At 57.8% G+C, this 57,671-nt stretch carries 47 protein-coding genes, 5 tRNA genes and 1 riboswitch (1 of these 53 running past the window's edge); of the genes, 15 read left to right on the forward strand and 37 right to left on the reverse strand.

Annotation, left to right across the window (positions count from 1 at the left end):
- The first annotated feature begins 6 nt into the window (after positions 1–6).
- Complete coding sequence (locus AACY02_RS04050; protein ID WP_339430856.1) at positions 7–2,901, forward strand: ribonucleoside-diphosphate reductase subunit alpha; 2,895 nt, start codon at positions 7–9, stop codon at positions 2,899–2,901.
- Between the two features lie 252 nt (positions 2,902–3,153).
- Here AACY02_RS04050 and flgE read toward each other — a convergent pair whose 3' ends face one another.
- The 6 genes from flgE to AACY02_RS04080 all read right to left on the reverse strand — a co-directional run bounded on the left by flgE (position 3,154) and on the right by AACY02_RS04080 (position 8,186).
- The gene (flgE, locus tag AACY02_RS04055; RefSeq protein WP_339430857.1) at positions 3,154–4,470 is read right to left on the reverse strand and encodes a flagellar hook protein FlgE; all 1,317 of its coding nucleotides are present in this window, start codon (positions 4,468–4,470) and stop codon (positions 3,154–3,156) included.
- 30 nt (positions 4,471–4,500) lie between these two features.
- Positions 4,501–5,226, reverse strand: a complete 726-nt coding sequence (gene flgD, locus AACY02_RS04060; protein WP_339430858.1) for a flagellar hook assembly protein FlgD — start codon at positions 5,224–5,226, stop codon at positions 4,501–4,503.
- A gap of 15 nt (positions 5,227–5,241) precedes the next feature.
- On the reverse strand, positions 5,242–5,685 hold the full coding sequence (flgC, locus tag AACY02_RS04065; RefSeq protein WP_003227217.1) for a flagellar basal body rod protein FlgC: 444 nt from the start codon (positions 5,683–5,685) through the stop codon (positions 5,242–5,244).
- A gap of 3 nt (positions 5,686–5,688) precedes the next feature.
- The gene (flgB, locus tag AACY02_RS04070) at positions 5,689–6,096 is read right to left on the reverse strand and encodes a flagellar basal body rod protein FlgB (protein WP_339430859.1); all 408 of its coding nucleotides are present in this window, start codon (positions 6,094–6,096) and stop codon (positions 5,689–5,691) included.
- Positions 6,097–6,377: 281 nt separating this feature from the next.
- Positions 6,378–7,205, reverse strand: a complete 828-nt coding sequence (cheR, locus tag AACY02_RS04075) for a protein-glutamate O-methyltransferase CheR (RefSeq protein WP_221733039.1) — start codon at positions 7,203–7,205, stop codon at positions 6,378–6,380.
- A gap of 48 nt (positions 7,206–7,253) precedes the next feature.
- Positions 7,254–8,186 (reverse strand): chemotaxis protein CheV, encoded by a 933-nt coding sequence (locus AACY02_RS04080; protein WP_221733040.1) that lies wholly within the window; start codon positions 8,184–8,186, stop codon positions 7,254–7,256.
- Between the two features lie 82 nt (positions 8,187–8,268).
- Here AACY02_RS04080 and flgA point away from each other — a divergent pair, with 82 nt between their 5' ends.
- From flgA to AACY02_RS04100, 4 genes are all read left to right on the forward strand, one after another.
- Positions 8,269–9,030, forward strand: coding sequence for a flagellar basal body P-ring formation chaperone FlgA (flgA, locus tag AACY02_RS04085; protein ID WP_339430860.1), 762 nt, complete (start codon positions 8,269–8,271; stop codon positions 9,028–9,030).
- Between the two features lie 161 nt (positions 9,031–9,191).
- A complete protein-coding gene (gene flgM, locus AACY02_RS04090; RefSeq protein ID WP_339430861.1) occupies positions 9,192–9,518 on the forward strand; it encodes a flagellar biosynthesis anti-sigma factor FlgM in 327 nt (108 codons plus the stop codon).
- A gap of 48 nt (positions 9,519–9,566) precedes the next feature.
- Positions 9,567–10,034, forward strand: coding sequence for a flagella synthesis protein FlgN (locus AACY02_RS04095; protein ID WP_339430862.1), 468 nt, complete (start codon positions 9,567–9,569; stop codon positions 10,032–10,034).
- A 92-nt stretch (positions 10,035–10,126) separates the two neighbouring features.
- Entirely contained in the window at positions 10,127–10,873 is a 747-nt protein-coding gene (locus tag AACY02_RS04100) for a flagellar brake protein (RefSeq protein WP_339430863.1), read from the forward strand.
- Positions 10,874–10,940: 67 nt separating this feature from the next.
- Here AACY02_RS04100 and AACY02_RS04105 read toward each other — a convergent pair whose 3' ends face one another.
- The 4 genes from AACY02_RS04105 to AACY02_RS04120 form a co-directional block, all read right to left on the reverse strand.
- Positions 10,941–12,341 (reverse strand): MFS transporter, encoded by a 1,401-nt coding sequence (locus AACY02_RS04105; protein WP_339430864.1) that lies wholly within the window; start codon positions 12,339–12,341, stop codon positions 10,941–10,943.
- Between the two features lie 68 nt (positions 12,342–12,409).
- A complete protein-coding gene (locus AACY02_RS04110; RefSeq protein ID WP_339431012.1) occupies positions 12,410–13,651 on the reverse strand; it encodes a glutamine synthetase family protein in 1,242 nt (413 codons plus the stop codon).
- Positions 13,652–13,853: 202 nt separating this feature from the next.
- Positions 13,854–14,546 carry a sensor histidine kinase gene (locus AACY02_RS04115; protein ID WP_339430865.1) on the reverse strand — a complete coding sequence of 231 codons (693 nt, stop codon included), beginning with the start codon at positions 14,544–14,546 and terminating at the stop codon, positions 13,854–13,856.
- On the reverse strand, positions 14,543–16,147 hold the full coding sequence (locus AACY02_RS04120; RefSeq protein WP_221733047.1) for a tetratricopeptide repeat-containing response regulator: 1,605 nt from the start codon (positions 16,145–16,147) through the stop codon (positions 14,543–14,545). The genes AACY02_RS04115 and AACY02_RS04120 overlap by 4 nt, the downstream gene beginning before the upstream one ends.
- Before the next feature lie 468 nt (positions 16,148–16,615).
- Between AACY02_RS04120 and AACY02_RS04125 the strand changes: the two genes are divergently transcribed.
- The gene (locus AACY02_RS04125) at positions 16,616–17,005 is read left to right on the forward strand and encodes a hypothetical protein (protein WP_339430866.1); all 390 of its coding nucleotides are present in this window, start codon (positions 16,616–16,618) and stop codon (positions 17,003–17,005) included.
- 65 nt (positions 17,006–17,070) lie between these two features.
- On the opposite strand, the gene AACY02_RS04130 is transcribed toward AACY02_RS04125, so the two are convergent.
- Positions 17,071–17,445 carry a cytochrome c gene (locus AACY02_RS04130; RefSeq protein WP_339430867.1) on the reverse strand — a complete coding sequence of 125 codons (375 nt, stop codon included), beginning with the start codon at positions 17,443–17,445 and terminating at the stop codon, positions 17,071–17,073.
- Positions 17,446–17,642: 197 nt separating this feature from the next.
- A tRNA-Arg gene (locus AACY02_RS04135) sits at positions 17,643–17,719 on the reverse strand.
- 296 nt (positions 17,720–18,015) lie between these two features.
- On the opposite strand from AACY02_RS04135, the gene AACY02_RS04140 reads away from it, so the two are divergent.
- Positions 18,016–18,243: a hypothetical protein gene (locus AACY02_RS04140; protein WP_339430868.1), complete on the forward strand. Its 228-nt coding sequence runs from the start codon at positions 18,016–18,018 to the stop codon at positions 18,241–18,243.
- 20 nt (positions 18,244–18,263) lie between these two features.
- Positions 18,264–18,443 (forward strand): PA3371 family protein, encoded by a 180-nt coding sequence (locus AACY02_RS04145; protein ID WP_339430869.1) that lies wholly within the window; start codon positions 18,264–18,266, stop codon positions 18,441–18,443.
- Here AACY02_RS04145 and phnN read toward each other — a convergent pair.
- A complete protein-coding gene (gene phnN / locus AACY02_RS04150; RefSeq protein WP_339431013.1) occupies positions 18,418–18,987 on the reverse strand; it encodes a phosphonate metabolism protein/1,5-bisphosphokinase (PRPP-forming) PhnN in 570 nt (189 codons plus the stop codon). The genes AACY02_RS04145 and phnN overlap by 26 nt on opposite strands.
- A 388-nt stretch (positions 18,988–19,375) precedes the next feature.
- On the opposite strand from phnN, the gene AACY02_RS04155 reads away from it, so the two are divergent.
- The gene (locus AACY02_RS04155) at positions 19,376–19,702 is read left to right on the forward strand and encodes an Arc family DNA-binding protein (RefSeq protein ID WP_003178899.1); all 327 of its coding nucleotides are present in this window, start codon (positions 19,376–19,378) and stop codon (positions 19,700–19,702) included.
- Between the two features lie 120 nt (positions 19,703–19,822).
- Here AACY02_RS04155 and mgtE read toward each other — a convergent pair whose 3' ends face one another.
- Positions 19,823–21,265, reverse strand: coding sequence for a magnesium transporter (mgtE, locus tag AACY02_RS04160; protein WP_339430870.1), 1,443 nt, complete (start codon positions 21,263–21,265; stop codon positions 19,823–19,825).
- A gap of 321 nt (positions 21,266–21,586) precedes the next feature.
- Between mgtE and AACY02_RS04165 the strand changes: the two genes are divergently transcribed.
- Positions 21,587–22,105, forward strand: coding sequence for a cell envelope protein SmpA (locus AACY02_RS04165; RefSeq protein WP_339430871.1), 519 nt, complete (start codon positions 21,587–21,589; stop codon positions 22,103–22,105).
- A 19-nt stretch (positions 22,106–22,124) separates the two neighbouring features.
- Here the strand turns inward: AACY02_RS04165 and AACY02_RS04170 are convergent.
- The 8 genes from AACY02_RS04170 to ltaE form a co-directional block, all read right to left on the reverse strand.
- Positions 22,125–22,201: transfer RNA gene (locus AACY02_RS04170), tRNA-Arg, on the reverse strand.
- A gap of 71 nt (positions 22,202–22,272) precedes the next feature.
- A tRNA-Arg gene (locus tag AACY02_RS04175) sits at positions 22,273–22,349 on the reverse strand.
- A gap of 71 nt (positions 22,350–22,420) precedes the next feature.
- A tRNA-Arg gene (locus AACY02_RS04180) sits at positions 22,421–22,497 on the reverse strand.
- 107 nt (positions 22,498–22,604) lie between these two features.
- A tRNA-Ser gene (locus tag AACY02_RS04185) sits at positions 22,605–22,695 on the reverse strand.
- 62 nt (positions 22,696–22,757) lie between these two features.
- Positions 22,758–22,946, reverse strand: coding sequence for a carbon storage regulator CsrA (gene csrA, locus AACY02_RS04190; protein WP_002554426.1), 189 nt, complete (start codon positions 22,944–22,946; stop codon positions 22,758–22,760).
- Between the two features lie 187 nt (positions 22,947–23,133).
- On the reverse strand, positions 23,134–24,375 hold the full coding sequence (locus AACY02_RS04195; protein WP_339430872.1) for an aspartate kinase: 1,242 nt from the start codon (positions 24,373–24,375) through the stop codon (positions 23,134–23,136).
- A 90-nt stretch (positions 24,376–24,465) separates the two neighbouring features.
- Positions 24,466–27,090 carry an alanine--tRNA ligase gene (gene alaS / locus AACY02_RS04200; protein ID WP_339430873.1) on the reverse strand — a complete coding sequence of 875 codons (2,625 nt, stop codon included), beginning with the start codon at positions 27,088–27,090 and terminating at the stop codon, positions 24,466–24,468.
- A 146-nt stretch (positions 27,091–27,236) separates the two neighbouring features.
- Positions 27,237–28,241 (reverse strand): low-specificity L-threonine aldolase, encoded by a 1,005-nt coding sequence (gene ltaE, locus AACY02_RS04205; protein ID WP_339430874.1) that lies wholly within the window; start codon positions 28,239–28,241, stop codon positions 27,237–27,239.
- Between the two features lie 198 nt (positions 28,242–28,439).
- Positions 28,440–28,611: riboswitch (FMN riboswitch) on the forward strand.
- A gap of 101 nt (positions 28,612–28,712) precedes the next feature.
- On the opposite strand from ltaE, the gene AACY02_RS04210 reads away from it, so the two are divergent.
- The gene (locus AACY02_RS04210; protein ID WP_339430875.1) at positions 28,713–29,222 is read left to right on the forward strand and encodes a 6,7-dimethyl-8-ribityllumazine synthase; all 510 of its coding nucleotides are present in this window, start codon (positions 28,713–28,715) and stop codon (positions 29,220–29,222) included.
- Between the two features lie 99 nt (positions 29,223–29,321).
- Here AACY02_RS04210 and astE read toward each other — a convergent pair whose 3' ends face one another.
- The 7 genes from astE to AACY02_RS04245 form a co-directional block, all read right to left on the reverse strand.
- Positions 29,322–30,332: a succinylglutamate desuccinylase gene (gene astE / locus AACY02_RS04215; protein ID WP_339430876.1), complete on the reverse strand. Its 1,011-nt coding sequence runs from the start codon at positions 30,330–30,332 to the stop codon at positions 29,322–29,324.
- A 12-nt stretch (positions 30,333–30,344) separates the two neighbouring features.
- Entirely contained in the window at positions 30,345–30,635 is a 291-nt protein-coding gene (locus AACY02_RS04220) for a topoisomerase II (protein ID WP_339430877.1), read from the reverse strand.
- 57 nt (positions 30,636–30,692) lie between these two features.
- On the reverse strand, positions 30,693–32,039 hold the full coding sequence (gene astB, locus AACY02_RS04225; RefSeq protein ID WP_339430878.1) for an N-succinylarginine dihydrolase: 1,347 nt from the start codon (positions 32,037–32,039) through the stop codon (positions 30,693–30,695).
- 136 nt (positions 32,040–32,175) lie between these two features.
- Positions 32,176–33,645: a succinylglutamate-semialdehyde dehydrogenase gene (gene astD / locus AACY02_RS04230; protein WP_339431014.1), complete on the reverse strand. Its 1,470-nt coding sequence runs from the start codon at positions 33,643–33,645 to the stop codon at positions 32,176–32,178.
- Positions 33,642–34,667, reverse strand: coding sequence for an arginine N-succinyltransferase (astA, locus tag AACY02_RS04235; RefSeq protein WP_339430879.1), 1,026 nt, complete (start codon positions 34,665–34,667; stop codon positions 33,642–33,644). The genes astD and astA overlap by 4 nt, the downstream gene beginning before the upstream one ends.
- A gap of 51 nt (positions 34,668–34,718) precedes the next feature.
- The gene (gene aruF, locus AACY02_RS04240) at positions 34,719–35,738 is read right to left on the reverse strand and encodes an arginine/ornithine succinyltransferase subunit alpha (RefSeq protein WP_339430880.1); all 1,020 of its coding nucleotides are present in this window, start codon (positions 35,736–35,738) and stop codon (positions 34,719–34,721) included.
- A gap of 141 nt (positions 35,739–35,879) precedes the next feature.
- Positions 35,880–37,100 (reverse strand): aspartate aminotransferase family protein, encoded by a 1,221-nt coding sequence (locus AACY02_RS04245; RefSeq protein ID WP_339430881.1) that lies wholly within the window; start codon positions 37,098–37,100, stop codon positions 35,880–35,882.
- A gap of 304 nt (positions 37,101–37,404) precedes the next feature.
- Here AACY02_RS04245 and AACY02_RS04250 point away from each other — a divergent pair, with 304 nt between their 5' ends.
- Positions 37,405–45,165, forward strand: coding sequence for a dermonecrotic toxin domain-containing protein (locus AACY02_RS04250; protein WP_339430882.1), 7,761 nt, complete (start codon positions 37,405–37,407; stop codon positions 45,163–45,165).
- Positions 45,166–45,189: 24 nt separating this feature from the next.
- Here AACY02_RS04250 and argR read toward each other — a convergent pair whose 3' ends face one another.
- The 7 genes from argR to acs all read right to left on the reverse strand — a co-directional run bounded on the left by argR (position 45,190) and on the right by acs (position 53,242).
- Entirely contained in the window at positions 45,190–46,170 is a 981-nt protein-coding gene (gene argR, locus AACY02_RS04255; protein WP_339430883.1) for a transcriptional regulator ArgR, read from the reverse strand.
- 231 nt (positions 46,171–46,401) lie between these two features.
- Complete coding sequence (locus AACY02_RS04260) at positions 46,402–47,166, reverse strand: ABC transporter ATP-binding protein (RefSeq protein WP_221734282.1); 765 nt, start codon at positions 47,164–47,166, stop codon at positions 46,402–46,404.
- A 27-nt stretch (positions 47,167–47,193) separates the two neighbouring features.
- Complete coding sequence (locus AACY02_RS04265; protein WP_339430884.1) at positions 47,194–48,306, reverse strand: M14 family metallopeptidase; 1,113 nt, start codon at positions 48,304–48,306, stop codon at positions 47,194–47,196.
- Between the two features lies 1 nt (position 48,307).
- Positions 48,308–49,006, reverse strand: coding sequence for an ABC transporter permease (locus tag AACY02_RS04270; protein ID WP_221734280.1), 699 nt, complete (start codon positions 49,004–49,006; stop codon positions 48,308–48,310).
- The gene (locus tag AACY02_RS04275; protein ID WP_053122878.1) at positions 49,003–49,692 is read right to left on the reverse strand and encodes an ABC transporter permease; all 690 of its coding nucleotides are present in this window, start codon (positions 49,690–49,692) and stop codon (positions 49,003–49,005) included. Before AACY02_RS04275 ends, AACY02_RS04270 begins: the two co-directional genes overlap by 4 nt.
- A 91-nt stretch (positions 49,693–49,783) precedes the next feature.
- Positions 49,784–50,557, reverse strand: coding sequence for an ABC transporter substrate-binding protein (locus AACY02_RS04280; RefSeq protein ID WP_221734279.1), 774 nt, complete (start codon positions 50,555–50,557; stop codon positions 49,784–49,786).
- A gap of 729 nt (positions 50,558–51,286) precedes the next feature.
- A complete protein-coding gene (gene acs, locus AACY02_RS04285) occupies positions 51,287–53,242 on the reverse strand; it encodes an acetate--CoA ligase (RefSeq protein WP_339430885.1) in 1,956 nt (651 codons plus the stop codon).
- 459 nt (positions 53,243–53,701) lie between these two features.
- On the opposite strand from acs, the gene AACY02_RS04290 reads away from it, so the two are divergent.
- From AACY02_RS04290 to AACY02_RS04300, 3 genes are all read left to right on the forward strand, one after another.
- Positions 53,702–53,962, forward strand: coding sequence for a DUF2790 domain-containing protein (locus AACY02_RS04290; protein WP_339430886.1), 261 nt, complete (start codon positions 53,702–53,704; stop codon positions 53,960–53,962).
- A gap of 552 nt (positions 53,963–54,514) precedes the next feature.
- A complete protein-coding gene (locus tag AACY02_RS04295; protein WP_047599662.1) occupies positions 54,515–55,765 on the forward strand; it encodes a ribonucleotide-diphosphate reductase subunit beta in 1,251 nt (416 codons plus the stop codon).
- 138 nt (positions 55,766–55,903) lie between these two features.
- Positions 55,904–56,767 (forward strand): HNH endonuclease, encoded by an 864-nt coding sequence (locus AACY02_RS04300; RefSeq protein WP_339430887.1) that lies wholly within the window; start codon positions 55,904–55,906, stop codon positions 56,765–56,767.
- A 129-nt stretch (positions 56,768–56,896) separates the two neighbouring features.
- Here the strand turns inward: AACY02_RS04300 and AACY02_RS04305 are convergent, their stop codons facing one another.
- Positions 56,897–57,671: the 3' portion of a DNA cytosine methyltransferase gene (locus AACY02_RS04305; protein WP_339430888.1), read on the reverse strand. The gene runs 878 nt beyond the window's last position; only the last 775 of its 1,653 coding nucleotides appear in the window; its start codon lies off the right edge, out of view; its stop codon occupies positions 56,897–56,899.

The following is a 57,671-nucleotide window of genomic DNA, read 5'->3' on the forward strand; positions in this document are numbered from 1 at the left end:
ACACCCATGCAAACCGACACAACTCGCGAGAACCCGCAGGGCACCTTGCCGCAGGCCGCTGATTCGACTTCGGATCTGGCAGCCACCGCGCCTGGCCAGCTGCGCGTGATCAAGCGTAATGGCACTGTCGTTCCTTACACCGATGACAAGATCACCGTCGCTATCACCAAAGCGTTTCTCGCAGTTGAGGGCGGCACCGCTGCCGCTTCGTCGCGAATCCACGACACCGTTGCCCGTCTGACCGAACAAGTCACCGCGACCTTCAAGCGTCGCATGCCTTCGGGCGGCACCATCCACATCGAAGAAATCCAGGACCAGGTCGAACTGGCCCTGATGCGTGCCGGCGAGCAGAAAGTGGCTCGCGACTACGTGATCTACCGTGACGGTCGCTCGAAAGAACGCGCTGCCCACGCCCCGGCCGAAGAAGCAGTCAACGCTCATCCGTCGATCCGCATCACCCGTACCGACGGTAGCCTGGCGCCACTGGACATGGGCCGCCTGAATACCATCGTGACCGAAGCCTGCGAAGGCCTGGCTGAAGTCGACGGCGACCTGATCCAGCGCGAAACCCTGAAAAACCTGTACGACGGCGTGGCCCTGACCGACGTCAACACCGCCCTGGTGATGACCGCCCGTACGCTGGTTGAGCGCGAGCCGAACTACTCGTTCGTCACCGCCCGCCTGCTGATGGACACCCTGCGTGCCGAAGGCCTGGGCTTCCTGGGTGTGGCTGAAAGCGCCACTCACCACGAAATGGCCGACCTGTACGCCAAGGCACTGCCGGCTTATGTCGCCAAAGGTATCGAGTTCGAACTGCTGAACCCTGTGCTGGCCACCTTCGACCTGGAAAAACTGGGCAAGGCGATCAACCACGAGCGCGACCAGCAATTCACCTACCTGGGCCTGCAAACCCTGTACGACCGTTACTTCATCCACAAGGATGGCGTGCGTTTCGAACTGCCGCAGATCTTCTTCATGCGCGTGGCCATGGGCCTGGCCATCGAAGAGAAGAACAAAGAAGACCGTGCGATCGAGTTCTACAACCTGCTGTCCTCGTTCGACTACATGGCTTCGACTCCAACACTGTTCAACGCCGGCACCCTGCGTCCACAGCTGTCGAGCTGCTACCTGACCACCGTTCCGGATGACCTGTCGGGCATTTACCACGCGATCCACGACAACGCCATGCTGTCGAAATTCGCCGGTGGCCTGGGTAACGACTGGACGCCTGTCCGTGCACTGGGTTCGTACATCAAAGGCACCAACGGCAAGTCGCAAGGCGTGGTTCCGTTCCTCAAAGTCGTGAACGACACCGCCGTCGCCGTTAACCAGGGTGGCAAGCGCAAAGGCGCTGTCTGTGCCTACCTGGAAACCTGGCACATGGACATCGAAGAGTTCATCGAGCTGCGCAAGAACACCGGTGATGACCGTCGTCGTACCCACGACATGAACACCGCCAACTGGATCCCTGACCTGTTCATGAAGCGCGTCTTCGATGACGGCAAATGGACCCTGTTCTCGCCATCCGAAGTACCCGACCTGCACGACCTGACCGGTAAAGCTTTCGAAGAGCGCTACGAGTATTACGAAGCGCTGTCCGAGTACCCGGGCAAGATCAAGCTGTTCAAGACCATCCAGGCCAAAGACCTGTGGCGCAAAATGCTGTCCATGCTGTTCGAAACCGGTCACCCATGGCTGACGTTCAAAGACCCGTGCAACCTGCGCAGCCCGCAGCAGCACGTCGGCGTGGTTCACAGCTCGAACCTGTGCACCGAGATCACCTTGAACACCAACAAGGACGAGATCGCCGTTTGCAACCTGGGCTCGATCAACCTGCCGAACCACATCGTCGACGGCAAGCTGGACACCGCCAAGCTCAAGCGCAGCATCGATGTTGCCGTTCGCATGCTCGATAACGTGATCGACATCAACTACTACTCGGTACCGCAGGCGAAGAACTCCAACTTCCGTCATCGCCCTGTCGGCCTGGGCATCATGGGCTTCCAGGACGCGCTGTACCTGCAACACATCCCTTACGGCTCCGACGCTGCCGTCGAATTCGCCGACAAGTCGATGGAAGCGGTCAGCTACTTCGCGATCCAGGCGTCCTGCGACCTGGCTGACGAACGCGGCTCGTACGAGACGTTCAACGGTTCGCTGTGGTCCAAAGGCATCCTGCCACTGGACTCGCAACAGATCCTGATCGAACAACGTGGCCAGAAGTACATCGACGTTGACCTGAACGAAACCCTCGACTGGGCACCGGTTCGCGCCCGTGTACAAAAAGGCATTCGTAACTCCAACATCATGGCCATCGCACCGACCGCGACCATCGCCAACATCACTGGCGTCTCGCAGTCGATCGAACCGACCTACCAGAACCTGTATGTGAAATCGAACCTGTCGGGCGAATTCACCGTGATCAACCCGTACCTGGTTCGCGACCTCAAGGCTCGCGGTCTGTGGGACTCGGTCATGATCAACGACCTGAAGTACTACGACGGTTCGGTGCAGCAGATCGAGCGCATCCCGCAAGAACTCAAAGAGCTCTACGCGACCGCGTTCGAAGTGGACACCAAGTGGATCGTTGACGCCGCCAGCCGTCGTCAGAAGTGGATCGACCAGGCTCAGTCGCTGAACCTGTACATCGCCGGCGCCTCGGGCAAGAAGCTCGACGTGACCTACCGCATGGCCTGGTACCGTGGACTGAAAACCACCTACTACCTCCGTGCCCTGGCCGCGACCAGCACCGAGAAGTCGACCATCAACACCGGCAAGCTGAACGCTGTTTCCAGCGGCGGCAACCACGGCGACGATTCGGTTCTGGCGGCTCCTGCAGGTCCTGCTCCAGTGCCCAAGGCTTGCGCGATTGACGAGCCGGATTGCGAAGCTTGCCAATAAGCTGAGCTGAGTCAGGCGTTGCAAGGCGCCTGAACGAGAAACCCCCGACAGACCTATGGTTTGTCGGGGGTTTTCTTTTGGGTGGAGTAAACGCTCGGGTCAAGTGTATCTGACAGCAGTTGGGCAGCATCAGGACGCCTTCGCTGCCCCCTCTCCCTTGGTCGGCTCACACACCGCCCAAACCGAACCGGCCTCGCACCTACAAAAAAGCCCCTCAAAAAGAGGGGCTTCCTTTACAACCAAAAACCAGCATCAGGCCATCTGAATGATGGTCTGCATGATGGTGCTCTGGGTCGAAATAGTCTTGGCGTTCGCCTGATAGTTGCTCTGCCCCTTGATCAGATCAACCAGCTCGTTGGTCAGGTTAACGTTGGACTCTTCCAGCGAGTTGGAAACAACCGAACCCAACGTACCGGTTTCCGGCGCATCGTAACCCGGGATACCCGAAGCAAACGTCTCTTTCCAGCTAGTACCACCAATAGCCTGCAGGCCTTGTTCGTTGGTGAAGCTGGCCAGCGCAACCTGGCCGATGGCCTTGCTCTGGTTGTTGCTGAAGTTGGCGAACAGCGTACCGGTGCCGTCGATGGTCAGGTTGGTGATCTGGCCAGTGGCGTAACCATCCTGAGTCGGGATCGAACGCGCGGTGTCAGCGTTGTACTGAGTGGTCTTGGCCATGGAAATGGTAATACCAGCGGTGTTCGCCGCAGCACCGTTAGGCGTGAAGGTACCATTGATCACATTGCCAGGAACCCAGCCGGTGAGCTTCAGGTCACTGCTAATCACCGGACCAGGCGGCGTGCTGACCTGAGTCAGTTTGCCAGCGGAGTCAAACGTCATGGTCGAAGGTGTCGGCGCGGTGACCTTCGGATCGCTACCGGTAGCGTCCGGGTTACGCCCGTCTACCAGGGTGTAGACCTTCCAGGTGTTGGCACCGGTCTTGACCACGTACTGATCCATCGGGTGCATGTTGCCCTGACTGTCATAGATCGGCGTGCTGAACGATTTGGTGTAGGTCGCGAGGTTGGTCGGGTCGAATTTGCCGGCGGCCACGGTGTCGTCGATCACCGGAGCGGTCGAGTCCAGGTTGATGGTCGACGTCACCAGCGAGGTGGACTTTGGCGCCAGGTTCGAGGTGTCGATCTTCAGGTCGGTCAGTACGCCGTTGATGACCTTGCCGTTGGCATCCACGCCGTAGCCCTGCAGACGCGAGGTGTAGTTGGTGTTGGTGATGAAGCCAGCATTGTCGACCTTGAACGTACCGGCACGGGTGTAGGACACCGAGCCATTGTTGCTCATGGTGAAGAAGCCCGAACCGTTGATACCCATATCCAACACGTTACCGGTGTTGTTGATGTCACCCTGGGTGAACTGCTGGGACACGTTGGCCAGACGCACACCGTTACCGATGACCTTGCTGCCGCTACCCAGGCGAGTGGCCGAGTAAACGTCTTCGAATTCTGCACGGGACGATTTGAAACCGGCGGTTGCAACGTTGGCGATGTTATTGCCGGTCACGTCCAGTTGTTTGTTGGCTGCATAGAGACCGCTAAGGCCGATATTGAAAGACATATTCCACTCCTTTGTGCCGGTTAGTCGGCTCTATATACCAATGGTTTGTACTTTGGACAGGGCGACGGTGCCCTTGCCGGACAGGTTGAGCATCAACTCGCCGCCGGTCTGGCTGATGGTCACACTGTTGACCGTGGCTGGCAGGTAAGTCGCCAAGTCGGTCGCGGTGCCATTGATTGATGCGTTGGCTTTGACGGTATAGGTACCGGCCTTCACCAGATTGCCGTCCTTGTCCTTGCCGTCCCAGGTGAAGCTCGCGCTGCCTGCGGCGCGACTGCCCAGATCGATGGTGCGAACCACCGTGCCGCTGCTGTCGGTAATGCTGACGGTGCCACCGGCAATCGATGACGGAACGGTCGCCGAACCGGTCATGCCCTTGCTCGGGTCGTCCATCTGAACGCTGTTGGTCTGCACGATCACGTTGCGACCGACCAGCGACGACGCCTGCAGTGCCTGCGAGGAGTTGTAGTTGCCGGCCAGCGAGCTGACGGTGCTGTTAAGCGTGGTGATGCCTTCCAGGCTACTGAACTGTGCCAACTGGGCAACGAATGCACTGTTGTCCTGCGGATCGAGCGGGTTCTGGTTTTTCAGCTGGGTGACCAGCAATTGCAGGAACGCGTCCTTGCCCAGTGCCTGGCCGCCGGTGGCGCTGTTGGTAGCCGAAGCAATGCCACCGGTGGTCGAACTGGTCTTTTTCGACGAGTTCGCCAGGATGTCATTCATGCTCAAGCTGCTGGTGGTATCGGAAACACTCATGGCCGTCGCCCCTTATTACTGACCGAGGGTCAGCACCTTCTGCATCATGGTTTTGGCGGTGTTCATCATTTCGGCGTTGGTCTGGAACGACCGGCTCGCGGAAATCATGTCAGCCATTTCTTCCACCACGTTGACGTTCGGGTAGTAGACGTAGCCCTTGGCGTCAGCGGCCGGATGGTTCGGCTCGTAACGCGCCTCGAGGTTGCTCTGGTCTTCGACCACGCCGAGTACCTGTACGCCCTGCCCTGCGGCGTCCTGGCTCTGGAACAGCGAGTTGCTGCCGCTGTTCTGGCCACCCTGGAACATGGTGGCGAACACCGGGTGACGGGCGCGGTAGGTCTGGTCGATGCTCGACGAGACGGTTTCGGCGTTGGCGATGTTCGAAGCCACGGTGTTCAGACGCGTGGTTTGTGCGCTCATGCCGCTGCCGGCAATGTTGAAAACGCTGGACAGGGACATGGATTACTCTCCGCGCAGGGCTGACACCAGCCCTTTGAATTTGCTGTTGAGCAGAGTGAAGCTGGCCTGGAAGCCGACCGCGTTTTGCGCGTAGTTCGACTGCTCAAGCTGAGCATCTACGGTGTTCTGGTCGATCGAAGGCTGCATCGGCGTGCGATACATCAGCGACTCGTCGCCATTGCCCAGGCCTTCAGCTTCGATGTGACGGCTGTTCGTCATGTTCAGGGCGATGGTGCCGTTGGCGTTCTTCTGGGTCTGTGCTTCAAGCACTTTGGAGAAGTCCAGATCCCGAGCCTTGTAGTTCGGGGTATCGGCGTTGGCGATGTTGTTGGCCAGCACTTCGGCACGCTGAGCGCGGAAGCCCAATGCCTTTTCGTGAATGCCGAGCGCTTTATCGAAGCTGATGCTCATGTCGGGAACCTTCGGGTGACCGGTTTTTCGTAACTGAGCTTTAGCAAGCGCCGTGCCAACGCGAGAAACCCCCGAAAACCGCACCTTTGCGGGGATCAGGCAAAGCGGCAATGCCAGAAAAGCGGCAAACGACTTCCGCTGGCTGCCGCTTTTCTGCCGCTTGCCCTCCCCTCCCACCCACACCACAGCTCCACTGTGGGAGCGGCGACCTCGTAGAAACGCCAGGCACAAAAAAACGGGAGCCCCTGCGGACTCCCGTTTTTGTGTTGCCGATTTGCAGATTACTTGGCCTTGTAAATGATCCCCGGGCTGCACTGGACCATCTGGTAATGATCCGGCAAACCGTTCAGCGCTTCGGAAGCGCCAAGGAACAGATAACCACCCGGTTTCAGCGTGCTGTGAATGCGCAACAGAATGTCTTTCTTCACTTCAGCAGAGAAGTAGATCAACACGTTGCGGCAGAACACGATGTCGAACTTGCCCAGGCTGGCGTAACTGTCGAGCAAATTGAACGAGCGAAACTCCACCCGGTTCTTGATCGGTGCCTTGATGACCCAGCGCCCAGGTCCTTTCGGATCGAAAAAACGCTGCAGACGATCGGGGGACAAACCGCGACCGATTGCAAGGCTGTCGTACTCGCCAGTCTTGCAGTTGTTCAGCATGCTGCCCGAGAGATCGGTGGCAACGATCTGCACGCCCATCTTCAACTGGCCAAGGTTGACGCGCTCGAACTCATCGATAGACATCGAGAGCGAGTACGGTTCCTGACCCGACGAGCAGGCTGCCGACCAGATCCGCAGACGCTGGTTGGGACTGGCCTTGATGGCTTCGGGCAGCACCTTGTTCTTCAAGACTTCAAACGGATAGGTGTCACGAAACCACAGGGTTTCGTTGGTTGTCATGGCATCGACGACCTGCTCGCGCAAACCACTGCGCGGCTGGGTCTGGATGCGCTGAACCAGCTCACCCAGGGACTTGATACCTTGCTGCTCCATCAGTTTGTTGAGACGGCTCGAGACCAGGTACTGCTTGTTTTCACCGAGCAAAATGCCACAGGCTTTTTCCAGGAAGACCCGGAACTGTTCGAAATCCAAATTACCCGTAGACAAATTGATGCCGCCTCTTAAATCGTGTTGACCGCCAGGGACAAAAGGTCCCTAGCTGATATCTGCTGCTTTGATCCGGTCGACTACCCGGGATGCCAGGTCATCAGGGCGGAACTTGGCCAAAAAGTCATCGGCACCGACTTTCTTGACCATCGCCTGATTGAATACCCCCGACAACGAAGTATGCAGGATGATATGAAGCTTTTGCATGCGAGCGTCGCCGCGGATTTCGGCCGTCAGGGTGTACCCGTCCATCTCCGGCATCTCGATGTCGGAAATCATCATCAGGAACTCTTCTTCCGGCTTCTTGCCCTCGTCGACCAGCTTGCGCAGGTAATCCAGCGCCTGCTTGCCGTCGTTCAACGCCACGACTTCAACGCCGATCGTCTGCAGGCAACGCGTGACCTGCTTGCGCGCCACCGACGAGTCATCGACCGTCAGCACCCGCAGCGACAACGCCTTGGTCTGCGTCTCGACATCGACAACACCGACCGAAATCGCTTCCGGCGTCGGTGCAACTTCCGCCAGCACCTTTTCGACGTCGATGATTTCGACTAACTGATTGTCCACCCGAGTCACAGCGGTCAGGTAATGATCGCGCCCGGTGCCCTTGGGCGGTGGATGGATCTCCTCCCAGTTCATGTTGACGATGCGCTCCACCGAGCGAACCAGGAAACCCTGGGTCTTGGTGTTGTACTCCGTGATGATCACGAACGGATTTTTCTTGTCTTTCAACGCCCCGGAACCGGTCGCCATTGCCAGATCAAGGATCGGAATGGTCGCCCCCCGAATATTCGCCACCCCGCACACGACAGGACTGGACTTGGGCATCAGCGTCAGTTGCGGGCATTGCAGCACTTCCCGAACCTTGAACACGTTGATCCCGTAGAGCTGCTGACCGTCGAGACGGAACAACAACAGCTCCAGGCGATTCTGCCCTACCAGTTGCGTGCGCTGGTTCACCGAATCCATTACACCAGCCATGCCCAGACTCCTACACCAACGCCAAGTGTTGTTGCGACGCACATTCATTGCTAAACGGCACGGCGCTTGCTTTTTAACTCGTATGAACGCTCAAACGACATTTTTCCGACGCCTGACATCTCCCCTTCGCAGAGGGCTTTGCGCGATGTCCGCCGTTTGCCTCTTTTTCGCCGGCAGCCCTGCCATTGCTGATGCGGTTACCTTGCCTGACATGCTTATCGGCGTCACTCAGGGCTTTCTTGAGTTCACCGTAGAAGACTATCTGGCTACCAGTCAAACGGAAGGCCGCTACGAAATCGAAGTCAACCAGCTCGACCCCCGTATGCACATGCCCATGTGCGACAAGGAATTGACAGCGTCTTTGGAGAGTCCGGCACGTCCGCTGGGACGGGTAACCGTGAAGGTTCGCTGTGAGGGAAGCTCGCCCTGGACCGTGTTCGTACCCGCTCAAGTCCGCCTGTTTCGCGAGATTGTGACCACCACACGACCGCTCAAACGCGCCGGGATTATCGAGCCGCAGGATGTGACCCTGCGAGAGCGTGACGTCAGCACAATCAATCAAGGTTTTCTGACGTCGGTGGATCAAGCCATCGGGCAAAAATTAACCCGACCAACGGTCGCCGATCAGGTCATCACGCTCGTGCATCTGGAACAGGCGGAAGTCGTGCGCAAGGGCGATCAAGTGGTCATCATCGCCCGCACCGGCACACTCGCCGTGCGTATGCCGGGAGAAGCCCTGTCCAACGGCGGCCTGAAAGAACAGATCCGGGTGAAAAACCTCAACTCCAACCGGGTCATCAAGGCGCAAGTCATCGCGCCAGGCCAAGTGGAAGTGGCCATGTAAAACGCTCATGAGAAAACTGGCGCGGACCTCGTCGGTTCCCTAAACTGTGCGGCAGCAGGACACGCGCCGGCGCATGCAGGGCCTATTGCTAAATGGGCCTAAAGTTTTCCAGGGGATGGCCGAAAACATGGCAAGCGTCCAAATTCCCAGAGGTTTTTAACATGGTCATCGATTTCAGCCGTTTGAACAGCTCCTCGTCACTTACGGGCAGTACACGTACCAGCAACGCCAGGGAAACCGCCGAAACCGGCACCTCCGCGCCGCTGAATACCCAGGCCGAACCGGCCAGTACCGCAAAAAGCGGGGAATCGGTACACCTCAGCAATGAGGCTCAACAGTTGCAGAAGGTCACGGACAAGCTGCGCGATCAGCCTGCTGTCGACAAAGCCCGAGTGGCCGAGTTGAAAGCCGCGATTGCCGATGGCAGCTACAAAGTCGACAGCAACCGTGTAGCCAGCAAACTGCTCAACTTCGAAGCCCAGCGCTAGGCTTTTGCCTGCGCCAGGCTTTTGGACGCTTAAAACCCAAGGCCAGCCATGCACGACACTCATTTACTGCAACTGATCATCGACGACTTTGCTCCAGCTCAACAATTGCTGGAATTGCTGCAAACCGAATCCCTCGCTTTGCATAGTCGCGACATGCCCTTGCTGGAAGAAATTCTGGCACGCAAACAGGCCCTGATCATTTTGCTTGAACAGCATGGCCGCAAACGCAGCGAAATCCTCGCCAGTCTCAACCTGCCGACCAATCGGCAGGGGCTTGAGCAACTCGCCAGCCAGTCGAGCCTCGGCGACCAGTTGCTCAGCCAGAGCGACTTCCTGACCGATCTCATCGCCCAATGCCAGGCGGCCAATGTCAACAATGGCCAGTCGATCCGGGTACAGCAGGCCGCTACGGCCAATCAGCTGAAAATCCTCACCGGGGGTGAACCGCCAGCGCTGTATGACGCCAGTGGTGCTTTCGCCAAACCCGTCAAGCCGCGTACGTTCAGCCAGGCGTAAGCCGTTCGATGAGCCCGCACTATCAACACGAGAAACATGCTGGCAAAATACTGGCCAGTCGTAGTCAAATTTTGTCTGGAGATTGAGAAAACGTGCCAAACGCCCTAAGCGCGGATGATGCTCCGCAGCCCCCAAAGGTGCTCACCACGCCCCTGGAAATCTCCAGCAACCTGCGTCAGCTGCAAGAAAGCCACGATCCGCTGATCATCACGTTCCACGAACGCAGCCAGCGCTTCCAGAGCTACCTGATCAAAGTCGACCGTGACAGCGCGTCCATCGCCCTTGATGAAATGATCCCGCGCGACGGCGAACGCTTCCTGCTCGCCGGCGAGTCTTTCAAAGTTGAAGGTTTTCATGAGGGTGTGCGCATTGCCTGGGAATGCACTGGCACGCTGAACATCCAAGAGTGCGAAGGTGATCGCTTTTATACCGGCGAACTGCCGAGCGAAGTGGTGTATCACCAGCGCCGCAACGCCTTTCGCGCGGCACTGAAACTGACCGATCTGGTCAACGTTGAACTGGGCGGCGAAAAGCTCAAATCGCCGATCAACGGCAAGCTGCTGGATATTTCCGCGACCGGTTGCAAGCTGCGCTTCGAAGGCGACATCACCGATCGCCTGCAACTGGGCCAGGTCTACGACCGCTTGATCGCCCCGCCGCTGTTCGGCAACCAGCCGACTTCCGTCGAACTGCGTTATCTGCACTTCGAAGAAAAACTCAACATCACGTTTGCCGGCCTGCGCTTCCACAACATCAGTGGTCAGGCTGCACGTAACGTCGAGCGTTTTGTTTATCAGCTGCAACGTGAAGCACGGCGTTTCGATAAAGACGATCTCTGATTCGACACGGCCAATAAAAAGGGCAGTCACCTTGCGGTGACTGCCCTTTTTTATTTTCGACTGCTTCTCAAGGCCTGGCGCCACTGATATCCGGGGCGGGCTTATCGTTGCCAGCATCCGGATTGGCTGCAGGTTCGGACTCAGGTTCTGTTTCAGGTTGCGATTGCGCCTCCGGCTCTGACACTGGCTCTGGCTCTGGCTCAGGCGTGTTCTGCATCTGCTCCTGCACCACCTGCTCGTCAACACGCGGGTCGAGGGCTGCCACCAGCGGTGAGCTGGACATGCTGTCCGGCATCGCTACGTGATGCAGCGGCGCGTCGTCGACCTGATGCAGATTGGTCACCGCCTTCGGGCGAATCCGCCACACCAGCACCATCGCAAAGAAGCTGAAGAACGCGTACAGACTTTGGCTACCGAACAACTTCATCAACACACCCGCCAACAGCGGCCCGATGCTCGCACCGACCCCGTAAGTCACCAACAGCATCGCCGTCAGCGACACCCGGCGATCACCCTCGACATGGTCGTTGGAAAACGCCACCGCCAGGGGATACAGACAGAACTGCACCAGCGAGCAGAGGAAGCCGACCACAAACAGCACCTCCAGCGGTACCTGCGGCAGGATCGCCAGCGGCAAAGCGGCAACCGCCAGAAAACCGGCAAAACAACGAATCAGCAGCGCGCGATCATATCGGTCAGACAACCACCCCAGCGGCCACTGCACCAGCAATCCGGCAAAAATGCAGGTACCCATGAATAGACCGACCTGCTCGGTCGACAGCCCTTGCTGCGAGGCATACAGCGGCGCCAGACCGTAAAACGAGCCAATGATCAAACCCGCCCCGAGCACCGTACTCAATGATTGCGGCACGCGCTTGATGAAAAAACGCGGCTCCATCGGCGCCGGATGCAGCGGTGCCGGGTGAATCCGTCGGGTCAGCGTCACCGGCACCAGACACAGCGCGAAGCACAGGGCGACCAGCATCAGCAGCTCCAGACCGAGGCCCGGATGCATGACCAGAATCAATTGACCCAACACCAGGCCAAGGTACGACGCGATCATGTAGCCGCTGAACACCAGACCACGCTGGTTGGCATCGGCCTGCTCGTTGAGCCAGCTCTCGATGACCATGTACTGGCACATCATGCCCAGACCCACAATCGTTCGCAGCACCAGCCATGCCGGCAGCCAGTCCACCAGACCATGCCCCAACACCGCCGCACCGACGATCCCGGCACACGCCGAATACGCGCGAATGTGCCCGACCCGGGCGATCAACCGGTGGCCGATCTTGCCGCCCAGCACCAGACCGAAATAGTTGGCGGCCATCAACGCACCGACCCACAGCCCGTCGACATCTTCAGCCGCCAGGCGCAGGGCCAGATAAGTAGATAGAAGACCCGAGCCGATCAACATCATCAGCGAGGCAAAATACAGCGCTCGAAAGGATTTCCAGATTTGGCGCATCGGCGTTCCGAGCGGCTCCTTGCAGTAAGTATCGGGCTATCAAACGATAGCCCGATGGCGACGGTACGTCAGGCCTGGGCTGCTAGAACACGCCGTTCCCAGGGAGTGATTTCATCAAAGAAGCTGGTCAGTTCCATGGTCTTCGAAGCGATGTAGCCTTCGATGAACTCCTGTCCGAACAGTTCCCTGGCCAATTGGCTACGTTTCAGACGTTCGAGTGCGGCATGCAAGGTACACGGCAGCGAAAGATTATCCGGCACGTCGAATTCGCCCTGAATCGCCTCGGTCGGCTCCAGTTCGTGTTCGATCCCGTGCAAACCGGCAGCCAGACTGGCGGCGATCGCCAGATACGGATTGGCGTCGGCGCCGGGCAGACGGTTTTCGACCCGACGAGCGACCGGTGAACTGGCCGGAATCCGCAGCCCGGCCGCACGGTTATCGTGGGACCAACAGGCATTGTTGGGCGAAGCGAACGGATGGCACAGACGCTGGTAGGAGTTCACGTTCGGCGCAAACAGCGCGGTGAAGTCCGCCATGCCCGCCTGCTGCCCGCCAATGAAGTGGCGAAACATCGCCGTCGGCTGGCCGCTATCGTCGCTGAAGACGTTTTTGCCGCTGGCGATATCAACGATGCTCTGGTGAATGTGCATCGAGCTGCCCGGCGTGTGCGCCAGCGGTTTAGCCATGCAGACCACGGTCAGGCCATGCTTGAGCGCGACTTCTTTGAGCAGGTGTTTGAACAGGAAGGTCTGGTCGGCCAGCAACAGTGGATCACCGTGCAGCAGGTTGATCTCGAACTGGCTGACGCCCATTTCGTGCATGAACGTATCACGCGGCAGACCGAGGGCCGCCATGCATTTATAGACTTCACTGAAGAATGGTCGCAGACCGTTGTTGGAACTGACGCTGAACGCCGACAAGCCATCCTCGCGGCGGCCATCGAGACCGACTGGCGCTCGGAACGGCTGGGTCGGATCAGTGTTTGGAGCGAACACGAAAAATTCCAGTTCGGTCGCCACCACAGGCGCCAGACCGAGCGCCTTGTAACCTGCGATGACTTTCTTGAGCTGGCCACGGGTCGACAGGCTGGAACTTTCGCCAGTCAGTTCATCGGCATCGCAAATGGCCAGGGCACGGGGTTCGTCACTCCATGGCAACGGATGAATCTGGTCTGGATCGGCAATCAGCGCCAGATCACCGTCATCGCTGCCGTAGAACCGCGCCGGCGGATATCCGCCCATGATGCATTGCAGCAGCACCCCCCGCGCGAGCTGCAAACGACGCCCTTCGAGAAAACCCTCGGCGGTCATCACCTTGCCGCGTGGTACGCCGTTCAAATCCGGCGTGACACATTCAATCTCATCAATGCCCGTCAATCGCTGCGCGAGTGAACACTGGCCATCGGTTGTCATGACGCAATCCTTGTTGTTGTACGAGCCGCGAACGGCGACCCGAACAAAATAGGCTTCGGCTGTTCGGAATATCAAGCAGCGTCAAACAAAAAGCCTCGGATCACGGCAGATAGAGACTGAAGATCCCGCCACCCAAGGGGCCGCCATTACGGATTTCGGTGCGTCCCTCGACACCATTGCGTTGATGCAACGCGGCAATGCGGGCAGCGAAATACAGGCCAAGCCCGGTACTGCCGCTGCTGTGATTGATGCCCTGTACATAGTCAGCCTGACGTTCGAGCATCTCGACCGGATAGCCGTCGCCGTCATCGTTGATGCTCAGCACCAGTTGCCCGGCCTCGTCACTGACGGTGATCAGCAGCGACTCGCGGGCATAACGAATGGCGTTATTGATGCAATTGCCCAGCACCGAGGCAACCAGCTCACGATCAAAGAAACCCAGCGGACTCAGTGGATCAACTTCATAAGTGGCGATGATGCCGCGACTGGCGAAGACCTCTTGATGCGCTGCCAGTTGCGCCTCGATGAAATCATCCAGTTCGTGATACGCCGGCTGCACTGGCATCTGGTTGACGCCGAGTTTGTACAGCCCAAGCAACTGCACCAGCATGCCGTTGAGGTGGGCGAACTCGAAGTCGATCACGCCCTGCTCCGTGCCTTCGCGCTGCGCTTGCGGCAAACGCGCCAGCCATTTGCTGTGCGCTTGCATCAGCATGGCCAGCGAGTTCTTCATGTCGTGAACGGTGGAGGCGATCACCGTGGAAAAATCCAATGCTTGCTCGTCTTGGTTCATTCGCCAAACGCCTTGCTTTTCAGCTTCTGATAGCGCGAGAAACGCGCGTCGGTGTCGGGCATCAGGCCGACCATTTTCAGGCAGGCCCGACATTCTTCCAGCTCCGCCGAAGGCACACTGGTGTCGGTGCCGTGGAGCAGCGACTGGGCCATGTTCAGCGCGATACTGATGTTCTTGGGTTGCATCTTCAGCGCCTTGCGGAAGACCTCGCGGGCTTCAACCAGATTGCCGGTCTTGTACACCCGCACGCCCTGACGGTTGAGGTCGGCGGCGGCATTGCTCGAACTGAGGATAGTCGGGTCATCGGTGAGCTTGGCAATGTCTTTCATCACCGCCGGATCGTCACCGTAGATTTCCGCGCAGCTCTTGAGCATCGACGTGCCCGCCTCGGCCTGACCGAGCATCTGCAACTGCTTGGCGACGAGCAGCGCCGCCTCCGGACTCATGAACTGTTCCATGCCGTCGAGTCGCATCAGTGCTTGCTCGGTGAGCTTGTCGGCGGTTTCGGCATCGTTGAGCAGAAGGCTCGTTGCCTTCATCAAACGCGCACGAATCTGCAAACCGGGGTCGGTCGGGTTCTCTTTGGCAACAGCGCTGAGGGTAGTGTTGATCTCCAGGCGCGTGCGCGTATCGAGACCGCGCTCACTGCCTTTGCTGATCAGCGCATGGGCCAGGCCGAGGTTGCTTTCCGGATCCTTGAAGCGCGACTGCGCGCCCTGCGACACAGCCTGACGGTAAGCCCGCGAGGCGGTGTCGAAATCTTCGTTGGCCATCGCCAGTTTGCCGAGCAACGCCTGCCGACGCACCGCCAGCGGCGACAGGCGAATCGCTTCTTCCAGCACCTGCTGCGCGCCTTTGGTATCGCCCTCGGACACCAGCACATCAGCCATGCCGTCGTACAGCGAAGGCATCATCGGGAATACCTTCAAGGCCTTTTCATACACACCTTTGGCCTGCGCCACTTGCCCACGCTTGAACAGCAACTTGCCCAATCCAGCAAACGCCCACGGCAACGGCCGGTCAGCAATGATGCTGTCGTAGAGGCGTTCCAGTGCTTCGTTCTGATTCAGGTCGCGTAAAGCATCAGCGCGATAGCGCAGACACAGCGGCGAATAGCGAATGTCCTGTTTGCACAGGGCGATGCAGGCGTTGAGCACCTCGACCGGTTTGCCACGGTCGAGGGCTTGCAGAATCGGTTTGAGCAACGTCTTGCGCTGCTCCAGACGCTCCAGCCGCTGGGCCAGTCCCGAGCGGTTGAACGGTTTGGTCAGGTAGGCATCCGGCTCATGCTCCAAAGCACTGAGCACCATCGCCTGACTCGTCTCGGCCGTCACCATCACAAACACGGCTTCGTGGCTGATGAGCTTTTCCAGCATCAGGTCTTCAAGAACCTGCTGGCCGTTCTTCTTGCCGTCACCGAGGTGGAAATCCTGCAGGATGAAATCGTAGGATTTCTGCGCACACATCTTAAGCGCCTGCTCACCGGTGTCAGCGGTGTCCACGTCCTTGACCCCCAGCTCACGCAGCATCGAGCGCACGGAGCTGCGGAAATCCGAGAAATCATCGACGATCAGAAAACTCTTTTGGTGATACGACAGCATCGAGGATTTCCAGGCAATTGAAGTAGATGAACCAAGGGCGATTTTCAGGCGCGCAGATGATAGCTGGAGGCCAAATGCTATCAAGCGATTTCGCACAAGTCTGAACTCACCGTTTGGGTTATCGGCCAGAAGTGGCGTTCCCTGAAGCCGACGCTTCAAGATTCCACACACAGCGATTAACCTGCGCGCCTGCCAACTTCTCACTACAAGGCCGACCTCGTGTACATCAAAGGACGCTACATCGTATCTGCCTGTGCGTTGCTGTTCTTCCAGCAGGCCATGGCGAGCGCAATGGACAGAAGCCCTCGCCCATCAGCCGGATGGCGCCGAAAAAGAGCTATTGGATGATCTGCAAAACCGCGTTCGCGCAGCCAGTAAAAATGATCCGGAGTTTGCTCTCGAACGGACACTCGCGTCCTTGGCGTTGAAAAGCGCTGCAACCCAGTTTTCCGCAGCGAGTGGCAGGCGTTGAGTGCCACCGACTTCGACGCTGACACCGCACTGGGCCGAACCTCGTTCACGCTGCGGGATCTGGACGACAACGGGCAAGAGCGAAAGCCCATTTGCCCTATTCCTGCGTCCGCCACAAACAACGACGAATATTACGGCTACGGAGCAGGCTACTACGCCATCGAACAGGTCGCCGACTTCCCGGTGATCATCGGTAGCAAATGCTTTATTGCGCGAATGAATGACTGGTTCGGCGCCTACAGCGCTAAGGATGGACTCTATGCGCAAGTGACCTTGCGCAAACCGGGCGCGCAAGAACAGGAGCGCGACTACAAGGTCAATGGACGTCGGCGCATGACCGGGATAAGCACCTCAATTGGCAAACCTGGAGGGGGCGCTGAGGAATAGCCCCGGCGCCCGCCCATGAAAAGCCCGGACAGATGAAACTGCGCGAGTTTTTTATCTGAAAATCATCAACCTCTTGAGATCACGCCACTCATGTATTGATTCAAATCGCGAAAATCCTTAACCGTCCAAGCGTGCGGCGGCAGCTTTACACCGTTCTCTTTCAATGTTCTTGGAATCAAGTCTCCGTTTGGACGAAGTATTATTGACGACACAATAACGCCTGGGTATTCCTTGAGTCTTTGCTTGAAAAAGGACGCTGTCAGATCAGGCGTCGGTGGATTGCTTTTATTAGCCAGGGGTCCTGATGCCTTCAGATCTACTCCGTGGCACATGGCGCACCGCTGTGAATAGAGGTTTTTCCCGTTGGCATTGTCCGCAAAAGACAGCGGCGCCTGAATTAGCGATAAAAAACCAAGCGAAGCAATGAATAGTATTTTCATGCCTCACTTAGCCTTCTTGCGTTTTGCAGCACTTGAAAAGAATTTCAAAAGGCCTTCCATCGGCATCTTCCTTAAGCCGCGAATACGAAAAAGCCCCTTTCAGATCACTCTGAAAGAGGCTTGACTGCTTCTCCTGCCAACACGGCTGTCACAGAGAAGCGCAGTGGTCAGAAGAGTGGCCAGAAGGCCAGAATATATGGTGTCCCAGGGCAGGTTCGAACTGCCAACCTTCCCCTTAGGAGGGGGATGCTCTATCCAATTGAGCTACTGAGACACTGAGTTGTCACGAGATGAACACTGCGCGACGGACGGCGTGCATGTTAACGGCCAGGCCCTGATTTGTCATGTCATCCGTAGGGCTTTTTAAGTGTAGGCAGGCGCCCGGCAAGGCTGCGGGAAGATTTACCGTGCATTTTGCACTCTCCCAAAAAGCCATCATTGCAGATTGCAACCTTCGCTCTCTGAAAAAACCTTCCAAATGCTTGTTTTTAAAGGACTTAACAGCGGATAGACTGTTGGCACGACGGCTGCTTTGTCTGTTCTCATAACAGAACAAACGGAGTCCGCCTCATGAACAGCACTCTCTTGCTCGCAAACGCGGTCGCCTTGGCGATTTTGGTAGGTTTCCACTTTGCCCCCGAGAGCGCTGAACGGGTTGCTCAGCGCATGCCGCATTACTTGCAGGTGCAGAAAGCGCCGCAGTTGGCACTGTTGAGTGATCAGAGCTTCGCACCGCAAGCGGTCAGCGAGTCTCAGCAGGCACTGCCAGCACTAGCGACCGAACGTCTGGTTTTTTGAAATATCTGCAGGAGTACAGCATGTCCAAATCAGCAGCAGGATTTCTGATCCTCGCCTTATTGAGTGGCGTTGTGCATTTTTCGCTGTTCGAGGAAACCGAAATCACTCTGCCGCTGATTAGCTGTGGCGTGTTTACGGTGTTGTTTGCTCTGGCGCTGATCGCCGGGCGCAGGTTCAAGTTTGATCCAGTACTACGTTGAGCCGGACCAGCTCCAGAAGCTGATTGACGGCGTCCGCCAGGTTGCCCGAATTGTCGATCAGGTGCACAGGCCGGTCACTTGATCTCCTATCCTTGAACAGAGCGTTCCGGGCAAGTCGTGCATCGATCTGCTCAAGCGTCTCTCGACCGCGCCTGAGTAAACGCTCTCGCAGCACCTCATCCCTGACCGTCAGTAAAACCGGCAACAGCGAAGGATAGCGCTCCTGTGCCTGCCGCAAATTGGCACGCGAGCCGTTGACCAATACATGTCGCCCGGCTTGCAACCATTGATCCATTTCCACCGCAATGCCATAGGCGAGGCCGTTGGCTTGCCATGCCAATGAAAAATCACCGGCGCGCTGACGTCTTTCGAACTCTTGCGGCGTTACGCCAATCGCATCCTCGCCCATCGATTCGGCAGATCGCGTGATCACCCGGCGCATGACTTCGCAGTTCAACGCCCGCAATGGCTCACGAGCGGCCTCGATCAGACTGTCCTTACCCGAACCGGACGGCCCCATCAGATAAATAAGCTTGCCATACATCCTGAAAACGCCCTCCAGCAGGTGTTTGCCCCTAGTAAATCGGCAAATTGCCACTATCCTGTACAGGTAAGGAACAAGGATCGAAAACCGCATAGCATGCACGTTCTGACGTCTTAGAACACTAAAGGACGTGCATCAGGAGGCGGTCTTTGATGCGGGCCAAGGCAAAGTTTTCAAACCAGTCCGCATTTCTGATAATTGGTGCTGGCATTACGCCTTTACCCAGCTCAATATTTGTCACAGAATTGACGCCAATGATCTGGCAATTTTGAGGCATGATGCGAGCCTCTTAACAATTCAGGTTGAACCATTTGGCGCGGATGCTTGTCCTACCACACATCTGCGGCCAATCCCGAGAACCGCTCCCCTGAACTAACCGGTTAAATATATGCGCCCATTGAAACAGGCAATTTATTCCAGCCGTACGGCTGACAAGTTCGTCGTACGTCTGCCAGACGGAATGCGTGAACGCATTGCCGAGGTGGCTCGCAATCATCATCGCAGCATGAACTCCGAGATCATTGCGCGCCTTGAGCAGAGTCTTATTCAGGAAGGCGCTTTGGGCGAAGAACTGAGCATGCGTCTGGACAGCCCGGAGCTGTCGTTGCACGAACGCGAGTTGCTGCAACGCTTCCGCCAGCTTTCTCACCGTCAACAGAATGCACTGGTGTCCTTGATCGCCCACGACGCTGAAATGGCTGCAGACGCGTCCTGAGTCATACCGAACACCTCAAGCCAGCATTAGTGCTGGCTTTTTTTCGCCTGAAATTCAGGCCATCCCTTTTCTCTAAAAAAACCCGCCAATAGAGTTGGCGGGCCGTTTATTCATGGCAGATCAAAGCAGGAAGATTGTCGCCAACCCCAGGAAGATGAAGAACCCCCCACTGTCGGTCATCGCGGTGATCATCACGCTGGCCCCCATCGCCGGGTCACGCCCCATCTTCGCCAGCGTCATCGGGATCAAGACCCCCATCAGCGCCGCCAGCAACAGATTGAGAGTCATCGCTGCTGTCATCACCACGCCCAGCGACCAACTGCCGTAAAGCAGATAGGCAACCACCCCGATCACCCCACCCCAGACGAGGCCATTGATCAATCCAACCGCCAACTCCTTACGCATCAGGCGTGAAGTGTTACCGGTGCTGACCTGATCGAGCGCCATGGCACGAACGATCATGGTGATCGTCTGATTACCGGAGTTGCCGCCGATCCCCGCCACGATCGGCATCAGCGCCGCGAGCGCTACCAGCTTCTCTATCGAGCCTTCAAACAGGCCGATCACCCGGGAAGCGAAGAACGCGGTGATCAAGTTGATCGCCAGCCACGCCCAACGGTTATTCAGGGATTTCCATACGGAGGCGAAGATATCTTCCTCTTCACGCAAACCCGCCATGTTGAGGACTTCGCTTTCGCTTTCCTCACGGATCAAGTCAACCATTTCGTCGATGGTCAGACGACCAATCAGCTTGCCGTTCTTGTCGACTACCGGGGCAGAGATCAAGTCGTAACGCTCGAATGCCTGAGCAGCGTCGTAGGCATCTTCGTCCGGGTGGAAACTCACCGGATCGCTGGCCATGACTTCAGCAACCTGTTTATCGGGGTCATTGACCAGCAAACGCTTGATCGGCAGCACACCTTTAAGCACGCCGTCGTAATCGACCACGAACAGTTTGTCGGTGTGACCAGGAAGCTCTTTGAGGCGGCGCAGGTAACGCAAAACTACTTCGAGACTGACATCCTCACGGATGGTCACCATCTCGAAGTCCATCAGCGCACCGACCTGCTCCTCGTCATAGGACAGCGCCGAACGCACACGCTCGCGCTGCTGGTTATCCAGACTCTCCATCAGCTCATGGACGACATCTCGCGGCAGCTCAGAGGCCAGGTCAGCAAGTTCGTCGGCATCCATGTCCTTGGCCGCAGCCAAGAGCTCGTGATCATCCATGTCGGCGATCAGCGTTTCACGGACAGAATCGGATACTTCGAGAAGAATGTCGCCGTCGCGATCAGCCTTGACCAGTTGCCAAAGCGTCAGGCGATCATCCAGCGGCAAGGCTTCAAGAATGTAGGCAACGTCGGCGGAGTGCAGATCATCGAGCTTGCGTTGCAACTCGACGAGATTTTGTCGGTGAACCAGGCTTTCCACCCGGTCCTGATGCGCGCCTTCCTGGCGATGAGTCAGGTCTTCAACGACCCGTTGACGCTGCAGCAGCTCGACGACCTGAGCCAGGCGATCCTGCAGGCTTTCCTGTGTTTTCTTTACTTCGATTTCAGACATAGGCGAACTCCACTCCCAGCAGCGGGGCACGCCGGAAGGATCAATCAGTCAATTCATGATTGGTAAAACGGGGTACTGAGTAACTACTGGGTAAGTCCATGGAAGTTTTCCACAAGCCCCGGCGGGGCTGACGGGCGCAATGATACACCGCCTGACGGTTTAAAACGTTAAAAAATCACGGCTGAAACAAGCGCTTGCGAGACAAACCTGAGCGCAGCCCTGATCCATGCAGATGCGACGACTCATCCCGAAAAGAAAACACACCGGCATTAAAAAATGTAGCAGCTACCCTTGAGCGTAGACCGTCATGGAGGACGTCGAATGCCATCAAAAACATCCCGCTTTGTGCTCGCCAGCCTGCTCTGCCTCCCAGCCGCCGGGGCTGCGACCAGCCTTCATCGCTGCGAAGCTCCTGACGGCAGCATTACATTCACGTCGATGAGCTGTGCAAGCGGAGAAAGGCTCTCAGCGCAGGAGGTTCACCCCTACCTCACCGGCTCAGTGGTCGCGGTGATGCCAGCGCTCAATCACGAAGAAACATCCGGCAAGAAAACCAACGACAGAGAACCTGGCGTTGCCGGCAAAGCAGAAGACAAATGCGGAAATCTCATCGATGCCAGACAACGGCGTGAAGCGATCATTAATCGACGCGTCATTGCCGGCATGAACCAACAGGATGTCGAAAGCGCACTCGGCAAACCGGACAAAGTGAATATTCGGACTTTGACTACAAGCTATCGGTACGATCTCAAGCGAGGTCGCACGGCTCTAGTCGAATTTGATGAGAAAGGGTGCGTCAAAGGAAAAGCCAAATCCCGGACAGCAAAAAGCCCGCGTTAAACGCGGGCTTTTCGATATATGGTGCACTCGACAGGATTCGAACCTGTGACCGCTCGGTTCGTAGCCGAGTACTCTATCCAGCTGAGCTACGAGTGCATTTGTGTTTTTAGACCAGATCACAACTGGTTGAAGCCAGATCACCTGCATTGCTGCAAACAACCCTAAAATGGTGCACTCGACAGGATTCGAACCTGTGACCGCTCGGTTCGTAGCCGAGTACTCTATCCAGCTGAGCTACGAGTGCATTTGTGTTTTTAAACCAGACCACAACTGGCTGAAGCCGAGTTACTTATATTGCTATAAACAACTCTTAAATGGTGCACTCGACAGGATTCGAACCTGTGACCGCTCGGTTCGTAGCCGAGTACTCTATCCAGCTGAGCTACGAGTGCATTTGTTGCGCCGCATTATAGCCCGTCTAATCTCTATTCCAACCACTTTTTCTAGTAAATTCAATAATTTACCGAAAAAGCCAGATTACAACGTACTAAGCAAATAATGGCGGAGAACGGGGGATTCGAACCCCCGACACCCTTTTGAGGTGTACTCCCTTAGCAGGGGAGCGCCTTCGGCCACTCGGCCAGCTCTCCGCAACACGGGGCGTATATTAACCACCTTCTTCCCCGTTTGCAAACATAAAAAACGATAAAAATTAATGGCTTGGTTCTTCGTCCTTCTCTTTCTTTATACGCAGGTAAATTTCCTCACGGTGCACGGCAACCTCTTTCGGGGCGTTGACGCCGATACGCACTTGATTTCCTTTAACGCCGAGCACGGTTACGGTGATTTCGCCATCACCGATAATCAGGCTTTCTGCGCACCGACGAGTCAGAATCAGCATACCTTTCTCCTCACGCAATTCAGTTCAGGGACAACAGTCTGCAAAAAAAAGGCACCCGACCTACAACCGGAGCGATCGTAGCCCTACATGCCTGAGTATTGACTAGCGCGAGCAAAAGAACAGTTCAGGTCTCGCGTCATTCAAAAATAAAGGGCGCGATCAAACCGCGCCCTTCAAGGAAACGGAATTACTCGCCCTGACGGGCGGGAGCATCCAGTTCGAAAGCCGTGTGCAGGGCGCGCACAGCCAGCTCCAGATATTTCTCTTCAATGACGACGGAAACCTTGATTTCCGATGTCGAGATCATCTGGATGTTGATGCTTTCCTTTGCCAGGGATTCGAACATGCGACTGGCCACGCCGGCGTGGGAACGCATGCCGACGCCGACGATCGAGACCTTGGCAATCTTGGTGTCGCCGACCACTTCACGGGCACCGATCTCGCGGGCGGTGTTTTCCAGCACGGTCTGCGCGCCCGGGTAGTCGTTGCGGTGCACAGTGAAAGTGAAGTCGGTGGTGTTATCGTGCGCGACGTTCTGCACGATCATGTCGACTTCGATGTTCGCAGCACTGATCGGGCCGAGAATCTTGAACGCCACACCTGGAGTGTCTGGCACGCCACGGATGGTCAGCTTGGCTTCATCGCGGTTGAAAGCGATGCCGGAAATGATCGGCTGTTCCATGGTTTCCTCTTCATCAATAGTAATGAGGGTGCCCGGACCCTCCTTGAAGCTGTGCAGTACGCGCAGCGGAACGTTGTACTTGCCGGCGAATTCCACCGCACGGATCTGCAACACCTTGGAGCCGAGGCTGGCCATTTCCAGCATCTCTTCAAAGGTGATCTTGTCCAGACGCTGAGCGACTGACACAACACGCGGGTCGGTGGTGTAAACACCATCAACGTCGGTGTAGATCTGGCATTCATCCGCCTTGAGCGCTGCAGCCAGTGCCACTCCCGTGGTATCGGAACCGCCGCGACCGAGGGTGGTGATGTTGCCGTGTTCGTCGACACCCTGAAAACCAGCGACAACCACCACGCGACCTGCTTTAAGATCACCACGAATTTTCTGGTCATCAATCTGCAGGATACGCGCTTTATTGTGTGCACTGTCCGTCAGGATCCGCACCTGATTACCGGTGTACGACACCGCCGGCACACCACGCTTGATCAGTGCCATGGCCAACAGGGCAATCGTCACTTGCTCACCAGTGGAAACGATCACGTCCAGTTCGCGCGGAACCGGTTGACCGTCGCCACTGATTTGCTTGGCCAGATCGATCAGACGGTTGGTTTCGCCGCTCATTGCAGACAGCACGACCACCAGGTCATCGCCGGCATCGCGGAATTTCTTAACCTTGTCGGCGACCTGCTCGATTCTCTCGACAGTGCCGACCGAGGTGCCTCCAAATTTCTGTACGATCAAAGCCATTTCAAAGCCGCCTCTGCCCATGAAGGGCGCCCAATAATCACTCAAACAGCCACCGGCCCCGCCACTAGACTGCGGGCCCGGCGGGCCGCCTTATAAACCCTGCTCGACGAATGGAACGGTCAACGCCAGTGCGCCATCCAGCGCGCCGGCGTCGACACCGCCGCCCTGCGCCATGTCCGGACGACCACCGCCCTTCCCGCCCACTGCCGCAGCAGCCTGTTTCATCAAATCACCGGCTTTGAGTTGGCCAGTCAGGTCTTTGGTTACGCCTGCAACCAGAACGACCTTTTCCTCATGGACACTGCCGAGCAGGATCACTGCGCGGCCGAGTTTGTTTTTCAGTTGATCGACCAGCGCCAGCAGCGCCTTGCCATCCTGACCATCCAGGCGTGCAGCCAGAACCTTCACACCTTTGACATCCAGTGCCGAGGCCGACAGATCGTCGCCCGCAGCGCTGGCCGCCTTGGCCTGCAACTGCTCGAGTTGTTTCTCCAGCAGACGGTTGCGCTCCAGCACAGCCGACAGTTTGTCGATCAGGTTGTCGCGACCGCCCTTGACCAGGCTGGCCGCTTCCTTGAGTTGTTCTTCCGCGGCGCTCAAGTAAGCCAGTGCCGCAGCACCCGTGACGGCCTCGATACGACGCACGCCCGATGCCACACCGCCTTCGCTGATGATTTTCAGCAGGCCAATGTCCCCGGTACGGTTGGCGTGGATACCGCCGCACAGTTCGACGGAGAAGTCGCCGCCCATGCTCAGCACCCGCACGTTGTCGCCGTACTTCTCGCCAAACAGCGCCATGGCGCCTTTCTTCTTGGCGGTCTCGATGTCGGTTTCTTCGGTTTCAACGGCGGAGTTCTTGCGAATCTCGGCGTTGACAATGTCTTCCAGCGCTTTCAACTGTTCAGGCTTGATGGCTTCGAAGTGGCTAAAGTCGAAGCGCAGACGCTGACTGTCGACCAGCGAGCCTTTCTGTTGAACGTGATCGCCCAGCACCTTGCGCAGTGCTGCGTGCAGCAAGTGCGTGGCCGAGTGGTTCAGCGAAGTGGCGTGACGCACCTCGGCTTCGACATGGGTTTGCACCGGTGCGCCAACGATCAGGCTGCCCGAGGCCAGCACACCGTGGTGCAGGAAAGCACCGCCGGTTTTGGTGGTGTCGCGCACATCAAAACGGCTGCTACCCGCTTGCAGATAACCACAATCGCCGATCTGGCCGCCGGACTCAGCGTAGAACGGGGTCTGGTTCAGCACCACGACGCCCTCTTGGCCTTCACTCAAAACGTCGACGGACTGACCGTCTTTGTACAAAGCCACAACTTTCGCCGAACCGCTGGTGTTGTGATAACCGGTGAACTCGGTATCCACATCAACCTTGACCAGGCTGTTGTAGTCCATACCGAAGGAGCTGGCGGAACGCGCACGCACGCGCTGGGCTTCCATCTCGCGCTCGAAACCTTCTTCGTCGATGGTCAGGCTGCGCTCGCGAGCGATGTCGCCAGTCAAATCCATCGGAAAACCGTAGGTGTCGTAAAGTTTGAACACTACATCGCCCGGCACCACGTCGCCTTTGAGGTCAGCCAGATCCTGCTCGAGGATTTTCAGACCTTGTTCCAGGGTCTTGGCGAACTGCTCTTCCTCGGCTTTCAACACGCGCTCGATGTGCGCCTGCTGGGATTTCAGCTCAGGGAAGGCTTCGCCCATCTCGGCCACGAGTGCGGCAACGATCTGGTAGAAGAAACTGCCCTTGGCGCCGAGTTTGTTGCCGTGACGGCAAGCACGACGAATGATCCGACGCAGCACATAACCGCGGCCTTCGTTGGACGGCAGCACGCCGTCGGCAATCAGGAAGCCGCAGGAGCGAATGTGGTCAGCCACGACTTTCAGGGATGCCTGATTGTCGTTGGTGCAACCGATGGCCTTGGCCGACGCGGCCAGCAGGCTCTGGAACAGGTCGATTTCATAGTTCGAGTGAACGTGCTGCAGCACGGCACTGATCCGCTCCAGACCCATGCCGGTGTCGACCGACGGCGCTGGCAGTGGGTGCAACACCCCATCGGCGGTGCGGTTGAACTGCATGAACACGTTGTTCCAGATTTCGATGTAACGGTCGCCGTCTTCTTCAGGCGAGCCTGGTGGGCCGCCCCAGATGTCGGCGCCGTGATCGTAGAAAATCTCGGTGCAAGGACCGCAAGGGCCGGTATCGCCCATGGTCCAGAAGTTGTCCGAAGCGTACGGTGCGCCCTTGTTGTCGCCAATGCGCACCATGCGCTCGGCCGGAACGCCGATTTCCTTGGTCCAGATGTCGTACGCCTCGTCATCGCTGGCGTAGACGGTGACCCACAGTTTTTCCTTCGGCAGGTTCAGCCACTTGTCGGACGTCAGGAAGTTCCAGGCATAGGTGATCGCATCACGCTTGAAATAGTCACCAAAGCTGAAGTTACCCAGCATTTCGAAAAACGTGTGGTGACGGGCGGTATAACCGACGTTTTCCAGGTCGTTGTGCTTGCCGCCGGCGCGCACGCACTTCTGGCTGGAAACAGCGCGGGTGTACGCGCGCTTTTCCTGGCCCAGGAAGCAGTCCTTGAACTGGTTCATCCCCGCGTTAGTGAACAGCAGGGTTGGGTCGTTGCCCGGAATCAAAGAGCTGGAGGCTACACGGGTGTGGCCTTGCTCTTCGAAGAAGCGAAGGAAGGCTTCACGGATTTCTGCGCTTTTCATTAGGTTCTTCCACGGAGGCTGCGGCCAAAGGCCTGTTCGAAACGTCAACAGACGAAGCGACGGCAAAGGGCCGCATTATATCGGCCCTGCGCGCGGGGTACAGCGTGTTTATACGATAGAAACGGTCAATTGGACGGCTAACGCTGTCACTTGCGCGAAAACTCGACGAATGTCGCGATCACTTGCTCGATTTGCGAGCGATTGACGTCCATGTGCGTGACCATCCGCAGACGCGCGGCGGCACTCAACTTGATCCCGCGCTCGGCAGCAAACGCCTTGATCGCCAGGGCTTTGTCGCCCATTTGCACATAAACCATGTTGGTCTGTACTGGTTCGACGCTAAAACCTGCCTCACGCAGCCCTTCAGCAAGCCGTTGAGCATTGGCATGGTCATCCGCCAGACGCTCAACGTTGTGATCCAGCGCGTACAAACCCGCCGCCGCCAGTAATCCGGCCTGACGCATGCCGCCGCCGACCATTTTACGCAGACGACGAGCCTTGCCGATCAGTTGCTCAGAGCCGCAAAGCACCGAACCGATCGGCGCCCCCAACCCTTTGGACAGACACACCGATACCGAATCGAAATACCGAGTGATTTCCCGGGCATCGACCCCGAGCTTGACCGCAGCGTTGTACAACCGCGCGCCGTCCAAGTGCAATTGAAGGCCGTGATCTTGAGTGAAGCGTTGGGCGCTGGCCAGATAATCGAGTGGCAACACTTTGCCTTGCATGGTGTTTTCCAGTGCCAGCAGACGAGTCCGGGCGAAGTGGAAGTCGTCGGGTTTGATCGCGGCGGCCACCTGATCAAGATCCAGCGAACCATCGGCCTGTACTTCCAGCGGCTGCGGCTGGATCGAACCGAGCACCGCGGCGCCACCGCCTTCGTACTTATAGGTGTGCGCCTGTTGGCCAACGATGTACTCGTCACCGCGCTCGCAATGCGCCATCAATCCCAACAGATTGCTCATGGTGCCGGTTGGCACGAACAACGCGCCGGCGAAACCCAGGCGTTTTGCCAGTTCGGTTTCCAGACGATTGACCGTCGGGTCTTCGCCGTACACGTCGTCACCGGTGGCGGCGCCGGTCATGGCGTCGAGCATGGCGGGAGTCGGTTGGGTGACGGTGTCGCTGCGAAGATCGATAACGCTCATGAACCTGGCCTCAAGTCAGCAGGGGAAATCCCTTTACGAAGGTGAATTACTGCGGTCATCGCGCCGATTAATCAACCCTTGGCGCAGAAAAACGCCTCACAAGCATTCAAAAAAATCGATAACAATCATCTGAAAGGCGCAATGCACAGACACAAAATCTGTGTTAAAAACGCTGCGCCGCCCGAGAAAGGGTGGCGAAAACGTTCTCAGGGCGGGGTGCAATTCCCCACCGGCGGTAATTGCGCGCAATGCGCATAGCCCGCGAGCGCTTGGCGACGGGCATGGCAATGGCTGTGATCGACGACAAGGTCAGCAGACCCGGTGTGATTCCGGGGCCGACGGTCATAGTCCGGATGAAGAGAGAACGGGATTGACACCCAAGAGCCGTCCGCGCGCTTCTGCGTTCGTGCGTACCCTTGAATCCCCTTCGATTCATAACGCCCTGTTTTTCACACAAACAGGAGTCAGAACATGCAACCCACCGCTATCGACAGCAAAAGCAAACACCCTCATGGCGAGCGCGTCGCGTTCATCCAGGCCTGCTGGCACAAGGAAATCGTCGACCAGAGCCGTAAAGGCTTCGTCGCCGAAATGCTCGTTCAGGGTTATCAGGAATCGGACATCGACTTCTTCGAAGTCGGCGGTGCCTTTGAAATGCCCCTGCATGCCAAGCTACTGGCCAAGACCGGTCGTTATGCCGGCATCGTCGCGGCAGCCCTGGTAGTGGACGGCGGCATCTATCGTCACGAGTTCGTCGCCCAGTCGGTGGTCAGCGGCCTGATGCAGGTGCAACTGGAAACCGAAGTGCCGATATTCTCCGTGTCCCTGACCCCGCATCATTTCCATGCCGGTGAAGAACATCAAAAGTTCTTCTTCGAGCACTTTGTGCACAAAGGTCAGGAAGCGGCGAAAACGTGTGCCGATACGCTGCAGAAGGTTCGGGTGTTGCGTCGCAGTGAGCCCCGTGCGGTCGCTGTCTGATATCTGCACCGAGTGAGGTCTCAGACCTCACTCAGATCCAAATGTGGGAGCGGGCTTGCTCGCTCCCACAGGAGATAGGTGTTGATCCCCCAAATTGTTTCAGGCCAGGGTTTCGTCGGTGGCCGGCACGATCAGGATGCCCGCTCGCAAGCCGTTCTTGACCTTGGGATTGGGAAAGATGATCCGCGCGCCTTCTTCCTCGATGATCCAGCGGGTATTGGCCAAGTCCTCGGCCAGTACATAACCGACTTCCAACTGGGAAAAGTTCTCGATGTCCTGCGGCAGGTTCAGGCGGAACGCATCGCTGTGCTTGATGATTTCCCGCGCCACGCTGAACAGTTGCAAGCCATCCAAGCCCTCCTGCGCCAGATCTGACTCATTGCCTTCAATGATCTGCTTCAGACGGGTTTCCAGCCGCGAGACATCAACCCCTTCGTTCTGCCCGAAGGGCCGCGCCTTGCCCAATTCCAGCGTAAAAGCCTCGGCGCCGAGTTTGTCGTAGGTATATGCGCTGAACACGATCGACGGTTTATTCTGCAACAGCACCGCTTCCATGCCCGCAGCACGCAAGCGCGCCAGCTCTCTACGCGAATGCTGGCGTCCTTCCTTCCACGGATACAGGGCGAATTGCTCGATCTTCGAGCCGCGAATGGCCGTGTGCAGGTCATAGTGCAAGCGCTGGCGATCCGGCAGGCTGAAGAAACTCGCCGCCAACCGCTCAAGTTCACAGGCACGCAGCGCTTCAGAGCCGCTGCTTTGTTCGTGACGACCGTTGAACAGCCGATTGACGTCCTGCTCGATGAAACGCTCGCCTTTGCGAATCGCCTCAGTGTTGCCGAACAGGAACAGAATGCGTGCGCGCGGCTTCAGATCGCCGCGAGCGATGTCATGCAGCAGCCGATCCAGCAGCTCGATCGGTGCGGTTTCGTTGCCGTGGATGCCTGCCGACAGCAGCAGGTCCAGGCCATTGTCAAGCGCTTGCGGTGGCCGGACCTCCAGCGCACCTTCGCTCAACCAGCGCATCCGCACGCCTTCGACAGTCAGTTGAGTCTTCTCCGCCGGTTCGCGGCCGGCGAGGGTCAGTTCAAGCAGTTTGCCGAGGGCGAGCATAGAGCGGTTTCCTTAGTGGTCGTGGTTGCAATCCGGGCCGTGCACGTGGTCTTCGTCGCCGCCAACGTCGGCCGGTTCCATTTCCAGTTGCAGACTTACCAGATTAGTCGCCAATGGGCGCAGCAGCAGGTTGGCGTACTCGGCATCACCTTCTTCAACGTCGACGCCGATCAGCAGTTGGCCACGGCCATCCTGCTGGATCCACAGCTCTTTGCCTTGCCACATGACCGCGACGCGGGTGCACGAGGTTTGCAGTTGCGTGCCGTCGGTGTCTTCAAGGATCAGCTGCAGGGAATCGCTCATGTTTTTACTCTCTTGGGGAGACGAACCGCACGCCGCGTTCAAGCGGCGCGCCGGCCATCAATTGATCTGGAATGGATAAACCGCGCCCAGTTTAAGGATTTGCGTGAGTTCATCCAGTGCCGTCCGGCATTCAAGCAGCAATTGCGGGTCCGCCAGATCGGTTTCGCTCAGGCGGTCGCGGTAGTGCTTTTCAACCCATGCGGTCAACGAACCGTACAACGGGGCCGTCATGATAACCCCTGGGTTGACCGCCGCCAGCTCGGTTTCATTCAGTGCAACACGCAAGCGCAGGCACGCCGGACCGCCCCCATTCTGCATGCTCTGCTTGAGGTCGAAGACCTTCACTTCGCGGATCAGACCGCCGGAGCTGGTCAGGCTTTGCAAGTAAGCCCACACGCGCTCGTTGGCCTGGCACTCTTGCGGCACGATCAACAGCATCGAGCCGTCAGGGCGCGACAACAACTGGCTGTTGAACAGGTACGAACGCACGGCGTCGTCGACGGTGACCGCCGAACGCGGCACACAGATCGACTGGAAATTGCCGCCAACCCTGGCCAGTTTGCCTTGCAACTCGGCCAGCATCTGATCGGTGTCGAGGAACGCGTCCTCGTGATAGAACAACACCTCGCCATTGCCCACGGCAATCACGTCGTTGTGGAACACGCCCTGATCGATCACGTTCGGATTCTGCTGTGCGTAAACCACGCCTTCGTCCCGCAGACCGTGCAGACGCGCTACCGCTTGCGACGCTTCGAGGGTCTGCCGGGCCGGGTATTTTTGCGGCGCCGGGAAACGGTTGTCGAAGGCACTGCGACCGAACACGAAGAACTCGACACCGGCCTCGCCGTACTCACGGCAGAAACGCGTGTGGTTGGCCGCGCCTTCGTCACCAAACTGCGCCACCGCTGGCAGCGCAGCGTGATGGGCGAAGTGTTGCTGATTGGCGAACATCGCGCCGAGCACGCGGCTCGTGGTCGGGTGCTCGATGCTGCGGTGGTATTTGCAGTTGAGGTTAGCGGCGGTGAAATGCACACGGCCGTCAGCGGTGTCGGCACTCGGGCTGACCGTCGCAGCGTTGGCCACCCACATGCTCGACGCCGAGCAACTGGCGACCAGCAAAGGCATGGCCTCTTTGGCCGCGCGCTCGATCACTTGCGCGTCGCTGCCACTGAAACCCAGACGGCGCAGAGCGGCCACGTCCGGACGTTCCTGCGGCGCCAGCACGCCTTGCTGAAAGCCCATTTCCATCAGCGCTTTCATTTTCGCCAGGCCTTGCAGCGCCGCTTCCTTCGGGTTCGAGGACTGCTGGCTGTTGCTCTGGGACGCAACGTTGCCGTAGGACAGACCGCCGTAGTTATGGGTCGGCCCCACTAGACCGTCGAAATTGACTTCATAGGATTTCATCAGCGAGGCTCCACGAGAATCTGTTGTTATAGGCTTCAGTAACTATTCTTTGTGACCGAGGCGCGGCTATCGCCAGCAGGCTGGTTCCCACAGGGAAATGCATTCCACTTTGTGTGCCACCTGCTAACGATGGGCATCACGCCATCTTTACGCCGGGTGTAAGCGATGCAGGCAACACCAGGCTCGGTGTTTCCAGCGACGCCACCGGGTACGCGCAATAATCCGCCGCGTAGTAGGCACTGGCGCGATGGTTGCCCGAGGCCCCCACACCGCCAAACGGCGCGCTGCTCGCAGCCCCCGTCAATTGCTTGTTCCAGTTGACGATGCCGGCGCGGCTTTCCAGCCAGAATTGCTGATAACGATCTTCGGAATCCGACAACAGACCGGCGGCCAAGCCGTAAGCGGTGTCGTTGGCCTCACTGATCGCTGCGGCGAAATCGCTGTAGCGGATCACTTGCAGCAACGGGCCGAACAGTTCTTCGTCCGGACGCTCGGCCACTGCGGTCACATCAATAATGCCGGGGGTCAGCAACGCGGCTTGCGCCTGCGGCTGCGTCATGTCCAGCAGTGACACGGCGCCATTGGCCAGTAAATGCGCTTGGGCATCCATCAACGCTTTCGCCGCGCCAAGGGAAATCACTGACCCCATGAACGGTGCCGGTTGCTGATCGAACGCACCGACTTCAATGGTCGAGCTGACCTCAACCAGACGCTTGAGCAGGCTGTCGCCCCACGCGCCTTGTGGCACCAGCAGACGACGAGCGCAGGTGCAACGCTGGCCCGCCGAGATGAAGGCCGATTGAATGATCGTGTACACCGCCGCGTCGAGGTCAGCGACCTGATCCACCACCAGCGGGTTGTTGCCCCCCATTTCCAGCGCCAGAATCTTGTCCGGACGCCCGGCAAATTGCTGGTGCAAGTGGTTGCCGGTACGGCTCGAGCCGGTGAAGAACAGACCGTCGATGCCCGGGTTCGCCGCCAGCGCAATGCCGGTTTCACGAGCGCCTTGCAGCAGGTTCAGGACGCCGGCCGGCAACCCGGCTTCGATCCAGCACTTGACCGTCAGCTCGGCAACTTTCGGGGTCAGCTCGCTGGGCTTGAACAGCACGCTGTTACCGGCCAGCAACGCCGGCACGATGTGACCGTTGGGCAAGTGACCAGGGAAGTTGTAAGGCCCGAACACGGCAACCACGCCGTGAGGCTTGTGGCGCAGCACGGCGGTGGCGTCGCCCAACGGGCCGCTCTTCTCGCCGGTACGTTCGCGGTAGCTCTGCACCGAGATCGCGATCTTGTTGACCATGCTGGTGACTTCGGTGGCGGCTTCCCACAGTGGTTTGCCGGTTTCCTCACCGATGGTGCGGGCCAGTTCGTCGCTGTGGTGCTTCAGTGCAGCAGCAAAGGCTTCGAGCACGCTGATGCGCTCTTGCAGCGTGCGCCGTGCCCAACCCGGAAAAGCCTGACGCGCCGCCTGCACGGCCGACTCGACCTGCGCAGCAGTGGCGCCCTCCCCCGACCACAGCACTTGCTGGGTCACCGGGTTCAGTGACTGAAAAGCTTCGCCCTGACCGGCCAGCCATTCACCTGCGATGTATAGCGAATTCATTATTTCGACTCCCGAGCAGCAGACAACGCCACGGCGCGCACTTGGTCGCCCGCGTTGAGTTGAAGACGTTTGGCGGTGTGTGGATCGACCACCAGCGTGCCCGCAGCCAGACGTGCCGGCGCAGCCGTGATGCGGCAGTCTTCGCGTTTGCGGTTATGGATGATGAACGGCGTGGCATCGTCGCCCGGCGTGCCGACCGCCAGTACCAGCGCCTCGCTGTCTCGCACCGCGCGGATCTTGCTGGTTTCGCATTCGATGGCCGGACCGGCGTCAAAGATGTCGACGTAGCCCTGATAACTGAACCCTTCGCTCTTGAGCATCGCCAGCGCCGGCTCGGTGTCCGGATGGACCTGGCCGATGACATTGCGTGCATCAGGCGACAGGAAGCAGGTGTACAGCGGGAATTTCGGCATCAGTTCAGCGATGAACGCCTTGTTGCCGACACCGGTCAGGTAATCGGCCTGGCTGAACTCCATCTTGAAGAAGTGCCGACCCAGACTTTCCCAGAACGGCGAACGGCCAGCGTCATCCGACACACCGCGCATCTCGGCGATGATCTTGTTGCCGAACAGTTCCGGGAACTCGGCGATGAACAGCATCCGCGCCTTCGACAGCATGCGACCATTGAGACCGTTACGGTAATCGGCGTGCAGGAACAGTGAGCACAGCTCGGAGTTTCCGGTCAGGTCGTTGGCCAGGAACAGCGTCGGGATCTCGCGATAGATGTTCAACTCTTGCGAAGCGCTGACGGTCAGGCCGACACGGAAGTTGTACCAGGGCTCACGCAGACCGACCGCGCCGGCAATGGCGGAAATACCCACCACGCGGCCGTCGTCGTCTTCAAGCACGAACAGGTAATCCGCATCGCCACGGCCGGCTTCGCCGCGAAAGGTCTTTTCAGCCCAGTCGACCCGATGGGTCAGGCGCTCTTCGTTGGCCGGCAACGTGGTCAGGCCAGTGCCGGTGCTGCGGGCCAGGTCGATCAGCGCGGATAAATCGCTGCTGCGTACGGGACGAACAATCATGCTATCTCCTCAAACGGGCCGCCTTCGCCACCCGTAAAACTCGCTAAGGCGTTAAACCGCCACCAGGCGCACGCTGGCACCTTCACCGACGCCCAAGGCCTCGGCCGCTTCCAGATCAAGCGTCACCGGTTTGCCCGGCGCGTAGTCCAGCTCAAGCAACACGGCGCGGTAATCCTGCAACTGGGCGTTGGCCACCAGATACTGGCGACCGGCACCTTTGACCGGCTCGCCGATCTTCACCGGCACCACACGGCTCTGGGCGATCGAACGGATCCCCGACACACGCGCATGCAGGGTCGGGCCGCCGTCGAAAATGTCGATGTAGTGATCGGTCTCGAAGCCTTCGCGCATCAGGATGTCGAAGGTGATCTGCGCACGCGGGTGTACCTGACCCATCGCCTCTTGGGCGGAGTCCGGCAGCAACGGCACATAGATCGGGTAATGCGGCATCAGCTCGGCGAGGAACGTACGGCTTTTCAACCCGCACAGGCGCTCGGCTTCGGCGTAGTTGAGGTCGAAGAAGTTGCGACCGATGGCGTCCCAGAACGGCGAGTCGCCATGCTCATCGCTGTAACCGACGATCTCGGTCACCACCGAATCGGCGAACCGCTCCGGGTGGCTGGCGACGAACAGCAGACGACCACGGGAATTGAGTTCGGCCCACGGCGAACCCACCAACTCACGCTGCACGTAGAAACTGGTCAGCAAGCTATTGCCGGTCAGGTCGTGGCACTGTGAAAGCACATGGATCTTGTTGTGGATCTTCAGCTCGCGGGAGGCGTGGACGAAGGTCTCGTTGCGAAAGCTGTAAAACGGTTCCGAATAACCGGCCGAAGCAACGATCGCCGAGCAGCCGACCAGTTTGCCGGTGGTGGAGTCTTCAAGGACGAAGAAATAACTCTCTTCACCGTTGAAGCTCACTTCGGCGGCGAACGAGGCTTCGCTCGCCGCGATCTTGTCGCTCAGACGTTCCACGTCATCCGGCAAGGAAGTGACACCAATCGGACTGTCCGCAGCCAGACGCTGTACCTCGCCCAGATCAGCCATTTGCGCGGGGCGCATCACCAGCATGGTGTCACTCCTTTCTCTTATAAAAATCACAGAAAAAACACCGAACATTGTTGGAGCGGGCTTGCCCGCTCCCACATTTGATATTGCCCGGTATCAAAAATTGGGTTCGACGCCTGAACCGCTCAGGCGTCGAAAGGTGTATCAAGCTTGCGTCAGTGTTGCAGCGGCACGTTCGAAGCGGTCCAGACCGGCATCGATATCAGCGTCCTCGACCACCAGGCTCGGGGCGAAACGGATCACGTCGGGACCTGCTTGCAGAATCATCAGGCCTTCTTTTTCAGCGGCGTTGAAGATGTCTTTGGCCTTGCCTTTCCAGGCCTCACTCAGCACGCAACCGATCAGCAAGCCGAGGCCACGCACCTGAGTGAACAGGCCGTACTTCTCGCCAATTTGCTCAAGACGGGTTTTGAACTTGTCGTGCTTGGCATTGACGCCGCTCAGCACTTCAGGGGTGTTGATCACGTCGATCACCGCTTCAGCAACCGCGCACGCCAGCGGGTTGCCGCCGTAGGTGGTGCCATGGGTGCCGACGACCAGATGTTTGGCCAGCGCTTCGGTGGTCAGCATCGCCGCGATCGGGAAACCGCCGCCCAGGCTCTTCGCGCTGGTCAGGATATCCGGGGTCACGCCGTAATGCTGGTAGGCAAACAGCTTGCCGCTGCGGCCCATGCCGGTCTGCACTTCATCGAACACCAGCAGCGCGTTGTTCGCATCGCACAGTTCGCGGGCACCTTGCAGGTAAGCCAGTTCGGCCGGCAGCACGCCGCCCTCGCCCTGGATCGGTTCGAGCACGACCGCGCAGGTCTTGTCGGAAACGGCCGCTTTGAGCGCCGCCAGATCGTTGTAGGGAACGTGGGTGATACCGGTGATTTTCGGGCCAAAACCGTCGGAATACTTCGACTGGCCACCCACATTCACGGTGAACAGGGTGCGACCGTGGAAGCTGTTCAGCGCGGCGATGATCTCGTATTTCTCAGTGCCGAAACGGTCGAACGCGACGCGACGGGCCAGCTTGAAGGCGGCCTCGTTGGCTTCGGCGCCGGAGTTGCAGAAGAACACACGCTCGGCGAAAGTTGCGTCGATCAGCTTGTGCGCCAGACGCAGGGCCGGCTCGTTAGTGAACACGTTCGAAACGTGCCACAGCTTGTTCGCTTGCTCGGTCAAGGCACCGACCAGCGCTGGGTGCGCGTGGCCCAATACGTTGACGGCGATGCCGCCGGCGAAGTCGATCAGCTCGCGGCCGGCCTGATCCCAGACGCGGGAACCGGCGCCACGCACCGGAATGAAAGCGGCAGGCGCGTAGTTGGGAACCATAACCTGGTCGAAATCGGCGCGTTGTACCGCAGCGTGCTCAACGGACATCGGAGTCTCCTGATGAGGGCCACCCGCCTGAAACTGGCGAGCGATGGGGGGATTGTAAGGACAGTTTTCAGCCCGGCCTTGCCGCCAAGCGACAACTTCTTATAGCGCAAACCCCGGTTTTTCCCGGGTTTACGGCAATGCGACAAATAGCGTCGCAAAGGCGCAGTTTAAACTGGCGCTGCCGATTGCGGCAGACGCGGGAGAATATCAACTCAGCCTCACGTCCAAGCGATAAATATGTACCGCACCTGGATCGCCACTTCCTGATTTGCTGTCGCTCTTTTCAACGGCCAAGGAACGGCACATGCATTTGCCTCAAGGACAGCACCCCACAGCTAGAACCGACACGACCGACCCGCAACACCCCGATGATCACTATCAGCACTTGAAGAACGCCCTGCCCGACTGGCTTGCCAACGTCTCCCCCACCCGACGCCAGGCCCTGAAAAAAGTCCAGCCGTCACAAACCCTCACACTGCAGGCGGTATCGACCGCGCAGCATCAGAGACTCAAAGCCCTCAACGCCGAACACTGGACGGCGCAAAGCGAGGTCGACACGCAACTGGAACATTTGCAGGACGCCAGTGCCTTCGCCGAACCCTTGCTCAAGCAAGCGCTGAAAAGCCGCTTCGACCTGGATGTGGATGTGCGCAAGACGTTCCTGCGCCTGTATATCCCCGCAACCACGCCCTGGTTCCCGATCAGTACCGGCGCTCGGACCTGGACGGTCTCGCTGCTGGATGCCGCACTGCATAACTTCGAAGAAAAGGAAACCCGCAACAAGGCCTTCGAAGCCGATTCGACTTACATCACCCAGCCCTCATCCACCGGCCAGTTCGATACCCTGCCATCAATCAAGGCCAAACTGAGCATCGCGAACTTTACAAAACTGTGCCGGGAACTGGATATCGGCGCGCAATACAAAACCCATCTGGAAGCCCACCTGGGCTTCTCCGATCCGGCAGTGGCAACGTCGCTGCGCCAGAAGATTGATGCAAGTGAAAAAGCCGCGATGCGCGCAGCGCTGCAAATGGCACTGATGAACCGTGACATTTCGCAAAGTTCTTTTCGCCTGATCGACGCGATGCTCGACGGGCTGCAAGGCATACGAATCAACAGCGTGCCCGTGGTGCGTCATGACGTGACGATGATGGGCGCCACGCTTACCGGTATCGTCGTGTTTGCCCCCAGCCTGGAGGAGGCGCGAAAAAACGCCCAAGTGGTGGCCTATGTCCCGGAAGACCCCGAGCACCCGTTCAAGGAATATGCCTCGGCGCTCGAGATGGTCATTGAATTGACCCGACAGTTGCGCTCAAAGGATTACCAGCACTTTTTCAGCCGGTTCGTGAATCACGAACACCGCGGTTTTTTCTTCTCCGGCCTCAATGACCGCCTGAGCAAAATCAAATGGCACCCAAGCGAGAAAGGGAGCTCTGAACCCGCCTGGCGGGCGTCCCCGGTCGAGCGCCCCAATCTGGAGACGGCATTCATCCCGTTCCACGACGACCTGTGGCAACACCTCTATCAGGCGAAACTCAACAAGATCCTCAATGACGCCCGTTTCATCGCCGTGCCGACCGCTTCGGTCGACCAGAAAGCCCGCTGGGCCTTCTGGGATTCGGTGGTCAATATCATTTCGACGATCGTGCAGACCGCAGCGCTGGTCGTTGCGCCGTTCGTGCCCGTGCTGGGCGAAGCGATGATGGCGTACATGGCTTATCAGTTTCTCAACGAGGCCTTCGAAGGCATCATCGAATGGGCACAGGGGCGCACCACCGAAGCGTTCGAACACTTGATGAGCACCCTCGAATCGCTGATCCAGTTGGGGTTGTTTGCAGTCGGCGGGAACATTGCCGTGGCCGAGCTTCCCAAGATTTTGCCCAAAGAAATCGTCGCCTTCATCGACCGTTTCAAAACGGTCAAAATGACCAACGAACAAGTCCGTTACTGGGATCCTGATCTCGGTCGCTATCAACAGGAGAGCGCTCCTGACGCCGACTCCACGCCTAATCAACTGGGCCTGCACGAGCATCAGGGCAAACATCTGTTGCCGCTCGAAAACGCCCATTTTGCCGTGAGCGAAAGCACAATCCCCGGCCAGTACCGGATCGAACACCCGACCCGTCCCGATGCTTACCAGCCGCTGTTGCGACACAACGGCGACGGCGCCTGGCACACGGAACTCGAACAACCACTGGAATGGGACAAGCCCACGGCGTTGCGCCGGATCGGCCCCTTGGTCGAGTCGTTTTCCCCACTCGAACGCGAAACGATTCTTCAGGTCAGCGGGGTCAACGAAGGCGCCCTGCGCAAAATGCATGTCGAACAGGAAAAACTGCCGCCGCTGCTGGCCGACAGCATCCAGCGCTTCAAGATCGATCAGCAACTGCAACGTTTTAACGACTATCTGAGCAGCGATGCGCCCGAGCAATACCTGCGCGCCGACCCGGTCATGCAGTTGCAACTGTTGACCGAGCAGGGTCGCTGGCCTGCCGGCAAACGCCTGCGTTTGCTGGATAAACAAGGCGAACTCATCTGGCAATCCTCCAGTGACGAGCGCTTGCCGCTGACCGAGTTGCATCAAGCCAGCCTGATCGGCGACGACCTGCTCAAAAGCCTGTTTTATGCCCTCGACGAGGCGCAAGGCAAAGCCCTGCTGGGCATGGAGTTTTCCGGCCCGACGCCGCCACTGGACGTACGCAGCCAGATGCTTCGCAAGCAACTGGCCCAGCTCGCCATGCAACAACGCAGCGTCATGTTCGAGGCGCGCTATCAGGCGCTGCAGCACAGCGACGATCCACTGGCGCAGCCCCTGCTCCAGCACGATCCGGCGCTACCGGCCGCCGTCACCCGCGAATTACTCGCCACGACCACCAGTGACGAACTGCTGGCCATCAGCGAAGGGCAAGTGCCGGCGCGTCAGCAGCAACTCATGCAACTGGCCCGTCAGGAAGTGCGTGTCACCCGCGCCTATGAAGGGCTGGAGCTCGATTCCGTCAACAACCCGGATTCTGACACCCTGGCACTGCACAGCCTCAAACTGTTACCTGGCTGGAGCGGCGATGTACGTATCGAAATCCGCGACGGGTACTACGAAGGGCCGATACTCGACAGCACCGGCCGCAGCGATGCCCCCGCGCAGAAAATCCTCGTGCGAAAAAGCGATGGCAACTATCAGCCCTACGATGAACGCGCTCAGGAGCTGCATTCGGCCACCGATTTCTATTCAAGCCTGCTCCACGCCTTGCCGGATGCCGATCGCCGGGCGTTGAACCTGCAAATCAGCGACGCAGGTAAATTGAAGCAAGCGATTCGAGCGAATCCGATGGCGCGCAGCGAACTGCGGGTTGCGATTGCACAACCACCGCTACCGGAGCCCGTTATCGATACGTTGCGCCTGGTCGGTGTTGAAAGTCATCCACCAACACGCAGTGCGCAAGCGCGAACGCTCGCTGAGCGGATACTTGAGGTCTATCCGAACGAATCGCCAGCCGAAGTGCAGATGTTTATTTTCGAGCACCAGCGAGGCGCGGGTGGTGTGCGAGGCGAGCTCTCGCGACTTCACCGCGAGTACATCAGGCTCAGCGACGATCTGCGTCGCTGGCAGCTCGATGTGCCGTCGCACGACCCGCAGACAGGTCTGGCGTTGACACCGATTCAGCGCAGAGCCGCCCTGCAAAGCCGTTCGACCCTCAGACGCGGGATCGAGCGGTGCTGGCGCAAGCAAACGCGCGGACCGGCCGGTTACCTGATGCAGATCACTGACCCGATCATTGGCGAGCTTCCTGTGCTGGATGCTGACTTCAGCCACGTCACCTCTCTGGCGATCAATGGCATCAGAAGTACCCGCGGTGTCGATCAGTTCTTGCAGCGTTTCCCCACATTGATGTATCTGGATGTGCAAAACGCCAACCTGCCAAATCTGCCGTCCGCCCTCACCTCGATGCCGGTGCTGCGGCAACTGATCCTGCGCAATTGCAACCTGCGCCTCGGCGCTGGCGATCAGGTTTTACTGGCTTCATTGTCAGACCTGTCCGTTCTCGATCTGCAGGACAACCCGCTAGGGCTGCACCTCGATATCCAGCCAATGACCTCGCTGCGTTTACTCAACCTGACCAATACCGGTATCACGGAGGCGCCAGCCAATCTGCTGAGCCACCCACGATTGGTCAGCGGTAAATTCGCCAGCAACCTGATCACCGAAGTGCCGGACGCCTTATTCACACTCAACAGCATGCTCAGCGACGGCTTCAATTTCGCCGACAACCCGCTGAGCGCCGCCTCGCGAGAACGCGTGAAAACCCATTACCAGCGCACCACAAAGCACTTCGGGGTAGTGCCTGAAGAAGTCGACATCAACCGCACGATCAACCTGTTTGCGGCACTCGAGCCTGCGCAGGCTACCGACGTGTTCTATCAACTGCCCGGAACGCTGGCTCAAGGTCGGGCGCAACTGACCCAATGGGAAGTCGAATTCAGACAGATGAAGGATGGCCTTGCGCAATGGAGCCGAAACATTCCCGAAAACGACCCCACGACCGGCCAACCGCTGAACCTGAACGAGCAATCCAGTGAACTGATGCACCGCGAGCGATTCGCTCAGGCGCTGGAGCAATTCTGGGGCAGCAGAACCCCACACCAGCCCACGCTCAGAAGCTGGTACCTGGAGGCGAATCTGGACTTCATCGGCGATCTGCCAACGCTGGATGCCGACTTCAGCCACGTCTCCAAACTGAGCCTGACCGGCAATAAAGACGTTTCAGCGCTGACGCCATTTCTGCATCGTTTCCGGAACCTGGAAGCGCTGCATCTGTTTGATTTCGATCTGGAACCGGCGTCCAGTTCGATCATCGGTTTTCCTCGCCTGACCACGCTGGAGCTGAAGAATTGTGCGGTGGTGCTGACCCCGGAAAACCAGGCAGCTCTTTGCACCATGAGCAGCCTGGAAACACTGGAGCTGGGCAACAATCCGCTGGGCACACTGCCCGACCTGAATCTGCTGCCCAACCTGACTTATATCGATGTGAGCAACGCTGGCTTGTCCACCGTCCCGGACGGCGTCATCGATCACCCGAATCTGCGCACGATGATCTTCAGCGACAACCTCATCACCGAACTGCCCGAGGCCATTTTCGAACTGCCCCCCAATCGCAGCGACGGGATGGATTTTGCCGACAACCCTCTATCAGCCGCGACTCGCGAACGGATCAAAATCTATTACCGCAAGACGGGGCAAGACTTCGATGTGCAGGCCGATCCGGCTGACATTGCCGTGGCTCGGGAACTGTTTCCACAACTGGATGCGCTGGAAGCCAGTGACATGATCTACGACTTGCCCGGCACCCTGGTCGATAGTCATGATCAACTCGGTCGCTGGCAAACCGAGCTCACCACGCTGACAGCCAATCTCGCCACGTGGGCGCCTAAGGTTCCCTCCCTCCATCCCGTCACCGGTGAAGCCCTGACGGCCATCGAATTGCTCAACGAGTACGCATACCGCAAGGCGTTCGGGCAAAAGCTTGAGAACTTCTGGCGTCATCGCTTGACCCTGTCCGGAATGCGTGACGATTCTTTTTCCTCGGGCCTGCCATTCATCGGTGACATGCCCGTGCTCACGACAGACTTCAGCCACGTCTCGAACCTGCACCTCAAGGGCAATCCTGCCTTGCGTGGAATCGAACCGTTCCTTGATCTGTTTCCCAGAGTGCAATCGCTTGAGATGCGCGACCTCACCATGGAGCAATTCCCCGCGCCCGTTGGTCGCATGCAGGAACTGAAGGATCTGACGCTGAACCATTGCCAGCTCACGTTGACCCCCGAGGGGCAAAACACACTGATCTCACTGAGCGACCTTGAACGTCTGGACCTGAGCAACAACCCGTTGACGCTGGCACCGGATATCGCGGCGATGCCAAAATTGAATGACATTCGCTTGTCCAACTGCAGCCTGACCGAACTGCCAAATGGTCTCGAAGCACATCCCAACCTGAAATCAGTTCTGCTCGAAAGCAACCGCATCACCGAATTACCCGAAGCGTTTTTTCAAATCGACGCCGATCTGGCTGACGGCGTCGATCTGTATGACAACCCTTTGTCGGACGCCAGTCGTGATCGCATCAAGACGTTCTACAACCAACAAGGATGCGACCTTGGCGTGCAGGCCGATCGTGCTGACATCGGCCGCGCGCGCGCCTTGTTTCCGGAGTTGGAAGACGAAGACGCCAACCATATGATCTACAAACTGCCGGGCTCGCTGGACGACGGTCGAGCCCAGCTTTTGCGCTGGGAAAGCGAAATGGCCCAAATGGATCGCGACCTCAATGCCTGGACCGAGGCCATTGCGGCAAGCGACCCCGAGACTGGCCAGCCACTCAGTACCACCGAGGTGGCAACCGAGCGCCAAGCCAGACAAGAGTTCAGCAACGATCTTCAGCAGTTCTGGCGCCAGCGCCGCGCAGACAAACTTGAGCTGCGCTCCAATACGCTCACTGCCGAACTGCCCTTCACCGGTGATCTGCCCGCCCTGTCGGCTGACTTCAGCCATGTCAAACAATTGTCCTTGCAGGGCAAATCAACGCAAAACGTCCCGGACGCGTTCCTGAACTGTTTCCCTGGTTTGTCGGGGCTGGAAATGCGCGATATTGCCCTGCGCCGCTGGCCTCAGGCGCTGAACAGGATGCCCTCGCTGCTGACCCTGGCGCTTAGCAACTGTGGTGTGGTCTTTGACGCCCAGGCGCAAGCCATGCTTTCAGGCATGCGCCGGCTGACCATGCTCGATCTGTATAAAAATCCACTGGGTGTGGTGCCTGACGTTTCGCCGCTCAAGGCGCTGACTTACCTCGACCTGTCCGAAACCGGTATCGACAGCGTCCCGGCCGGTCTGACGGAGATTGCCGACCTCAACACCGTGTTGTTGAACGATAACCGCATCACCGAGTTGCCGGAGGCGCTCTACAACCTCCCCGACCCGGTCAGCAATGGCATCGCTCTGGACGATAACCCGATGTCTGCAAAGACGCGCGATCAGATCAAAGCCTATTACCAACGTACCGGCAGGCATTTTTTCGTACTGGCCGAACAGGCCGATGTCGAACGGGTACAAGCGTTGTATCCACATTTGTCGCAGACCCAAGCCAGCGATCTGATTTACCGCCTGCCCGGCACATTGGCGGATGGACGCGTTGAACTGGCACGTCGAGAGACCGAACTGACGACCCTCAACAACGACCTTGAGCGCTGGATGAACGCGCAGTTGCTTGACCCCGTCACCCGCCAATCGCTGGAACCGCAAGCGCGGCTGCAAGAGCAATCCAAAAGGATGAAATTCAAGGAAAGCCTGGAAAATGCCTGGCGTCGCAAATCATCCGCAATTCAGTCCGCGTCCAGCCTGACCCTCGACCTGTCGTTCATCGGAGACCCGCCTGCCTTGGCCGCGGACTTCGGGCATGTGCTTGAACTGGATCTGACCAGCACGGCTACCGTTGCGCCGCGAACCGAAGGCTTGCTCGCCCGCTTCCCTAACCTGCTGAGTCTTAAGATGCGGGGGTTTGAACTCGAGAGCATTCCCGCCGAGGTTTTAAGCATGAAGAAACTCAAGCTGCTGAATCTGCCCGAGTGCAGCATCCGCCTGACAGAAGACACTGCGAATGCGCTGGGGACTCTGGAAGAAATCGACAGCCTGGACTTAAGCAACAATCCCCTAGGACGCGCGCCCGACATCAGCCGCATGAAGCAACTGACCCGCCTGGATCTGAGTAATACCGGACTCACCGAGACGTGGCCGGCACTGTTCGACTCCATCACACTGAGCCACGCCGACCTTTCGGATAACGCGATCACCGAGTTGTCGATTGAAATACTGCGTGGTGATCGTCAGTTGATCGCCCACTTCAACTTCGATGGTAATCCGTTGTCGGGGCTGGCCCGCAGACGGCTTGAAGACTATGCACAATTGCGCGCAGCCAGGCTGAATGAACCGCGCTGGCGCCAGCAGATCACCGTGGGGGATGACACGAGCTCATCGTCGTCTTCGACGTTTGCGACCTCGCCGCAATCGGAGAATTAACAATAGTCGCCAACCCGACGCGGCTCAGCCGCGCTCGGGCGGCACCGACGACAATTCGAACGGGCTGCTGCTTCGCCGCTGGTTGCGATCTTCTCGCGGCGTGGCACCGAAGAAGTTGCGATAAGCGCTGGAGAAGTGCGGCCCCGAGGAGAAGCCGCACGACAGACCGATCTGAATGATCGACTTGCTGGTTTGCATCAACATTTGCCGGGCCTTGTTCAGGCGCAGTTCCAGGTAGTACTGGCTCGGCACACGATTGAGGTATTGCTTGAAGATCCGCTCCAACTGCCGACGGGATACGCACACATGCTGGGCAATTTCGTCGGTGGTCAGCGGCTCTTCGATATTGGCTTCCATCAGCAACACCGCCTGGGTGAGCTTCGGATGGCTGGAGCCCAGACGGTTCTGCAACGGAATGCGCTGACGCTCGCCGCCCTCGCGGATGCGCTCCACCACCAGTTCTTCGGACACCGCACCGGCCAGCTCTGCACCGTGATCACGCGCCAGCACTGCCAGCAACAAGTCGAGCACCGACAGGCCGCCACACGCGGTCAAGCGATCACGGTCCCAGTCGAACAGATGGCTGGTCGCGATGACTTTAGGAAAACGCTCAGCAAAATCGTCCTGCCAGCGCCAGTGGACGGCAGCGCGGTAACCGTCGAGCAAACCGAGTTGCGCCAACGGATACACGCCGGCCGACAGACCTGCGATCACACAGCCAGCCCGCACCAGTTGTTTCAGTGCACTGCTCAGAGCCGGCGCCAAAGACGTCGGTGGCTCATCGGCGAGCAGAAACAGTTTCTGGAAGTTTTCGAGCTTGCCGGCCCATGGCTCGCCGGGCAATTGCCAGGCACCTTCGGCGGGAGGCTCGGCCTGCAAGAACGTCAACTCGTAGACCACGTCCGGGTGCACACGCTGAGCAACACGCAAGGCCTCCTCCGCCAGCGCCAGCGTCAACGCTTTAGTGCTGGGCCAAATCAGGAAACCAATTCGATGGGCAGTCATGGGCGGGCAATCCGAAACGAAGAACGGTGATGAAGGCAAGGGCCAATGCTAGCCCGAAATCGAAACTGTCGCAGATCCATTGTGGGAGCGGGCTTGCTCGCGAATGCGGTAGATCAGACACCAATGATGTCGACTGATACACCGCTTTCGCGAGCAAACCCGCTCCCACAGGGGGCCGAGCAAGTTTTCAGGTCGCGAAGCATGACCTAATTGGGTGCATAACGGGAGCGATTACTTGAGGCTACCCGAGAGGAACTGTTGCAGACGTTCCGATTGCGGATTGACCAGCACTTCACGCGGATCGCCGCTTTCTTCCACGACACCTTTGTGGAGGAATACCAACTGGTTCGACACTTCACGGGCAAAGCCCATTTCGTGGGTGACCACCACCATGGTGCGGCCTTCCTGAGCCAGCGCCTGCATGACTTTGAGCACGTCGCCTACCAGTTCCGGGTCGAGTGCCGAGGTCGGTTCGTCGAACAGCATCACTTCCGGTTCCATCGCCAGCGCACGAGCAATCGCCACACGCTGCTGCTCGCCACCGGACATGTGCCCCGGGAACGCATCCTTACGATGGGCCACGCCGACCTTGTTCAGGTAATGCTCGGCTTTCTCGCGGGCTTCGGCCTTGGACATGCCCAGCACATGCACCGGCGCTTCCATGATGTTTTCCAGCGCGGTCATGTGCGACCACAGGTTGAAATGCTGGAACACCATCGACAGACGCGAACGCATACGCTGCAGTTGCTTTGGATCAGCGGCTTTCAGCGCGCCGTCCTTGTTCGCGACCAGTTTCAGCTCTTCGTTGTTGAGCAGAATCTTGCCCGCGTGCGGCTGCTCAAGCAGGTTGATGCAACGCAGGAAAGTACTTTTGCCGGAGCCACTGGAGCCGATGATGCTGATCACATCGCCGGCTGCCGCTTTCAGGGACACGCCCTTGAGCACTTCGTGACTGCCATAGCGTTTATGCAGGTCTTGGACTTCAAGTTTGTACATGCGGTCGGTTCTCACAAAAACAGTCAGTCAGTCGTTGAGCAAGCGCCCGTGACGCAGCGCTTCGCGCCCCGCCACCTTGGCCAGCCAGAAACCGGGTTGGGCATAGCGCAGCCGTTCAATGGCAAACAGCACCCCGGACGTACCAGCACACACCGTGCTGACCCGATCGGACACAGGGTCGATCACTTCAAAAATTTCATCACCGGCCTCGACCCATTCGCCGGGTTTACGCACAAAGCTCACCACGCCCGGGTGCGGCGCGAACAACAATTCGGTGCCTTCGAACGGCATGCCTTCGCACGGCTCGTGTGCCGGGCTCGGCCACTCGCCGCTGATCAAGCCCTGCTCGGCGAGAAACGCCAGAATGCCTTCAGCATGGGCCTGGGCATCAGCGCGGCCAGTGTCAGCCTGACCGCCCAGCTCGATGGTCGTCGCCAGACAAGCCAAAGGAATCTGCGCCTGCGGGAACTGACGCGACAGGCGCAGCCACGGCAGCGAACAGGCTTCATCGAAGGAGCTGCCGCCGGAATCTTCCGCCAGCAAACCCACTTTCACATTCAGATGCGCGGCCAGTGAACGCCACTGCGGCCAGTGCTGCGGCAACGCATACAGGTGCAGTGCCGCTTCAGCATCACAGTGCAAGTCGAGCACCACGTCGGCGGTGCAGGCGTGGCTGAGCAATACGCGCTGCATGCCTTGCAACTGGCTGCTCGCGGGCGGCAATGCCGCCAGATGATCGGCCATCGCCTGACGGATCAGGCGAATATTGGCGTGCGAATCGTCACCCAGGCTGCCGGCCAACGCCGCCGCAACCGGCGCGCTCAGCTCAACGAAGTCACGGTTGAAATTCTTGCCACTGCCCGCCTCGAAACGGCCTTGGTGATTGCCTTGCAGCAACTGACCAAGACCCAACGGGTTGGCCACCGGCACCAGCTCGATCACGCCGTTGAGCAGGCCTTTGTCTTCGAGTTCGCCGAGGCGCTTTTTAAGCTCCCAGGCGGTGCGCATGCCCGGCAATTCGTCAGCGTGCAGGCTGGCCTGAATGTAAGCCTTGCGCTCGCCGCTGCCGAAACGAAACACCGAAATCCTGCGCTCGCTGCCCAGATGGCTCCACGGCAAAACGTGGTCGATACGTTCCATATCAGTGCTTCCGCGGGGCCAGATAGCTCAGCCAGCGACGCTCGGCCAGCTTGAACAACTTGACCAGAATGAAGGTCAGGCACAGGTAGAACACGCCAGCGGTGATGTACGCCTCGAAAGGCAGGTAGTACTGCGCGTTAACGGTACGGGCCGCACCCGTGATGTCGATCAGGGTCACGATGGACGCCAGACTGGTGGTCTGCAGCATCATGATCACTTCGTTGCTGTACTGCGGCAACGCGCGGCGCAGGGCCGACGGCAGCAGGATGCGCTTGTACATCTTGAAGCGCGACATGCCCATGGCTTTGGCCGCTTCGATCTCACCGTTCGGCGTCGCCTTCAGGCTGCCGGCGATGATTTCCGCGGTGTAGGCGCTGGTGTTCACGGCGAACGCCAGGCATGCGCAGAACGTAGCGCTGGACAGCCACGGCCAGAGGAAGCTTTCACGTACAGCTTCAAACTGGGCCAGACCGTAGTAGATCAGGAACAGTTGAACCAGCATCGGCGTACCGCGAATCACGTAGGTGTAGAGCCACGCGGTGCCGTTGACGATCGAGTTCTTGGAGACGCGCATCAGCCCCAGCGGCAACGCCGCCAGCAGACCAAAGAACAGCGACAGCGCGAGCAATTTGAGGGTGGTCAACAGGCCGCCGAGGTACAGCGGCATAGCCTCCCAAATGACGTTGTAGTCGAAGATCATAGATCAGCCGCCCTTACGCCTACCGAGTAGCGCTTCTCAAGTTGACGCAATGCCAGCAACGAGACACTGGTGATCACCAGGTACATCGCCGCCACTGCAAGGAAGAAGGTGAAAGGCTCGCGAGTGGCATCCGCCGCCTGCTTGGCCTTGAACATCATGTCTTGCAGACCGACCACCGAAATCAGCGCAGTCGCCTTGGTCAGTACCAGCCAGTTGTTGGTGAAGCCTGGAATCGCCAAGCGAATCATCTGCGGCACCATCACCCGGAAGAACACCTGAAAACTGCTCATGCCGTAGGCCATGCCCGCTTCGGCCTGCCCCTTGGGGATCGCCATGAACGCGCCACGGAAGGTTTCCGACAGGTACGCCCCGAAGATGAAACCGAGGGTGCCGATACCGGCGGCCAACGGGTTCAGGTCGATGTAATCGTTGAAGCCGAGCAGCGGCGCCACGCGGTTGAGCAAGTCCTGACCGCCGTAGAAAATCAGCAGGATCAGCACCAGATCGGGAATCCCGCGGATCACCGTGGAATACAGATCGCCCAGCCACGCCAGCCAGCGCACCGGCGACAGGCGCAGTGCAACACCGATCAGCCCGAGAACGATGGCCAGAGCCATGGACGACAAGGCGAGCTGAAGCGTCAGCCATGCGCCATCGAGGATGACAGCCCCGTAGCCTTTCAACATGATTCAGGTCCTCGAAAGTAGGGATGAAAAAATGGCGCAAACCGCAGAGATCCTGTTGCTTGCGCCATTTCGGACTTGTCGCAGAGACGTATTACTTGCCGTAGATATCGAAGGCGAAGTACTTGTCCTGGATTGCTTTGTATTTGCCGTTTTCGCGGATGGCCGCGATGGCCGCGTTGATCTTGTCTTTCAGGGCATCGCCCTTACGCACAGCGATGCCTACGCCGTCGCCGAAGTATTTGACGTCGGTGAAAGCCGGGCCTGCGAAGGCGAAACCTTTACCGGCGTCGGTGTTCAGGAAACCGTCTTGCAGCAGGGTGGCATCAGCCAGGGTGCCGTCGAGGCGACCGGCGGCCACGTCGAGGTAGATCTCGTTCTGCGAACCGTACGGCTTGATCTCGGCGCCCAGTGGAGCCAGGACTTCGCGGGCGAAACGCTCATGGATCGAACCACGTTGCACGCCGATGTTCTTGCCCTTGAGCTCAGCCAGACCTTCGCTGACCTGAGTACCGGCCTTCATGACCAGACGTGCCGGGGTGTTGTAGTACTTGTTGGTGAAGTCGACGGACTTCTTGCGGTCTTCAGTGATCGACATGGACGACAGGATCGCGTCGATCTTGCGCACTTTCAGTGCTGGGATCAGACCGTCGAACTCTTGCTCGACCCATACACACTTGACCTGCATCTGCTCGCACAGCGCATTGCCGATGTCATAGTCGAAACCGACGATGCTGCCGTCCGGCGCTTTGGAAGCGAACGGAGGGTAGGCCGCTTCGATACCGATCTTCACAGGTTTTTCGTCAGCGAAGGCATTGAGCGACAGCACGGACAGTGCCAGGGCGCCAAGCAGCACAAGTTTCTTCATCTTGAGACTCCATCGGTAAAGGGCAAAAACGGCAGAGTGAGCAACAGCCCAATATGCGAATGGGTGAATCGGAAAATCCGTTGCTGCATCGGTGGGAAATTTCCTATTGAAACCGCAGGAGGTTTCAACGTTAGCCACGATGAGCCAGTGATCGGCATTCTAACGACAGGCCCGAAGTCGATATTTCTTCAATGCGACAACTAATTACAGATGCACCGAGAAACCGACTTGAGCACATTGACAGTCTTGCAATTTCATGCAAGAGCGAAAGACAGTGAACCGATCTATGCTGCAAATTGCGGGCCTATTATTCGCAAACCCTTCTAATCCGGCAAGCGCAGCGTTGTGTCTTATCTTTCTCGCCTGGTTTTGAGGCTCTGAAACGGGGCGATGCGTTTCCCCTCGCCCCGGTTTGGCGCTGGCGGTTACACATTTGGTTACGGGGATGAAGACGGGTAACAGGCGGAAATGTCTTACGCGGGAAATCGATAATTATTGGTTGGGTGGTTTCGGTTTCTGGCTGCGGACTACACCAGCGCCTGACAAATTGCCTTCGAGAGCAAGCCCGCTCCCACAGTTTTGACCGAATGCCTCAAGCCCCAATGCAATTCCCTTTGGGAGCGGGCTTGCTCGCGAAGGGGCCAAACCAGCCACCACATAAACAACAGACACAAAAAAGCCCCATCCGGCCTACACCGAACAGGGCTTTCCTACACATCAACCCGCTACTTAAGCAACATTCATGGTCTTGTGCGTATCAATCAAATGCTGCACCACACCCGGGTCCGCCAGCGTCGAGATATCCCCCAACCCGTCGTACTCAGCCGTGGCAATCTTGCGCAGAATGCGGCGCATGATCTTGCCCGAACGAGTCTTCGGCAGCCCCGGCGCCCACTGGATCACGTCCGGCGAAGCAATCGGGCCGATCTCTTTACGCACCCAGTTCTTCAACTCCAGACGCAATTGCTCGGTCGGCTCCTCGCCATTTTTCAGGGTGACGTAGACATAAATGCCCTGCCCCTTGATGTCGTGCGGCACACCAACCACCGCCGCTTCAGCGACTTTCGGGTGGGCAACCATCGCGCTTTCGATCTCGGCCGTGCCCATGCGGTGGCCGGAGACGTTGAGCACGTCATCCACCCGCCCGGTGATCCAGTAGTAACCATCGGCATCACGACGCGCACCGTCACCGGTGAAGTACATGCCTCGGAACGTCTTGAAGTAGGTGTCGACGAAGCGGTCATGGTCGCCATACAGCGTGCGCGCCTGACCTGGCCACGAATCGAGAATCACCAGATTGCCTTCAGCCTCGCCCTCGATAATGTTACCGAGGTTGTCGACCAACGCCGGCACCACACCGAAGAACGGCCGCGCCGCCGAACCCGGCTTCAGCGCATGGGCGCCCGGCAACGGGCTCATCATGTTGCCGCCCGTCTCGGTCTGCCACCAGGTATCAACGATCGGGCAACGGGACTTGCCCACATTCTTGTAATACCAGTCCCAGGCTTCCGGGTTGATCGGCTCACCCACCGAACCGAGCAAGCGCAGGCTGCTGCCATCAGCGCCTTCAACAGCGGCCTGACCCGAAGCCATCATTGCGCGGATCGCGGTCGGCGCGGTGTAGAGGATGTTGACCTTGTGCTTGTCGACAATCTTCGCCACCCGAGTGATGTCCGGGTAGTTCGGCACACCTTCGAACAGCAACGTGGTCGCGCCGTTGGCCAGCGGGCCGTAGACGATATAACTGTGGCCAGTGACCCAGCCAACGTCGGCCGTGCACCAATAAACTTCCCCCGGGCGGTAGTCGAACACACGCTCGTGGGTCATCGCCGCATACAGCAGATAACCGCCCGTGGTGTGCTGCACGCCCTTCGGCTTGCCGGTGGAGCCTGAGGTGTAAAGGATGAACAGCGCTTCCTCAGCGCCCATCTCTTTGGGCGCGCACACGCTGCCCGCCACTTTCATCAGGTCTTCGTACCAGATGTCGCGATGCTGGTTCCACTTGATGTCGCCACCGGTGCGCTTGCACACGATGACTTTCTGGATGCTGCTGGTTTCCGGGTTGGTCAGCGCGTCGTCGACGTTGGACTTGAGCGGGATCTTCTTGCCGGCACGAATGCCTTCGTCAGCGGTGATCACCACTTTGGATTTGCAGTCGATGATGCGACCGGCCAGGGCTTCCGGCGAGAAGCCACCGAACACCACCGAGTGAATCGCGCCGATCCGGGTGCAGGCCAGCATGGCGACCACGGCTTCGGGAATCATTGGCATATAGATAGTCACCACGTCGCCGCGGTGTACATCCTGACCACGCAGGGCGTTGGCGAGTTTGCACACTTGTTCGTGCAGTTCGCGGTAAGTGATGTTGCGGCTTTCGGAAGGATCGTCACCCTCCCAGATGATTGCCACTTGATCGCCGCGCTCGGCCAGATGACGGTCGAGGCAGTTATAGGAAACGTTCAGGGTGCCATCGGCGAACCACTTGATGTCGACATGGTGATCGTCGAACGAAGTCTGTTTCACCGTGGTGAAAGGCTTGATCCAGTCAAGACGCTGGGCTTGCTCGCGCCAGAAGCCGTCAGGGTTGACGACCGACTGCTGGTACATGGCTTTGTAGGTCGCCTCGTCAGTCAGCGTGTTAGCCAGAACCTCGGGACGAACGGGATACAGAGAAGCCGCACTCATCTTTCCTACCTCGGTGTAATAGTTGTTTTTGTATGACCCAGTTGTATCCGGGCCGGCCCCATAGAACCATTCGACGATGGTAGTAACAAGCCCCTACAAAACATCCAGTTACCCCGACCGCAAGCCTGACGCCCCTCTCCCAAACACTCCCCCCCCTGTGGGAGCTTGCCTGCAAGCGATTCAGACAACTCGCTCTTTCAGGCAAATTGCTTGGCGAGAACTCGATATCGACCGATTGTTACCAAATCTGCCAAAGGTGTTTATCAAAACCCGCTCTGTTTACCCCCACCTCACCTCCCTAGAATTCACCTCGCCGACAAGGCAAAGCGATTAACAACGATACAGCCCCCACGAAGGCCGTTAATCCAGCTCTCAAGTAATAACTGCAAACGATGAAGTTACACACGCAACCCCATAAAGGTTGCGTGACCCCACTCGACCTCAAAAAGGTAAATCCGAATGAAAGCTTTATGGGTTCTGGCCATCAGCTGTCTGTGCGCAACCGCCATGGCAGACGAGGCCCCGACTGACGTCGCCCAGCAACAACCGGCCGTCGAGGAATACACCTACTCGACTCACCTGGACATCGCCAAAGTTGTCTCCATGAGCGAAGTGCCCAATGTCTGCGAAGTGGTTCCGGCCAAAATGGAATACGACGACTCCAAAGGTCAGCGCCACATCCTGCGTTACAGCATCATGGGCAATGGCTGCACCAATTGACGATTGAGACTGCACCGAATCGGATCTCTCAGCGCTTCATTGAGGGTCGATTCCAGCCCGACTTCGGTCGGGCTCAGTTGTGTCTGGAGTCGTCAAAAATGCTTGCAAAACACTAGATGTAGTGAAAAACACGGTTTTTTGTTCGTTTTTTGAGCAATTCCACATTTACGAAATTTCTTCGAAAAAAAATCTATCCCTGGCAAAGCCCTGTAAACCCACGCTCTCACTGAAAAACCACCCTCCCCGACCGCTCCATGCGCGGATTCGCCTCAGCACGGCCCGTTTTTTTTCCCTATAATGCCGCCCTAATCGGGACAGCAATATTCCCTTACAGGGATGAACAGCCCATCTGAAGCCCCGCAGCAGCGTTCAACGCGAGCTGCGCCCGTCAGAGGCTCTCGGAACCCCGAACAAAATTCTGTTTTATTGCCTGCCTTAGCTGCTGCAAAAAACGATTCCTTAAGATCCAACGCGGTCTGTACGACCGTGTGAAAAACCAAACCATCAGGTTTCACACGGGGCGACAGGCCCTCACGCAGGAGACGACACGTCATGCTGAGCTGGGACGAATTCGACAAAGAAGACAGTGAAGTAGCAGCAGTGAAAGGCGCCAACGCCGGCCACGCTACTGAAGCCAACATGGACCGCCTCGACAACGCCGGCGGCGCCGCCGCGCTCGAAGCCCGCGCCGTCACCGCCGACGACTCGGCCGCCGTGGCCCGCGCCAAGGCTGCACTGAACTCCCTCGACGTCGCCGAAGGCCTCGCCGAACTCGAAGGCGCCTCCGCCCGTGTCGCCGTTGACGAAAAGCGCATGATCAACTGCCGCGCCGACCTCAACCAACTCGTACCCTTCAAGTACGACTGGGCCTGGCAGAAGTACCTGGACGGTTGCGCAAACCACTGGATGCCGCAAGAAGTCAACATGACCGCCGACATCGCCCTCTGGAAAAACCCGGAAGGCCTGACCGACGACGAGCGCCGCATCGTGATGCGCAACCTCGGCTTCTTCTCCACCGCCGACTCCCTGGTTGCCAACAACCTCGTCCTGGCCGTGTACCGCCTGATCACCAACCCGGAATGCCGCCAGTACATCCTGCGCCAGGCCTTCGAAGAAGCGATCCACACCCACGCCTACCAGTACTGCATCGAATCGCTGGCCATGGATGAAGGCGAGATCTTCAACATGTACCACGAGATCCCATCGGTCGCGAAAAAAGCAGCCTGGGGCCTGAAATACACCCGTTCGATCTCCGATCCGAAGTTCGAAACCGGCACCCCGGACACCGACAAAGAACTGCTGCGCAACCTGATCGCCTACTACTGCGTGCTGGAAGGCATCTTCTTCTACTGCGGCTTCACCCAGATCCTCTCCATGGGTCGCCGCAACAAAATGACCGGCGTCGCCGAGCAGTTCCAATACATCCTGCGCGACGAATCCATGCACCTGAACTTCGGCATCGACGTGATCAACCAGATCAAAATCGAAAACCCACACCTGTGGGATGCCGAGATGAAAGAAGAAGCGACCCAGATGATTCTGCAGGGTACGCAGTTGGAGATCGAATACGCACGCGACACCATGCCTCGCGGCGTACTGGGCATGAACGCGGCGATGATGGAGGACTACCTGAAGTTCATCGCTAACCGTCGTTTGAGCCAGATTGGTTTGAAGGAAGAGTATCCAGGGACGACTAACCCGTTCCCTTGGATGAGCGAGATTATGGACTTGAAGAAAGAGAAGAATTTCTTTGAGACTCGTGTGATCGAATACCAAACTGGTGGTGCGCTTAGCTGGGACTAATAGTCTCGCTCGGCATGATTTGACGATTGCGGTCTGAGTCGACACAGCAAAAAGCAAAAAGCCCCGATCTGATCGGGGCTTTTTTATTGGAGAGCGATCAAGCACAATAAAATACCCACCACTTGAACAGAGTAAAAAATGCTTGAGGCCAAATTTTACGACACTTACCACTTCTGCAACGTTGTAAAAAACGTCCTCTATCACTCAGAGAATTACCTAGGAGTGCTAAATGACTTTCACGGCGACGGGCGAATTTATTACAGACTGAGCACCTTCAATAAATACTCAATCCTTCATGAATTCATAGAGTTTATCGTCCACGATGTTTATTACGACCAATCTAGCGAAGCCGCTTTAGAAAAAAAACAGAAAAACCAAGAAGTTTATCAGGACATACCTATTGCTTTAAATATCCTGAGACCAAGCGCATTACCAATAGAGCTAGCGCTCGAACACCACAACATGCCACACCAAAGCTTCGAAGACTTTCTAGACAAACAAAATAAAAAATTTATCGAGTGTGATATAGATGACGCATATGAATTCATCCATACATTGCGGGAGACGGGCGTATTTCATGAACTAATTGAGCACATTTCCAAAGAAGTTTTTCATGTTGTCTTTCAAAATCGTGATCTCATGAAAAATTTCAATATATTAATGGCAAACGCTCTTGAGCACGAAGCCAGATCAGAAACACCAAACGAAATTAAAAAAATCTTTAGCCGACCTGGGATATTGAAGCGCGTAGCGATACCTGTATGGGTACGAAGGGCCGTTTTTTTTCGAGATAGGGGTCGATGTGTACTATGTGACAAAGACTTATCCGGACAAGTAAACTTAGAAAACAAAGAAAACTACGACCACATCGTACCATTAGCCATGCACGGACTGAATGACATCTCCAACATTCAGCTACTTTGCAAAGAATGCAACCAGCATGAAAAAAGAGCTAAAGAGGCAGTTACATCTGATAACTATCAATCGTGGTACACATATTAGCATCAGCTATTCCCCGCAGAAGACCTGCCTCCCAGCGCCATAGACTTAACCGCACATCCAAAGCGTCGATTACCCGACCCCCAAGTATTGGATGTGCAGTTCTCACTGGAGAGTACTACTTAAAATCGACTAGATCGTTACTTCCAGCAGAGCGGTTTTTTTATGCCGCCCCGTCTTTTTACTAAGAATTTCAAATACTACCGAAGCTATTTTATTAGCCAACAAAGGCGGCACTGCATTTCCAACTTGGTGAAATTGGTGTGTCCGGTTTCCCTGAAAGAAATAGTTATCCGGAAAAGTTTGAAGTCTAGCTGCCTCTCTGACCGTTAAGCTTCTGCATTGTTTGGGATCGTAATGAATGAAGTAGTGACCATCCTTCGAAATATGGCTGGTAATAGTTGTTGCCGGGAGGTGTTCGACTTGAACCCTAAAGCGGTCACTAAACTTACCGCTCTCCCAGTTTTTGTGAGCTGGCGCAAGATCCGAAAGACAAAATTGCTGATGGCCTTTCGGAGAAGTGTCGTAGGCCCGGGCATACACGCTGGCAAACATATACCGGCGTAGATCCGATGACATATGACCGCGAGCATCATGATTTAACCAGTACTTTAGTTCATCATCTCGATACCAACGATCTAAATTTTCATCTCTAATTTTCCCATCATCTTTGCGACGAGGAACACGTAGCGCTCCAACCTCAAGAGAAGCGGAAATGAGAGCTATACGCGCAATATTCATCTCAGCGCTGAGTTTCGGCTCAGCATTACTATCCACTTCTGAAGCAAGACCATCAAGATGATCTGCAACCTCTTTGTACCAAGCCTCGCTACTATCAGCCTGCTTGGTCAAACGACTACGTAACTCTGGCAAGTCTCCGAGGATCTGCTTTGCAGTTACTCGACCT

It is taken from the genome of Pseudomonas sp. EA_65y_Pfl2_P78, assembly GCF_963970495.1.
In the GTDB taxonomy this organism is placed as follows: Bacteria; Pseudomonadota; Gammaproteobacteria; order Pseudomonadales; family Pseudomonadaceae; genus Aquipseudomonas; species Aquipseudomonas baetica_A.

Coding starts and splice junctions, on each gene's coding strand:
- AACY02_RS04165 (WP_339430871.1), top strand. CDS start 21,587: ATGCCATCAAAAACATCCCGCTTTGTGCTCGCCAGCCTGCTCTGCCTC.
- AACY02_RS04195 (WP_339430872.1), bottom strand. CDS start 24,375: ATGGCTTTGATCGTACAGAAATTTGGAGGCACCTCGGTCGGCACTGTC.
- AACY02_RS04250 (WP_339430882.1), top strand. CDS start 37,405: ATGCATTTGCCTCAAGGACAGCACCCCACAGCTAGAACCGACACGACC.
- AACY02_RS04145 (WP_339430869.1), top strand. CDS start 18,264: ATGTCCAAATCAGCAGCAGGATTTCTGATCCTCGCCTTATTGAGTGGC.
- AACY02_RS04220 (WP_339430877.1), bottom strand. CDS start 30,635: ATGAGCGATTCCCTGCAGCTGATCCTTGAAGACACCGACGGCACGCAA.
- AACY02_RS04270 (WP_221734280.1), bottom strand. CDS start 49,006: ATGATCTTCGACTACAACGTCATTTGGGAGGCTATGCCGCTGTACCTC.
- AACY02_RS04110 (WP_339431012.1), bottom strand. CDS start 13,651: ATGACCGCCGAGGGTTTTCTCGAAGGGCGTCGTTTGCAGCTCGCGCGG.
- AACY02_RS04275 (WP_053122878.1), bottom strand. CDS start 49,692: ATGTTGAAAGGCTACGGGGCTGTCATCCTCGATGGCGCATGGCTGACG.
- AACY02_RS04115 (WP_339430865.1), bottom strand. CDS start 14,546: ATGAACCAAGACGAGCAAGCATTGGATTTTTCCACGGTGATCGCCTCC.
- phnN (WP_339431013.1), bottom strand. CDS start 18,987: ATGTATGGCAAGCTTATTTATCTGATGGGGCCGTCCGGTTCGGGTAAG.
- flgE (WP_339430857.1), bottom strand. CDS start 4,470: ATGTCTTTCAATATCGGCCTTAGCGGTCTCTATGCAGCCAACAAACAA.
- AACY02_RS04130 (WP_339430867.1), bottom strand. CDS start 17,445: ATGAAAATACTATTCATTGCTTCGCTTGGTTTTTTATCGCTAATTCAG.
- flgM (WP_339430861.1), top strand. CDS start 9,192: ATGGTCATCGATTTCAGCCGTTTGAACAGCTCCTCGTCACTTACGGGC.
- AACY02_RS04300 (WP_339430887.1), top strand. CDS start 55,904: ATGCTTGAGGCCAAATTTTACGACACTTACCACTTCTGCAACGTTGTA.
- flgA (WP_339430860.1), top strand. CDS start 8,269: ATGAACGCTCAAACGACATTTTTCCGACGCCTGACATCTCCCCTTCGC.
- AACY02_RS04295 (WP_047599662.1), top strand. CDS start 54,515: ATGCTGAGCTGGGACGAATTCGACAAAGAAGACAGTGAAGTAGCAGCA.
- AACY02_RS04245 (WP_339430881.1), bottom strand. CDS start 37,100: ATGTCCGTTGAGCACGCTGCGGTACAACGCGCCGATTTCGACCAGGTT.
- AACY02_RS04120 (WP_221733047.1), bottom strand. CDS start 16,147: ATGCTGTCGTATCACCAAAAGAGTTTTCTGATCGTCGATGATTTCTCG.
- AACY02_RS04290 (WP_339430886.1), top strand. CDS start 53,702: ATGAAAGCTTTATGGGTTCTGGCCATCAGCTGTCTGTGCGCAACCGCC.
- astE (WP_339430876.1), bottom strand. CDS start 30,332: ATGCTCGCCCTCGGCAAACTGCTTGAACTGACCCTCGCCGGCCGCGAA.
- aruF (WP_339430880.1), bottom strand. CDS start 35,738: ATGCTGGTGATGCGCCCCGCGCAAATGGCTGATCTGGGCGAGGTACAG.
- alaS (WP_339430873.1), bottom strand. CDS start 27,090: ATGAAAAGCGCAGAAATCCGTGAAGCCTTCCTTCGCTTCTTCGAAGAG.
- AACY02_RS04155 (WP_003178899.1), top strand. CDS start 19,376: ATGCGCCCATTGAAACAGGCAATTTATTCCAGCCGTACGGCTGACAAG.
- ltaE (WP_339430874.1), bottom strand. CDS start 28,241: ATGAGCGTTATCGATCTTCGCAGCGACACCGTCACCCAACCGACTCCC.
- flgC (WP_003227217.1), bottom strand. CDS start 5,685: ATGTCCCTGTCCAGCGTTTTCAACATTGCCGGCAGCGGCATGAGCGCA.
- AACY02_RS04140 (WP_339430868.1), top strand. CDS start 18,016: ATGAACAGCACTCTCTTGCTCGCAAACGCGGTCGCCTTGGCGATTTTG.
- AACY02_RS04265 (WP_339430884.1), bottom strand. CDS start 48,306: ATGGAACGTATCGACCACGTTTTGCCGTGGAGCCATCTGGGCAGCGAG.
- AACY02_RS04050 (WP_339430856.1), top strand. CDS start 7: ATGCAAACCGACACAACTCGCGAGAACCCGCAGGGCACCTTGCCGCAG.
- AACY02_RS04080 (WP_221733040.1), bottom strand. CDS start 8,186: ATGGCTGGTGTAATGGATTCGGTGAACCAGCGCACGCAACTGGTAGGG.
- argR (WP_339430883.1), bottom strand. CDS start 46,170: ATGACTGCCCATCGAATTGGTTTCCTGATTTGGCCCAGCACTAAAGCG.
- flgB (WP_339430859.1), bottom strand. CDS start 6,096: ATGAGCATCAGCTTCGATAAAGCGCTCGGCATTCACGAAAAGGCATTG.
- astB (WP_339430878.1), bottom strand. CDS start 32,039: ATGAAATCCTATGAAGTCAATTTCGACGGTCTAGTGGGGCCGACCCAT.
- mgtE (WP_339430870.1), bottom strand. CDS start 21,265: ATGTCTGAAATCGAAGTAAAGAAAACACAGGAAAGCCTGCAGGATCGC.
- astA (WP_339430879.1), bottom strand. CDS start 34,667: ATGATTGTTCGTCCCGTACGCAGCAGCGATTTATCCGCGCTGATCGAC.
- AACY02_RS04260 (WP_221734282.1), bottom strand. CDS start 47,166: ATGTACAAACTTGAAGTCCAAGACCTGCATAAACGCTATGGCAGTCAC.
- acs (WP_339430885.1), bottom strand. CDS start 53,242: ATGAGTGCGGCTTCTCTGTATCCCGTTCGTCCCGAGGTTCTGGCTAAC.
- csrA (WP_002554426.1), bottom strand. CDS start 22,946: ATGCTGATTCTGACTCGTCGGTGCGCAGAAAGCCTGATTATCGGTGAT.
- AACY02_RS04095 (WP_339430862.1), top strand. CDS start 9,567: ATGCACGACACTCATTTACTGCAACTGATCATCGACGACTTTGCTCCA.
- AACY02_RS04210 (WP_339430875.1), top strand. CDS start 28,713: ATGCAACCCACCGCTATCGACAGCAAAAGCAAACACCCTCATGGCGAG.
- AACY02_RS04105 (WP_339430864.1), bottom strand. CDS start 12,341: ATGCGCCAAATCTGGAAATCCTTTCGAGCGCTGTATTTTGCCTCGCTG.
- flgD (WP_339430858.1), bottom strand. CDS start 5,226: ATGAGTGTTTCCGATACCACCAGCAGCTTGAGCATGAATGACATCCTG.
- AACY02_RS04280 (WP_221734279.1), bottom strand. CDS start 50,557: ATGAAGAAACTTGTGCTGCTTGGCGCCCTGGCACTGTCCGTGCTGTCG.